This is a genomic window from Candidatus Binatia bacterium, from assembly GCA_036563615.1.
Classification (GTDB): domain Bacteria; phylum Desulfobacterota; class Binatia; order UBA12015; family UBA12015; genus DATCMB01.
This window is the reverse complement of the sequence record DATCMB010000016.1, coordinates 55,661-113,331: the sequence shown is the minus strand read 5'-3', so window position 1 is coordinate 113,331 and position 57,671 is coordinate 55,661. Positions and strand designations below refer to the sequence as shown.

Here is a 57,671-nt window from a genome sequence, read left to right as displayed (position 1 = left end):
GGCTTGCGGTAGTACTGCTTGCGCAGCGCCGACACGTAGCGGTCGAACGGGTCGAAGCGCTCGGCGGTCGCCCCCGGCTGCGGCGTCGGCCCGACCGCGTCGCCGACCCACAGGCTGCCGCGCGTCGCGACGAGCCAGCGCACGAGCAGGTAGAACTCCGAGACGTTGGCCAGCGAGAAGCGCCGCACGCGCTGCGTCTGGTCGAGGGTCAGGATGCCGAGCGGCCCCATCACCGGCCCGAAGTCGTAGTCGTTCAGGTTGAAGAGCAGGACGACGACGTCGGGCCGCAGCGCGTCGATGCGCTTGCGCAGCCAGGCGAGCTGGTTCTGCGTGTTGTAGCCCTCGACGCCGCCGTTCAGCACCTCGTACGGCGCGCCGGAGCGCGCCTCGAGCTCGTGCTCGAGGCGCGCGCCGAAGGTGTCGTCCCACTCGAGGCGGAAGCCGAACGCCACCGAGTCGCCGAGGACGAGCACGCGCCGCGTCCCGGGCGCGCGCTCGCCGGACACCGACGGGCCGCGCATGCCGAGCTCGTTGACCGTGACGCGCACGCCGCGCGCGATCGTGTCGACGCCGGGGCGCAGCTCGTAGCCGAGGTCGGGCTCGTCCGTGGCGACGTAGAGCCTGCGCGGAAAGCCGTTCAGGCGGTCGACCAGGTTCAGCGACCGCGCGACCACCTCACCGGTGATCCAGATCACCGCGACCACGAGCGCGCCGCGGACCAGGCCACGCACGAGGCGGCGGGAGCGGCTCACGCGGCGACGCTAGCCAAGGGGTCTCGGGCGATCAACGCGCGGAAGCGTCGTCTTCGTCGTCGCGCTCGCCGTCGTGGTCGGCGTGGCGCGCCTTCGCGGGCTGCGGCACGGGCCGGACGCGCACCGGCAAGCGCAAGATCCCGCTGCCGCCCTCGTCCGCGAACCAGCCCCGCCCGCGCTGCACGAGCCCGAGCTCGAGCACGTACTCGCCCGGAACCGGCGCGAGGGCGTCGACCTGCGCGCGCATCGTCTCGCCGGGTGAGAGGTCGCGCGCGAGCGGCACCGGCTCCTCGACCCGCAAGAGCCGTCCGCTCGACGCTTCGCGCCAGCGCGCCTGCAACGCGACCGTGTCGTTCTCCGCCGGGGAGAGCCCGGGCCACGTCGCGGTGCCCTCGTTGGTCACGTCGAGCCAGAACCAGTGGTGGCTGTTCGCCAAGAGCTCTTCCGGCGCGTCGTCGAGGATGAGCGTGCCGCGCCGGTCGCGGGGATCGAGCGGCGCGAGCGGCACGCCGCCGAAGGTCTCGGTCGGTGCGCCGCGCGCCGGGTGCGCGAGCCTCGGGTCGACGCCGCACTCGCGGTCGACGCGGAAGATCGCGTCGTTCGCAACGCGAGCGACGAACGTCAGGCCGAGGTCCGGCGCGCGCTCCTGCCAGACTTCTTCTTCCTGCTCCGGAAGCTGGGGCAGGTGCAGCACGATCCAGCGCACGTCGACCAGACGGCAGAGCTCGTCGAGCGCGCGCGGGTCGGGGAGGCGCTGCGCGAGCGTCATGAGCAGGCGCGCGCCGGGCGGCGGATACCCCGAGTAGCCGTTGAGCAGCGGGTACCAGTGCAGCGTCGAGCCGATCATGTCGAGGCCCGTGCGGCGAAGCTCCCGGATGTCGAGCAGCGCGTTGTAGACCGGCAGCCGCAGGACGGGGCCCGGCGTGCCCTCGTCGCGCAGCCAGCGGTGCGCGCGCATCTGCGGGCCCTCGAGCTCGATGCGCGCGAACGGCAGCGGCTCCTCCGGCATGCGGACGGCGACGAGCGCGACGCCGCCCGCGAGGAAGAGCGCGTGCAGCGCGCGACGCCCCCAGACCTGCGCGCCCGCGAGCGCGACGATCCTCGCCAGGCCGAGCGCGGCGAGGACCGACACCGCGAGCAACGGCAGCACGAGGAAGCGCGACGGCGCCCGCAAGCTCGCGAAGCCCGGCACGACGCGCATCAGGATCTCGTACGGGCTCGGCAGCGACGTGCCGGGCACGAGCGGGACGGCGAGCCCGGCGCTCAGCACGACGCCGACGAGCGCGACGAGAAGCAGCCCGAGCCGCTCGACGAGCTGCGTCCGCGACGGCCACACGAGCCCGACGAGCGCGAGCGCGACCACCGGCCAGGTCAGGTCCTCGCCGACGAACTGCAGCGCGTAGCGCAGCCCGATCGAGTTCTGCGCCACGAGCCCGAGCGCCTCCTCGAACGGCGGCAAGGTCCCGACCGCGCGCAAGCGCAGGTACGGGATGCCGACCGGCACGATCGCCAGGAACGCGAGGCCGAGCGTCGCGAGGACGGGAAGCGGGCTGCGTCCCGAGCGGCGCGCTTCGACGACGAGCGCCGGAGCGAACGCGGCGACGAGCGCCAGAAGCTCGTACGCGACGTACATCCCGGCGAGGACCTGCAGCAGCGTGACGACGAAGAGCGCCGCGAGCGTCGCGCGGCGCGGCGCGCGCGCCGCGCGCCACGCGAGCAGCATCACGAGCGGAAACAGCGCGACGGCGCTCTCGTGGAGCCGCAGCCACGCGCCGACCACGTGCGGCGCGAACGCGAACGCCGCGCCGGCGACGAACGCGGCCGCGGCGCTGCCGCTCCAGGCGCGCGCGAGCGCGAAGGTGCACGTCGCCGCCAGCCAGATCACGACCAGCAGGGTGACGTTGTAGGTCAGCACCGCGTTGTCGGTGAGCAGGAAGAGCGGCGTCGCGATCGGCGTGAGACCGATCAGGTGCTCCGAGGCCGCGAGCGTGTCGGGCGCGGGGTAGAAGATGTTCGCCTGAAAGAGCGAGAGCGGCCGCGTGACGATCGCGTGCGACGTCCAGGCGAGGATCCAGATCAGCAGGTCGAGGTCGGCGCGCACCCACGGCGCGCCGCGCTGGCCGAGCCGCACGGGGTCGACCACCGAGGTGGACGCGGTGGTGACGAGCGGCCAGGAGAGAAGCGTGACGGCGACCGCGTACGCGGCGGAGGCGAGGAGAAGCGTCCGGTCTACGCGGCGCATCGCGGTGCGGCGGAGCCTTCCATTGCGTCGCGTCTAGCGATTTTGGTCGCTGCGCTCCAACGGTCGACCGCACGGGGGCGCGTTGCTACTGATTGTCGCACGCTCGGCGCGCGGCGTGCACGAGGCGCGCGCCGACGCCCGACCCGATGGACGAGCCGATCCGAACCGAGCCCGGGGCTTGCGCGCTGTGTGGCGCAGCCAGCGGAACGCCGCTCGCGCGCGGCTGGGACTTCGAGTACGCGACGACGCGCGACGAGTTCACGTTCCGGCGCTGCGGCTGCGGCGGCGTGTTCCTCGATCCGCGGCCCGCACCCGAGTCGCTCGGGATCGTCTACCCGTCGAACTACTACGCCTACGACTTCGAGCGGAAGCTCGGGCCGATCACGCTGCGCTTCAAGGCGTTCGCCGACCGCGCCAAGGTGAAGGCGTACACGCCGTACCTGAAGCCCGGCGCGCGCGTGCTCGACGTCGGCTGCGGCGACGGTCACGTCCTGCGCCAGATCCGCGGCGCGGCCGGCATCCCGCTCGAGCTCGAGGGCGTCGAGTTCTCCGAGCGCGCAGTCGAAGCCGCGCGCCGCGACGGCTTCCGCGTCTACCAGGGGTCGATCGAGGACGTCGAGCTGCCGGCGGACGCGTTCGATCTGGTGATCATGAACCAGCTCATCGAGCACGTGCGCGAGCCGCGCGTCGTGCTCGAGCGCATCGGTCGCGCGCTCAAGCCGGGCGGCCATCTGTTCATCGAGACGCCGAACATCGACTCGCTCGACGCGCGCCTGTTCCGCCGCCGCTACTGGGGCGGCTACCACCTGCCGCGCCACTTCCACCTGTTCGACACGCGCGCGCTCGTGCGTCTGGTCGAGCTCGCGGGGCTCGAGCGGGTCGCGCACCAGCCGCTCGTCTGCCCGCAGTTCTGGATCATCTCGGTGCAGAACTGGCTCAAGGACCGCGGCCACGTGCGCTTCGCCGAGCGCGCGCTGAGCCCCTTCAACCCGCTGCTGCTCGCGCCGGTGACGGTCTTCGAGATCCTGCACCAGCGGGTTTGGTGGACGTCGAACCAGCAGCTCGTCGCGCGCCGCGCGCGCTGACGGCGAGAGCGCTCGCTCGCCGCGGCGTCGCGGCGGACGCGCTTCAGCCGCGGGCGAGCTGGCGCCAGACCGCGAGGTAGCTCGCGCGCGCCTCGTCGACGCGCGGCGCGAGCTCGGTGCGCATCAGGAAGCGCTCGAAGTCCGCGAAGCGCGTGTACGACACCGTCGGATCCCAGTGGTGCAGCAGGTGCGAGACGAACCCGGCTGCGCCGAAGGCGCGCGCGAACAGCGTGCGCTCGAACATGCGGTTCACCGGGCCGTGCGGCACGACGCTGTAGTCGATGCTCGACGAGGCATCGAGCGCGCGGTGCTCGAGCTGCTGGCGCAGCGCCGACAGGAACGGGAAGACCACGGCGACCGCGAGCACCCACGCAACCGCGGCGCTCCACCAGCCGGCGAGCAGCGTCGCGCCGACGATCACCGCGTGCAGCGCGAAACCGCGCGCGAGCGCGATCAGGTTGCGCTTGCGGCCCTTCGCGGCGTCGCGCTCGTCGTTCGGGCGGGCGCGCCGGTGCGCCTTGAACACGCGCCAGGCGTGCACGCCGAGCAGCGTTTCGAGGAAGTACCGCGGCGTCGGCGCCCAGTGGTACGAGATCTCGGTGTCCTGCAGATCGCCGAGGTGCAGGTGGTGCTCCCAGTGGTGCGCCCGGTAGTGCTTGACGTCGTTGCCGATCAGGATGCAGACGAGCGCGTTCGCGAGCCGGTCGTTGGTCGCCTTGTCGGGGTGCAGGTTGAAGTGCGCGGCCTCGTGCATGAACAGCACGAGCGACGCGAACCAGAAGCCCATCCAGGCGCCGGTGAGCGGCGCGAGCGCGAGCCCGACGCCGTTGCCGAACGACGCGGCGATCGCGCACGCGACGACGTAGCCGAGGGCGAGCAGCAGGTAGCGGCCGGTGATGTCGAGCCAGACGACGGCCCAGCGCGGCGCCAGCGTGCGGCGGAAGTCGCGCCACTCGATCCCGTCGGACGAGCGCACACCGCGCAGCGACGGGCTGCCGGGCAAGCTCGGTCCGTGCGTGCTTGCCGGTCCGGCCACGGCTGCCGTGCTCGAGGCATCCATCGAGGTCGATTCCCGGGGAGAACAGGCGAAGCGATGCGCGCCTGCCACGAGCGAGGCTACCACCGCGCGCTTTCGCCCGGCAAGGAGGGAGGTCGCGCGCGCGGGAAGGTCGCGAAGGCGAGCGCCGCGCGACGCGCGCGCACCGCGCGACGCGTCCGCCGCGAGCGCGTCGTCGCCTACGACGACGCGGCGGGCTCCGGTGGCGCGGCGACGAAGCGCGGCGCGCGCCAGCCGGCGAAATCGCTGCGCTCCGCGTCCGCCACACCCGCGCCCTCGACCGACAGCACGAGCGTCACCTCGCGGCCGCGATACGGCGCGAGGTCGACGCGCACCGGCTCCCAGCGCCGGTCGGCGACCACGGCGCGCGGGTCGAGCGTGCGCTCGGCGAGCACGTCTTCCCGCCCGTCGGGACGCAGCAGCGCGACGCGGAAGACGATCGGCCCGCTCGGCGCACCGAGCCAGCGATCGGGATTGACGCCGACCGCGGTCTCGAGCACCGGGCGATCCGTCGGCACGACGCCGGTCACGCGCGCCGTCGACGGATGCTGCGCCGTGCCGACCGGCTGGGTCAGCACCTCGTCGAACGGCCAGCGCGTCCAGGCGCCGCCCGCGACCTGCATCGCGTCGCGTAGCGGCGTCACGTCGGGCTCGGGCGTGCGCCGACGCAGCGCGACCATGATCGGCCCGTTCGGCACGCGCGAGAACACCTCGGCGATCTCCCAGCCCTCGACCAGCGCCGCGAACAGCTCGGGCGCGTTCTCCTGGAACGGGCGCAGGTGGGCCCACTGCGAGACGCTGAACAGCACGTGCTGCACGCCGTGGCGCTCGATCTCCTCGAGGATGCGCCGGTCACGCTGGCCCGCCTGCATCGGCCAGATGACGTAGTAGCCGGCGACCGTCTCGCGATTCGAGAGGAAGTTGAACGCCGGCTGGATCGGGTAGACCGGCAGGCGCGCGCCCGCGGGAACGTTGGCCTCGATCCACGCGAGCACGTCCTCGATCAGCGGTCCGTTCAGGCGGTCGGCGTAGACGCGCGCGCGCGGGTGCTCGAGCCAATGGTCGAGGCGCCGGCGCAGATCGTCCATCAGCGCGAGCGTCACGAGCAGCAGCGCCGCCGTCGCGCCGACCAGCACGACGCGCAGCGCGCCCGCGACGACGCGCGGCAGCGCGCACGCGAGCTGGTAGGCGAGCACGACGCCGACGAGGAGCGCCGGCGGGTACACCATCATCAGGTGCACCCAGTCGCGCGGCGGGTTGAAGGCGAGCAGGAAGCCGACGGCCAGCGCGAGCACCAGGATGCGTCCGCGGCTCGCGGCGGACACCGCGCCGTCGCGACGCAGCTCGTGCGCCGCCAGGCCGAGCCAGGCGACGGCCGCGATCGCGCAGAACGCGATCGGCGCCCAGAACACGAGCTTCAGCGTGACGTCCCAGAACGCGGTGCGCTGGTACAGGCTGCCGCCGGCGCCGAGCCGCTCCATCCAGCAGCCGGGACAGTCGTTCCACCACAGCGTCGCGAGGATCGACGGGAAGTAGTTGCCGATGCCGGCGCGCAGCTCGGGGTCGCGCCCGAAGAGCGGCCACGGGTCGGGCAGGCGCGGGTACTCGAACGAGCTCATCACGGAGAACGGGAAGACGATCGTCTGCTGGATCATCTCGTCGAGCGCGCCGTGCGCGGCGAACCAGCCGAGGTAGGGCAGCACGACGAGCGCGCCGCCGAGCATGAAGAGAAACGGCGGCGTGAGCGCGGACGCGACCGTCGTCGGACGCTCGCGATCGAGCCACGGCAGCACGGCGAGCGCCACCGTGAGCAGCAGCGACGTCGCGCCGCCGTAGTCCTGCTTGCTCATGATCGCCGCGCCCGCGGCGATTCCCGCGACCAGCAGCCGCGCGTTCGAGCGCGCGCGCACCGCGCCGCACACCAGCGCCGCGGCGATCACCGCGAGCGTCGCCGCGACCATCGAGTAGCTGTAGATCTGCCAGTGCGGGAAGGCCCACACGCGGTAGCAGAGCAGCAGCACGACGAAGCCGAACGCCCAGGCGCGCGGCAGCGCTTCGCGGCTCACGCGGAACAGCGTCGCCGCGTAGACCGCGAACAGCAGCGTCGCGAGCCAGCGCGAGCCCGCGATCGACGGCTCGGTCAGACGCTGCCAGAGCGCGAGCAGGTGGAACGCGAGCGGGAAGGGCGCGTCGATCGTGACGTCGCCGTAGAGCATGCGCCCGCGGTTCACGTCGTCCGCGATCGAGAGGATGTAGCCCTCGTCGAGCAGCGCGAGGTAGCGCTCGCGGATCGGGAGCTGGAACAGCACCGCGACCACGAACACGCCGAGCGCGAGCCAGAGGTCGACGCCGGTGGCGGGGCGCGCGGCACCGCCCGATGCCGGCTCGCTCCTGCGCTCGTCGGCCGGCGTGGCACCGGCCGAGGCCAACGACGAGCCCTCGGGCATCGCGCGATTCTCGAATCCGTGGTTGCGCCGCGCAAGCCTGCGCCGCGTGGTGGTGCGATACGCGCGGGCCGCGGCGACGTCGCGACGCGCGGGCGACGCGGCGAGCACCGCGCCGCGCGCGCCGCCCCGTGGACGGCCGCCGCGGCGCGGTGCTATCGCTGCGCTTCCGTGTGCGCCTTTCCGCAGCGCGCGCCGCAAGGCGGCCGCGTGACGCTCGCGCCCGGCCCACGCGTCCTCGCGGCCGGCAGGGGCCGCGCGCCGGCATGACGGACCGTCGCGGCGCGCTCGCCGCGTGGGAGCTGCTGCTTCTCGCCGTCCTCGTGTGCGCGGCCGCGCTGGCGCACCTGCCGACGCTCACGCTCACCGCCGGCGGCTGCGACGAGTGGCACGTCCTGCAGATCGCGGCGCTGCTGCACGACGGCCAGCTCCTCTACCGCGACACCAACCACATCGCCGGTCCGGGATCGTTCTACGGGCTCGCCGGGCTGTTCGCGCTGTTCGGCGAGCGCTTCGAGGTCGGCCGGGTCGCGATGCTGGTGCTGTTCGCGATCCTGGTGGGCGCGACCTATTGCTTGACGCGGCGCCTGACGGGCCCGCTCGCCGCCACCTGCGCCGCGCTGTGGCTGATCTGCTTTCGCCTGTGGACGCTGCCGCACTTCCACATGATCCACTACGCGACGCCGGCGCTCGTCGTGGTGACGCTCGCGTTCGTGGTGCTGCACGCCGAGCGTCCGGCGAGCGTGTCGCGCGCGGCGCTCGCGGGGCTGCTCGGCGGTCTCGCGTTCGTCACCAAGCAGGACTCGGGCGCGCTCGGCACGGCGGCGTGCTTCGTCGCGTTGCTCGCGGGTGCCGCGATCCGCCACCGCACCGTCGGCGGGCGCGAGCCGATCGTGCGCGCGGCGGTCGCCTTCGTCGTCGCGGCGGCGACGCCGTTCCTGCTCGCGTGCGCGTACTTCGCGGCGCACGGCGCGCTCGGTCTGTTCCTCCTGCAGACGATCTGGGATCCGGTCTTCCTCACGCCGCTCTACACCGCCGGCGCGGGGATCGAGCAGGGCGACTACATCGACATGCCGCCGCTGCTGCCGCTGACCGGACAGGACGAGCGGCTGCGCGCCGACCTGTTCTCCTGGATGCCCGGCCTGCCGTGGGACCTGCACTGGCGCGAGATCCTCGGGAGCTGGGTCTACCGCGAGACGAACCTCATCGACCTCGCGCTGAAGCTCGGCTACCGCCTGCCGTACGTCGCGCTCGCCGCGGAGGCGGTGGCCCTCGTCTGGAGCTGGCGACGGCGCGCGCGCACGCCGGAGTCCGCGCGCGCGCTCGCGGCGCGCACCGCGCAGCTCCTGTTCACGGCAGGACTGTGGGCCGCGTTCTCGAAGCCGCGCGACTGGATCCACTTCTCGATCCTGCTCGTGCCCTTCGTGCCGCTGGTCGCGCGCCTGCTCGCGGCGCTCGGCGCCGTGCTCCCCGCCTGGCCGCGGCTCGCGTACCGCGTGACGCTCGCCGCCGCGGGGCTCGCGTTCGCGCTGACCTCGCTGCACCTCGCGCGCGGCGCGGTCGCGACCTACACCGCGCCGGTGAGCGGCGTGCGCGGGACCGTGTGGGTGCGTCCCGAGGACGCGCGCGCCTTCAACGACGCGATCCGCGTGGTCTCGGAGACGCCTCCCGAGCGGCGGGTGTTCATCGTGCCGTGCCTGCCGATCGTGACCTTCCTCGGCGATCGCGAGCCGCTGTCGCGCTTCATCTTCATCGCGGCGCGCGACGCGTTCCCCGACCGCGACCAGCAGATCATCGCGAAGTTCGAGGAGCACCCCGACACGACGCTGCTCTACGTCCTCATGCACACGCCGTTCTACCTGCGGCCGCAAGCGGTGATTCCCGGCGTCTACGACTACCTCGCCGACCGCTACGAGATGGTCGAGGTGTTCGGCCGCTCGCCGGAGCGGATGATGTGCGCGCTCGCCGGGCGGCGTCCGCCGTCGAACGCGGCGCAAATCATTCGATTGACGGAGCGGCTCGAGCAGGCGCGCGCCGTGCGCACGCGCGACGGCGTGCGCGAGGACGTGCCGGTCGAGCGCGTCGCCGGCGTGGCCACCTGGCCGCTCACGCCGCGCGTCCTGCACGTGACGCCGGGCAGCGGCGGCGAGAGCGTCGTGCGCATCCCGGTCGACGTGCCGCCGGGCGCTCGGCTGCTGCTGCGCGCCGGCGTCAATCCGGACATGTGGCAGAGCCTCGGGCCGTTCCCGGTGCGCCTGCGCGTGGCGATCGTCGCCGACGGCGCGCGTCACGAGGTGCTGTCGGTCGAGAAGGACGTCTACCGCGACGTCGACAGCCGGCTGTGGACGCCGCTCGATCTCGACCTCTCGCGCTGGGCGGGCCGTCGGGTCGAGGTCGAGCTGTCGGCCGAGGCGCTCGGCTGGCGTCCGGGCGGCCCCGAGATCGCGGGCTTCGAGGATCCGCGCATCGAGGTCGAGCAGGCGTCGCCGGTCGCCTCGCAGTGACCACGTTCGGCAACGTCCACGAGTCTCGGTTGCGTCGCGCGGCGCGTGACTCCTAGAACAGCGCGACCCATGAGCTCGCTGCGAGCGGCCACGCCGCGCTACCTCTGCGCCTTCGCGGCCATCCTCGTCGTCGCGGCGGCGCTGCGCTTCTGGGCGCTCGACTTCGGCCTGCCGCACCTGATGACCCGCCCGGACGAGGAGGTCATCCTGGTCGAGACCCGCTCGCCCGCGGTCGGCAAGTTCGACCTCGAGTACGGCATCTACCCGAGCGCGTACATCTTCCTCTCCTGGGGCTGGGGCGAGCTCACGCACGGCCTGATGAAGGCGCTCGGCTGGCACCGGGACATCGGCTACGCGCAGGCGATCGACCAGACGCCGTGGCGCATCCTGCTCTTGCTGAGGGCGCTGTCGGCGCTCGCCGGCGTCGCGACCGTCGCGCTGCTGATGGAGGTCGTGCGCCGCCAGATCGGTGCCGCGGCGGCGCTGTGCGCCGGCGCGATCGTCGCCGTGAGCCTGCTGCACGTGCGCGACAGCCACGCGGCGAAGCCCGACGTGCTGATGAGCCTCGGCGTGGTCGCGTCGCTCGCGACGATGGCGTCGCTCGCGGAGCGGGCGAGCACGGCGCGCGCGGCCGCGGCGGGCGTGCTGATCGGGCTCAGCATGGGCATGAAGTACCCCGCCGTCCTGCTGCTCGTGCCGCTCTACGTGCTGTGCGTGATGTCCTCCGAGCGTCGCGGCTGGCGGCGCCTCGTTCCGGGGACCGCGGTGGCGGGGGTCGTCGCCGCGGCGCTGACCTTCGTCGTCACCTCGCCCGACCTGCTGCTCAACCCGCACACGCGCAACAAGGTGCTGTCGATCGTCGTCGTGGTCTTCCCCGACCTCTTCCCGGGGTTCGTCGCCGAGTCGCCGGAGGTCGCGCCGGCGGCGGCCGTGCCCACGAACCCCGAGGACGCGTGGAACGGCTGGTGGTTCTACTACGCCTTCGCGCTGCGCTACGGCGTCGGGCTCGCGTTCGTCGCGCTGCTGCCGCTCGCGGTCGTATGGGGCCTGCTGTCGCGCAACGGTCTCGCGCTCGCGGCGGCCGTGTTCGGCGCGATCGCGTTCGTCGTCTTCGGCGGCTCGCCAGCGCTGCTGTCGCGCTACATGACGGGCGTGCTGCCGGCGTTCGCGATCGTGGTCGGCGGCGCTCTGGCGGCGTTCGCGCGGCGCTTCGCGCCGCGGCGCGCGGGGCTCGTCGTCGCGGCGGCGACCGCGCTGCTCGTCGCAGAGCCGCTCTGGCGGTCGGTGCAGCACGACCGCATCGCGGATCGGACCGATACGCGCGTGCTGGCCTCCGAGTGGCTGCGTGCGAACGCGCCGCGCGGCGACAAGGTGGCGATCGCGGGGACCGTGTTCTGGAGCTGGGGCGAGCCGTGGGTGCCCGCGTCGCTGAAGCTCGTGCGCACCGAGCCGACGCTCGAGGCGCTGCGCGAAGCGGGCGTGCGCTGGCTGGTGACGCACGACCACGTGCTGTTCGCCTCGCACCTCGACCCCGAGGTGATCGCGCGCCTCGCGCCCAACTTGACGCTGCGGGCCGAGTTCGAGCCCTTCCGCGGCCCGCGCGAGTCCGCGCGCTACGACGTGCAGGACGCCTACTACATCCCGATGGCGGGCTTCGAGGTCGTCGAGCGCCCGGGTCCGAGCGTCAAGATCTACGAGCTGCGCTGAGCGTCACTCCGCGGCGAGCTCGGCGAGGCGCTGGCGCATCTCGACGAGCTTGTCCGCGTACGCGGGATCGAGCGCGAGGTTCACGAGCTCGTGGGGATCCTGCTCGAGGTCGTAGAGCTCCTCGTCGATGCCCGACGCCGCGAGCTTGACGTACTTCCAGCGCTCGCTGCGCACGCCCAGCCATTCGGGGACGATGTACGCGCCGCCCGATTGCATCAGGAAGTCGGCGCGTCCTCCCGACCCGCCGGCGAGAAGCGGCACGAGGCTCTGGCCGTCGACGTCGTCCGGGACGGCGACCCCCGCGAGCTCGGCGACCGTCGGCGCGAGGTCGATGTTGAGCGCGAGCTCGGTGACCTCGCCGGGCTCGGGTCGCAGCAGCGGGTAGCGGACGAGCAGCGGCACGCGAATCGACTCCTCGTACGGGCTGAACTTCGACGACCACCAGTGCTCGCCCCAGTGGAAGCCGTTGTCCGAGGCGAAGACCAGGACGGTGTTGTCGGCGAGGCCGAGGCGCTCGAGCGTGTCGTCGAGCTTCGCGACCGCTTCGTCGACCGCCAGCAGCGTGCGCAGCTGATGGACGCGCAGGGCGTCGATCGCCGCGACGGGACCCGCGTGCGCCTTCATGAACCGGACCCAGCCGGGCTTCGACGACACGTCGCTGGGGCGAAAGTTCGGCGGACGCCAGGGATCCATGAACAGGAAGGTGAACTCGTGTCGCGGCGCCGGGGTCGCCGGCTCGTGCGGCGCGAACGGCGAGAAGATCAGGAAGAACGGCCGGCGCGCGCTCTTGCGGACGAAGCGGACGGCGCGCGCGGCGAGCACGTCGGTCGAGTAGTCCTGCGGGCGCGATCCGAACGGGATGCGGCGTCCGTTCTCGTTGAGCGAGTACTCGAAGTAGCCGCGTCCGGTGCCGGTCTCTCCTTCCTCGATGTGCGCCACCCAGTGGTCCCAGTGCGGTGGCACCGCCGCGCCCATGGCGCCGGTCATGTTCATGTACTTGCCGATCAGCGCCGTGCGGTAGCCGGCGTCGCGGAACCACCGGCCGACGTGGTCGGTCGAGCCGAACGCGCGCGCGGCATCGAAGTTGTGCGTGATGCCGTGATGGTGCGGGTAGCGGCCGGTGAGCAGGCTCGCCCGGCTCGGCGAGCACACCGGCGTGGTCGCGAACGCGTTCACGAAGCGCACGCCGCGCGCGGCGACGCGCTCGAGCACCTCGGGCATGTGCGCGAGCGAGGCGACGTTCTGGTCGTCGGTGAGGACGAGGACGACGTTCGGCGGCTGCTGCGCCGGCGCGACGTTCTGCGCGATCGCCTCGAGCGAGGCGCCCAGGCAGCGTCCGGCGCGCGCGCCGTCGACCGTGCTCCCCACCGGCCCGATCGCGCTCGCGCACCGCCCGCCGAGCCGCGGCAAGGCGGAAGCGCCGTCGGCCGCGACCGTCACCCCGCGGCAGGCGGCGTCGATGCGCGCCGCGAGCCGGCTCGACTTGCTGCGCCGCAGCCCGCGCGCGATCTCGGCCGGCCGCGGCGCGAGGAAGGCGGCCGCCGAGCGCAGGATCGTCTGCTGGCAGCGCATCTGCGCGGCGAGCGCGCCGCGGTCCTCGACCGGGCTCGGCGGTCCGTCGAGCGTGAGCTCGAGGAGCTCGCTCGGCGCGTCGCCGGCGCAGGCCGGCGCCGGCAACGCGGCGCACCCCGTCGTGCCCTGCAGCGCGGCGGACGCGCACGCGAGCTCGCGCTTGACGCTCTGGCGGAACTCCTCGAGCTCCGCGGGCGCCGAGCACCGGGCCTCGGCGTGGACGGGGGAGAGGGCCGCAAGCTGCGCTGCGATCAGCAGCGCGATGTACCGGTTCATGGGGGCCTCGAGCTCCGGTGGCAAATTTTGCTGGTGCGAACGCGAAATCCCGCTTGTCGCGCTCGCTGTCAAGAGCGGATCTTCCGCAATCGCTCGAATTGACAACGGCTGACGGCGGCCCGCGGGGCGCGCGCTCGAGACCGGGGCCGCACACTTTTGGAAGCGACCCTCGGAAGAGTTGCGAGGGGAGGGCGGATGACGGCGTGGTCGAGCGGCGTCGTGCTCGGTTTCGACGACGCTCCTTGGAAAGGAAGGCGTGCGCTCGCGAGGCAAAAGGCGCGCGCGACGCGCGGCCCGTCCGGTCGGCTAGCCTTCGCGCTCGGCCGGCGCGGACGGAGCGGATGGGGCGACGTCCCCCGGGGACGCGTCGCCCAGCGGTCGCCACGGCGGCGGCGCCGCCGGGCACACGCGGCAGCGCCCCTCGTCGAACGCGGCGCCGAGCGGCGCGGGCGGCGGCACCGGCAGCGCGGCGACGGCGGCCTCGAGCTTCTCCTTCGCCTCGAGCGCGCGCTTGCGCTGCCCCTCGACGTTCATGTGCAGGTCGTCGAACGAGTCCTCGGGCGTGAGCCGCGCCTCGAAGTCGAGGATCATCTCGGGCGGCAGCGCGCGCCGCAGCCGCTGGTTGAGCTCCGCGACGACCTCGACCGGACGGCTGTAGACGTTGCGGTTCGGCACCGGCAGCGGCGTCGGCGCGGTCGCGACGAACGGCAGAATTCCCGCCTCCAGCGCGCGGCGCACGAGGTGGAGGTGGGCGGCGACGATCTGCTCGGGCGAGTAGCCGTAGCGCGGCAGGACGTCGTTGGTGCCGAAGGCCATCAGCACGACGTCCGGGCAATGCGTCGCGATCGCGTGCTCGAGCTGCGTCTCGCCGGTGAAGTAGTAGCCCTTCTCCGCGGCCTGGGCGAGCTCCGTCCACGCCGCCGTCGACCCCGGCATGCCGAGGTTGACCATCGTCGCGCGACCGTCGAGCAGGCTGCCGAGCTGCTCGCACCAGCCGCCGCCCGGCGGGAAGCCTTGCGGGCGGACGTACTGCCAGTTCGAGTCGGTGTTGGAGTCGCCGAGGCAGGCGATCACGACGCGACCGTCGCCGTTGCGGTCGAGGGCGCGCAGGTCGCCCGCCGCGCGCGCGTCGCTCGTGGGCGCGCCGAGCGAGGCGACGAGCGTCGCGGCCGCGGTCAGGAAGCGCGCGACTTGTCCGCTACGGGGACGCCGGGTAGAGCTGGCCACCGATGCTCGGCCGGCTCGTGCGCGTCCCCCGTACCTTTGCGAAGAGTCGCCGGGGACGCGGGCGCGCACCGGGTGACCGGCCTGGTCTGGACGTCGCGGCTTCAGGGCGGGCCACTCTTACGATCGCGACGCCGCCTTCGCCAGATCGATTCGCCGCAAGCACGCACACGGCACCTTGAACCACCAGCTCAGCAGCGCGACCTCCGTCCAGCCGTCGCGGTCGGAGGCCGAGGCCCGCGTGCCGCAACGCGGCGCGCTCGCCTGGGCGCTCGCCGCGACGGCGGTCGTCATGGCGCTGCTGCTCTGGCACGGCGGCGTCTGGCGGCTGGTCGGCGGCCAGGACCTGCACGGCGGCTTCCTGCCGAAGTTCCACGAGGCGGCGCGCGCGCTGCTCCGTGAAGGTCGGCTGCCGCTGTGGAACCCGTGGGAGATGTGCGGCGCGCCGCTCTTCGCCGGGATCCAGGCGATGGTGCTGTACCTGCCGGTGCCGGTGCTGTTCGCGGCGCTGCCGTCGTACTGGGCGCTGCAGGCGCTCTACGCCGTCAACGTCCTGATCCTCGCGTGGGGCACCGTCGTGTACCTGCGGCGCTGCGGCATCGCGGCGCCGTGCGCGCTGGTCGCCGTGCCGGTGACGGTCGCCGGCGTGTTCATGAGCTACGCGATGGTCGGCTACGACCATCCGAACTTCCTCGCCAGCGTCGCCTGGATCCCGTGGCTGCTGCTGTGCTGGCGCAACGCGGTCGATCGCGACTGGCGGATCTGGGTGCCGGTGCTCGGACTCGCGTACGCCGCGCAGTGGCTCGCCGGCTACCCGGACTTCCCGATGGACACCTCGGTGCTGCTGCTCGCGGTCGCGCTGGTCGACGGCGGCGCGACCGCGCTGCGCCGGGTGAGCGTGCTGGTCGCCGGGCTCGCGCTCGGGACGGCGCTCGTCGCGGTGCAGCTCGTGCCGCTCGCGGAGGCGGTGCGCGAGAGCTTTCGCGCCGAGGCGATGGCGAATTACGGCCAGGTGCGCCAGCTCTTCGGGCTGGTCTCCACGGGGCTCTTCCGCCTGCTGGTGATCGACCGCTTCGGCATCCCGGCGCTCGTGCTCGCGGCGGCGGCGCTCTGGCGTCCGCGTCGCAGCCGACTCGCCTGGCTCGCGGCGCTGCTGGTCGCGACCTTCGCCGGCGACCCGCCGCTCAACCTCATCTATTCCTTCCCGCCGTTCTCGACCGTGCGGCTCGCGCTCGGCTGGAGCCACGTCATGCCGCTGCTGCTCGGCTTCCTGATCGCGTCGACGGTGCAGGACGCGGTGACGACGTGGGACGCGAGGCTGCGCGTCGTCGCGCTCGCGCTCGCCGCGGTCGTCGTCGCGACGGCGTGCTGGAGCATCCTGCGCGCGCCGACGCTGCTGCGTCCGGTGTCGCCGGAGTACGACCTGCTCGCGCAGCGCGTGCCGGTGCTCGCCGAGGTGCAAGACGCGCTGCCGGGGAAGCCGCGCTTCGTCTCCGCGCGCGAGACCGACGGCGGCATGACGGTGCACCACCGTCTGCCGTCGGCGACGGGCTACGATCCGTCGATGCCGCCGCGCCGGATCACGAAGCTCATCAACCACGTGAGCGGCGTGAACGACTCGATCGTGCGCGGGATGGTCGTCGAGCGGAACCCGCAGCTCGCCGCGCTGATGGGCGTCGGGATCGTCTCGGTGCCGAAGAGCTGGGCGCCGGTGATGGCGCAGCACGGCTTCGCGCCGGTGCGCGAGCTGCCGCCGAACGACGTGCTCGTCTACCGCGCGCCGGTGCCGCGGGCGCGCATCGTGCATCGCGCGCTCGCCGCGCCCGACGAGACGTCGAGCTTCGCGCTGACCGTCGATCCGGCGCGCGACGTCGCGGCCACGACCGTGATCGAGGGCGGCGAGCCGCTGCCCGCGCTCGCCGAGCCGCCGCAGACGGCGCGCGAGGAGGCGCGCATCGTCGTCGACCTGCCCGAGCGCGTCGAGATCGAGGCGACGCTCGCCGCGCCCGGCCTGCTCGTGCTGACCGACACCTGGTACCCCGGCTGGGTCGCCGAGGTCGACGGCGAGGAGCGTCCGATCCTGCGCGCGGACTACGCGTTCCGCGCGGTCGCGCTGCCGACCGGCACGCACCGCGTGGTGTTCCGCTACGAGCCGGCGTCGCTGCGCATCGGCGCGGCGATCAGCGCGCTCGCTCTGATCGCGATGGCGGCGCTGGTCGTGACGGGGCGCCGGCGCGCGAAGGATGCTTGACGGAGCCTCGATGTCGTCCGCGCTCGCGTCCATCGCCCGCAGCCGTCTGCTCGCGTACGCGATCATCGCGCTCGCGTCGCTGCGGCTCTATGCCGTGACCGACGGCTACGCGCTGCTCGGCATGGACACCTATCCCGTGATCGCGTCGGGCCTGCTGCGTGGTCCGGAGGATCTGGTCACGATCTTCACCTCGCCCGCCGTGCCGGGGCGCGTGCCGTACGCGTTCCGCGGCTTCTACCGGCCGTTCGTCACGCTGTCGCTCGGCATCGACTACGCGCTCTTCGGGCTCGAGCCGCGCGGCTACTTCGCGACCCAGGCGGTGCTGTTCGGCGCATCCGCGCTGGCGCTCTACGAGCTCGCGCGTCGCCTGCTCGGTGCCGCGACCTTCGCGCCGCTGCTCGCGCTCGCGACCTTCCTGCTCGCGCCGAGCCACGTCGAGACGCTCGCCGTGGTCGCGCGCCGCTCGGAGCCGCTGTGCGCGATCTTCGGCGCGCTCGCGCTGTGGGTCGAGACGCGGCGGATTGTGCGCGGGAAGCGCCTGTCGTGGCTCGCCGGCGCGTGGACGCTGCTCGCCGTCATCGCGAAGACGACCGGCATCGCGTTGCTGCCGGCGGTGTTCGTGCTGACGCTGGTCTCGCTGTCGCGCGCGACGCTGCTCGCGCGGCTGCGCGCCGCGATCGTCGCGACCGTGCCGCACGTGGTCGCCGTGGCGGTCGCGTTCGCGGTGCAGATCGCGATCCTCGGCGAGGTCGGCGGGCACATCACGTCGCGCGCGAGCGGTGGGATCGACCGCCTGCCGTGGGCGCTCGAGCGGCTCGCGCACTTCCTGATCCTGCCGCAGCCGGCGCTGCGCGCCTCGGCGATCACCTGGCTGCTGCTCTTCGCGATCGCGCTCGGCGTCGTCGCGACGGCCGTGCTGATCTTGCGGCGCGGGCGCGACGAGGTCGCGCGCGTCGCCGGGCCGTCGTTCCCGACGCTCGCGATGGCGGCCGTGTGGCTGCTCGGGCTCGCGTCGCTCTACGGCGCGGTCGGGCTGCTGCAGGGCTGGTACGTCTTCGTGCCCGCGATGGCGTACGCGCTGCTCGTCGGCGCGGTCGCGGCGGCGCTCGTTCGGGCGATGCGGAGCGCGACGCCGACGCTGCGCACGGCCGGCGCGGCGACGCTGGTCGCGCTCTGCGCCTGGACGCTATGGCAAGGGCGCTACTCGATGCTCGTCAGCCGCTACACCGCGGTCGAGCGGGCGAGCGCGCTCACCGCGCAGTACGTCGCCGACCTCGCGCAGCGCGTCGCCGCCGCACCCGACGGCGCCGTCGTCGTCGTGCCGCCGCCGCTGCAGAAGCTGCCGCCGCGGGAGGGCGAGCTGGTGCTCGACGGGCCGCTGCTGCTCGCCGAGTACGCCTTCTCGTCGTGGGCCGAGTGCGCGTTCCCGGAGCGCCGCGTCGTCGTGCACGACCGGCGCAAGGGCGAGCCCGTCGCCACGCCGGACGCGGTGACGATCGTCTTTCGCCCGTGAGCGCGGAGCGCGCGGTGTCGCGGATGCGCCGTTGCGGGCGGCGTGCCACCGTGCGATGTCGTTGCGGAAGCTTCACGCATGCGGTGGATCGGGAGATCGACGAAGGCCGAGCCGGAGAGCGCGGCCACGACGCGTGTCGCACGGCCGAGCGCTGACGGCGCGGCACCGCTCGACGCGGCGAAGATCCGCGACGAGCTGCGCGCCTGCATCCTCGAGATCTCGGACGGCAAGCTGCGCGAGGACGAGATCGACCCGCAGGCGCCGCTCTTCGACTTCGGCTACGTCGACTCGCTGAGCTCGGTGCGTCTGCTCGAGACGATCCGCGCGACGTGGGGCGTCGAGGTCGCGGAGGTCGACCTGGTCGGGCGGCTCGGCACGATCGAAGCGCTCGCGCGCCACATCGCAGCGACGGCTGCGTCCGGGCCGCGATGAGCGCCTGGCACGACTACCGCTCGCTGGTGACCATGCCGCTCATGGCTCCCGGCGAGAAGCTGTCGGAGGTCGAGTTCCTCAAGTTCCTCGGCGCCTGCCAGTGGGAGTCGATCTCGCGGCTGCTCGGCGTGCCGCTGCAGAACATCGTCAGCGAGCACAACGAGCGCCTCTACGCCTCGGTGATCAACATCGACCTCGACTTCGGCGAGGCGCACAGCCAGGAGCGCTTCGGCGAGGGCGCGCCGCTGTTCGTGCGCAACCGCATCCGCGCCTACGCGCACCGCTTCGTCGAGGGGCTGTTCGTGTTCGACGACCGCGAGGTCGACGAGGCGTCGCTCGCACCGCTCGACACGCTCGCGGATCTGCGCGCTCTCGACCGGCCGTACGCCTACTTCACCAACGCGTTCATCGTGCGCAGCGGCGGCAACGCGGGCCTCAAGGTGTTCAAGCCGCGCGGCATCGACGGCGTCGAGGACGTCCTGCGCGAGGAGCCGGCCGGCATCCGCGAGCACGCGCGCGTGCAGGCGACCGGCGACATCCCGCGCTTCGCGCGCGAGCTCGACGCGGTTCCGCTCGCGCCGCGCAGCGAGGAGCCGATCACGTACCGCATCGTCCCGGAGAGCGATCTGAACGGTGCAGGGCTGCTCTACTTCGCGCGCTACGTCGCGATGATGAACTACGCGGAGCGCGTCTTCGCCGAGGAGCGGCTGCCGGTGCCGCTGTCGAACGCGCTGGTCGAGGCGCTCTCGACCGACCGGCGCCGCGTCTACTACTTCGCCAACGCATCGGGCAAGGACGCGGTCGAGGTGCACCTGCATGCGTCGCTGGTGCCGCCGAGCGCGTTTCCGGCGCGCAGCGGCGCGACGCCGTACCGCACGCCGCTCAAGCTCGTCTTCCGCCACGACCTCTACCGCGCGTCCGACAAGACGCTGATGGCGAGCTGCCTCGTGCAGAAGTCGCTCAACGTCCCGGCGAGCGCGAAGGCGGTGCTGAACGAGGCGGAGCGCTTCCTGCGCCGCGTCGGTCAGAACTGAGCGTAGATGAAGCGGTGCTCGGTTCCCCAGAACCGGGCGAAGACCGCGACCAGCAGCGCCGCCGCGAGCAGCGAGAACGGCACGAAGCCGATGCGGGCCGGCGCGAGCAGGTCGCGGCGCCGGCTCTGCCAGGCTTCGATCGCGAAGATCGGGATGCTGGTCGCGAGCGCGGCGAGCCAGGCCGCGGTGTCGAACGGCCGCCAGTGCCAGCGGTCGCAGGACGCGAGCAGCTCGGCCGCGACCTCGAGCGACGGCGCGCGGAAGACGAAGAAGGTCGGCGCGACGAAGAGCATCGTCAAGAGCCACCCCATCGCGGCCGAGATCCGCACGCGCGGAAAGTGGATGTGGAAGCTCCGATGCACGGCGAGCGCGACGCCGTGCGCGGCTCCCCAGACGAGGTACGTCCAGCCGACGCCGTGCCACACGCCGGCGATCGCCATCGTCAAGATCAAGGAAAACGCGGCACGGAGCTCGCCGTGGCTGCCGCCGCCGAGCGGCAGGTAGAGGTAGTCGCGCAGCCAGTTGCCGAGCGTGATGTGCCAGCGCCGCCAGAACTCCTGGATCGAGGTCGACCAGTACGGGCGGTCGAAGTTCCACGCGAGCTCGACGCCGAACAGACGCGCGGTACCCTTGGCGATCAGGCTGTAGCCGTTGAAGTCGAAGTAGACCTGCAGCACGAAGCCGACGGCCGCGAACAGCACGACCCAGCCGGTGGTGTGCGCCGACGGCTGGAAGGCGATGTCGACGTAGCCCGCGAGCGTGTCGGCGGCGACGGCCTTCGAGAAGTAGCCGAAGAGCAAGAGCCAGATCGCCTCGCCGACCTTGTCGCGCGTCAGCGTCCGCGGACGCTGGAACTGGCGCAGCACGAGCGGCGCGCGCGCGATCGGTCCCGCGACGAGCTGCGGGAAGAAGAACATGAAGGCCGCGAAGGTCACCGGATCGCGCTCGGGCTCGATCACGCGCCGGTGGACGTCGACGACGTAGGCGATGCTCTGGAAGCAGTAGAACGAGAGCCCGAGCGGCAGCAGCACCTCGACGACGGGCCAGCCCGGCGCGAGCCCGAGCGCGGAGAGCGTCGCGCGCGCAGCGCTCTGGAAGAAGTCGAAGTACTTGAAGACCGCGAGCCCGAGCGCGAGCACGGAGACGACGAGCGCGAGCGCGCGCCGGCGCGCGGGCGACTCCTCGGGCAGCGCGCCGACCCAGCGTCCCCCGACGTACGCGACCACGGCGTAGGCGACGAGCAGCAGGCAGAGCGCCGGCGAGAACCAGCCGTAGAAGACGAGCCCGCTCAGCGCGACGATCGCGTTCTGCACGCGGAACGACGCGGCCGCGAGGTGGTAGGCGACGAGCGCGATCGGAAAGAAGAGGAGAAACGTCGGGTGCTGGAACGTCATCGGCCCGCGGGATCGTGCCGGACGCGGTGCGGGCGCACAAACGCGCGCTCGCGCCGCCGTGCGGGGGAGTGCGCTGAGGAGCCCGGCCGCCGGTGCGCGCGGCGCACGGCCGGCGCGTCGACGACTGCCGCACGTGCTCTCGCGCACGTCGCCGCACGCCGACATCTGCGCGTTGCCGGCCCACGGCGTGGACGCCATAGTGCGCGCGTGGACCTCGCTGCGGGAGCCGTCGCGCTGGCGAACCTGGTGCGCTGGACGCTCGCGCGCACCTGGCTCGCGCTGCTGCTCGCCGGCGGCGTGATCGCCGCGTTCGCGGCGTACGAGCGCGCGCATCCGCTGCCCGAGCACGGCTCCGGGCTCGCGATCATCGACGAGCAGATGCGACGCAGTCGCGCGCTGCCCGACGCCGACGTCCTGGTGATCGGCGACTCGTCGAGCCTCTACGGCGTCGATCCGGTCGCGATCGCGGACGCGCTGCCCGGCGTCCGGGTCGAGAGCCTCGCCGCGATCGGTCCGGTGCGGCCGCCGGGCTACGTCAAGCTGCTCGCGAACGCGGTCGAGCGCGGCGCGTCCCCGCGTCTCGTGCTCCTTCTGCTGAACCCGTTCGGGCTCGCCGACAGGGTCGACGAGCACGAGCGCCGCGAGATGTACGCCGTGCTCGCCGAGCGCTGGCCGCAGCCGTCGCTGCGCGAGGGCGCGGTGCGGGCGCTCAACTTCCACCTGTTGGGCGGCGTGCTCGACGAGCCGCTCGAGGGCGAGCACGGACGCTTTTACGGCAATGCGCGCGAGCTGCGCCGCGCGCTGCGTGCGGGGCACGGGTCGCTGGTCAACCCGGCGTCGCGCGAGCACGCTCCGGCCTCCACCTCCGCGCCGCCGCAGCAGGCTCGGAACGCACAGCCCGTGCAGAAGGCGTCGCAAGCGCAGCCCGGCGTCCGCTTCGAGATGCACGAGCACGGCGTGCGCGACCTCGAGCAGGTCGCCGCTCAGCTCGACGCGCTCGACCGCGACCGCATCCTGGTCGGTCTCATGCCGGCGCCCGCCGCGGCCGTCGGACCGGCGACCGAGGAGAGCCGCGTGCGCATGCTGCGCCAGGTGCTCGAGCTGCTGCGTCTTTCTCCGGAGCAGGCGATCGAGCTGCCGGCCGCGCTGCCGACCGAGGAGTTCGTCGACCCGACGCACACCAGCGCCGCGGGACGCGCGCGGCTGAGCGCGATCCTCGCGGACATCCTGCGGAGCAGGCTCGCTCGCGAAAGCTGAGGGACGCCTCGCAAGCGGAGCGCGTCAACCAGCAGATGACCTCGGCGCAGGCGCGACCTCGACCAGGAGCCGCGCGGGCTGGTTCGCGGGGCTCGTGAAGCGCGCTCCGTCGACCTGCGCGAGGCCGATCTCGAGCTCGTACGCGCCGGGCGTCTCCGGTATCGGGACGGTGAGCGTTTGCTCGATCGCGTCGCCCGGCGGGACGTCGCGCCGCAGCGCGACCGACGTTTGCTTGACGTCGTCCGCGCTCCCGTCGGTCTTCGACCACGTCGCGACGAGCAGGACGCGGTACTTCTCCGGCAACGGTCCGGGCGGCACGTGGCCGATCGCGGGGTGCTCCGGCCGAACCGCGGCCGGCCACGCCGCTTTCCCATCGTTCCATGCCGTCACCCGGACGCGAAAGTGCTTTCGTGCAGCGGCGCCGTCCGAGAGCGGTTGCGCGACGACGCTCCCCACGGCGGCGTTCTCTGCGATCGGCGCGAGCTTCGTGCCGAGCAGCGTCTCGTCCGGCGCCGTGCCGTTTTGGACGTGCTCCAGCCACTCGGGATGCGTCGGCGCGGCGTCGAGGCGGAAGATGCGCCACTCGTTCAAGGCGTAGTCCGCGCCCACGGACGGCGAGCCGAGCAAGCCCTCCACCAGCCGGTCGTACCGCCCCTTCTTGATCCATTCGCTCCGCGGTCGGAGGGCGATCCAGCGAAGGTGGGTCAGGTCGATGAGGTCCCGCAGCGCGGCTTCGTCCGGAAGCTGGTGGATCAGGTTCAGGAGCAAGTGCCGATGGTCGGGCTGGTAGCCGGTGTAGCCGGTGACCAGCGGTAGCCAGTGCCGCGTGCTGCCGATCATGGCGTCGGGCTCGAGCCGCATGCCCTTCTGGAGCTCGGGATGAAAGCCCTCCAGGGGCAGCTCGAGCACGGGGCCTGGGCCATGGCGCCGCGCGAGCTCCGCGAGCTCGTCGTACGGCCGATCCGGACGCGCGAGCGCCGCGACGGGATGGAGCCGGACGGCCGGTAGGCTCGTTGCGGCCGTGGCGACGACGAAGCATCCCGCGATCGCGGCGACGAGAACGCCGAGGCTCGGCCTCGTCCGTCGCAGCGCGCAGTCGAGGGCGGCCGCGAGCAGGAGCGCGACGCAGAAGCCGGTGACGATCGTGAAGCGCACCGGGTTGCGAAAGAGGACGAACGGGGTGCCGGCCAGCAGCTCCGCGATCGGCTGCGGAAGTCCCATCGCGAGAAGCACGGAAAGGCCGGCAAGCGGCAGCGCGATCGGGACGATGCGTCGGGCGAACGGGCTTCCCGCCCACCACGCCACGAGCGCGGCCAGCACGATCGTGACGGTCGGAAGCACGCCGAAGGTCTGCGTCACCATCATGGCGGCGATGGTGAGGCGTCCGCGCACCTCCGCTCGCGTCAGGGAATAGGTCGGCAGGTGGAACTGGCTTGCCGCCCTCGCGAGGTAGGGCTGCATCACGAGGAGCAGCGCCGCGATGGCGATTCCGGCCGCAGCCGCGCCCAGCACGAGGTACCGCAGCCGGTGTGGCGCGGGGCGAAGCAGCTCGTAGAGCGCCCACAGAGCCGCAAACACGCCGAGGATGGCCGCCATGTACGCCGAGGTGAAGATGCCGCCGGCGAACGCGAGGCAGAGCCACGCCGCTCGGCCCACGGTCGGCTGGTCACGCAGGCGACGGAGCAGGAGCGCGACCAGCGGGATCCAGAAGACGGAAAACTGCAGGACGTGCACGTTGAAGGGGACCGCGAGCGGTCCGAGCGCCGCGGCCAATCCCGCGAGCCAGGCGGCGACGGGATGCGCCCCCAGGGCGCGCACGAGGCGCTCCGTGCACAGGGCGGCGAGCACGTACGTCAGGAATGCGGCGAGATTCGTCGCCGCGACGGGATTCTCGGTGACGGCGCGCAAGGGCGCGAACGCGAGCTGCACTGCGAGCAGATGCTCGGTGCTCGCGAGCTGCTGCCGCGCGGGATGGCCGATGTTGGCCTCGAAGAGGCTCGCGGGATCCGTCGTCAGGGCGTGCTCGACCCAGCTCAGGATCCAGACGATGAGCTGCACGTCGTCCCGGTTCGCGCCGATCGGCAGCGCGTGCGCGACCGATCCCCAGAAGCCCCAGAGCACGAGCGCGAGGAAGGCGACGTAGCTCGCGCCGACCAGGACGGACGATGCCAGCTCGCTCGATCCTGCGAGGCGACGGCTCACGACGCGGTGAGGGCTGCCGCGATGCACTCGGCCCACATGGAGTGGAGTCGAGCATTGGCGTGCCCGTCGCCGGGAACCTGAAGATCCGGCGTCAGCCGACGCGCACAGTCGATGGTCTCGATCTCGTGCTGCGCGAGAAAGTTTTCGTAGTGCGCGACCTGCTCCGGCGATCCGCTGAGCAGGACGACGCCGAACGAGCTCCCGTGACGCTGCACCAGGCTCATCATTTCGAGAAGTATTCTGTGCATGACGTCCCGCGCCTGCGCGAGCCGTCCACCGCGCGACCAGTACATCCACCACTCGCGCAGCAAGCTGACGATGGCGAGATGCTCCTTCAGCGGCCAGTCCGGCCAGGCTTCGGGGGGATGCTCGATCAGGCGACCCTCTTCGTCGACGGTCGCGAAAGGCATCGCGACGAGCCCGTGCCGCGAGTGCTGCTCGAGCGCCGACGTGAACACCGGGTGCGCGACGTTCCGGATTTCGTGCGACGGAAAGTAGCCATAGAGGATGCGCGCCGGCGGCGGATGCGAGGCGAGGTACCGCCTCATGCGGAGCAAGGATTGGTACGTCCCGTACCCTTGGACGCCCCAGTTCTGGATCGTCCACGACGGCAGGCGCTCTTGCAGCCGCGCGGCGTAGGTCTCCTCGTCGGAAACCGCCCAGCCGAAGGTGAACGAGTCGCCGAACAGCGCGAGGGTGGGAAGCTCGTCGCGCGGCGCTCGGCCTACGGAGCGCGTGCGCTCGGGCCCGATCGTGATCGTGGTCGGCGCGCCGCGCGGCGAGAACGGCGGGATCTCGTAGCGTCCGGGCTTTGGATGCCAGCCGAGGACGGGATCCGCCGCATGCGTCGGCGGGATGCCGGTTGCGAGCCCGACGTACTTCCAGGGCTTGCCGCCGTAGGCGCGGACCGCGACCTCTGCGGCGGCCAGCGCGAGAATGCCGGCAAGGAGGACGCGCACGACGAGGGAAAGCCAGCGGCCTCCCGCTCTGGCTGCGCCGATGCTCGTCGGCGGAACGGATGCCGTTCGTTCCCTCACGCACCCCTCCGCGCCCGGGGGCTCGCGGCGTGGGCCGAGCCCGCGGTCGCACCCGCGTGCTCCGTGCACGCGTTCTTCGCTCCACCGGCGTTACCGATGCGCCGCGGAAGCGGTGCGTCCGAGCCGCACCGATGCGGCCGACGGACGCGACGAGAGAAAGCTCTTCTTCGCTACCGCCGTCGCGCGAACATCGCGAACTCGCCGATCGGCATGAAAAACGGCCGCCTCGCACCCGGGAGCCGTCCGAGCGTCGCGAGCGCGACGCGCGCGCCGAGCGGGCTGTAGGTGCGCAGCCGCTGGCAGAGGTAGCGCAGCGTCACGATCTTGCCCGACAGCTCCGTCGAGAGAACGGTGAAGCCGGTGTCCTCGAGCAGACGCGCGAGGTTGCGGCGGTCGAAGTAGAACAGGTGCTCGAGCGGCTTGTAGTGGAACCAGTGCCGCCCCATCACGCGGCGGAGCAGGCCGCCCTCGTCGCAGGTGTTGATCGTCAGGAGCCCGCCCGGCGCGATCACGCGGTGCAGCTCGAGCAGCGTGCGCCGCGGGTCGGGCAGGTGCTCGATCGTGTCGTCCATCACCACGACGTCGAAGTGCTCGGCCGGAAGCCGGACGTTCTCGAGCAGACCGTGGTGAACGGTCAGGCCGCGCTCGCGGCAGTGTGCGACGGCGAACTCCGAGACGTCGACGCCCTCGACCTGCCAGCCGCGCGCGCGCGCGACGTCGAGCAGCACGCCGGTCGCGCAGCCGACGTCGAGCAGGCGGCCGCGCTTCGGGTGGAGCCGCTCGATGCCCGCGACCCGCTGCTCGAAGAGCGGCAGCAAGAGCTCTCGCTGCTCGCCGAGGTAGTCGCCGTAGCCGAAGTCGCACTCGTTGTCGTTCCGGTAGTAGGTGACGTCGCGGTAGATGCGCGCGACCTCGCTCCACGACGGTCGCGGATCGACGTAGGCCAGGCCGCAGGGCCGGCAGCGGACGATCGTGAGGCCGTGCTTCTCGAACAGCCGGACCGGCTGATCCGCCCCGCAGACCGCGCAGACGACGTGCTCGGAGGAGTCCTCCGGAGCGGATTCCACCGCGGGGATCGGAAGCGCAGCCATTGCGTGGTTGTAGAGCAGCGGTTCGAAGCGACGCAAGCCGTGTCGTACGCGAACATGCCACCTGGACTTCCGCTGGACGCGCGCGCTATGCCTCCCATTTCGAGGTTCTCGAGGAGCGCATGGGCCGCCGGAACGACACGAGTCGGTCGATCCACCGATTCCTGACCGGCGACGAGCTGCGGGTCTTGCAGCAGGCGCCGCGTCGGCTGTTCCTCCACGTGGCGCCGATCTACCTGGCGATCGTCGTGGTGTTCGCCGGGCTGTACGCGCTCGAGAGGAGCGACGCCGCGTGGCTGCGCTGGATCGCGTACGCCGTCGCCTTCCTGGTCGTCGGCTGGTGCCAGTTCGCGATCGTCCAGGCGCTGCACGAGGCGTCGCACCAGGTGCTCGGACGCCGCACCTGGGCGAGCACCCTCACCGCGTGGCTGATGACCTATCCGCTCGCGCTCACCATCCAGTTCCGCGGTCAGCACCTCGAGCACCACCGCCACTTCGGCGACCCGGAGAAGGATCCCGACTTCTATGGCTACGGCTACTTCCCGGACTCGAAGCTGGCGCTGCTCGGCCACCTCGTGCGCAACGCGAGCGGGATCCCGGCGATCGTGAGCTTTCTCCGCAAGTCTAGCGACGAGTCGGCGCTGCGCGCGGAAGGGACGAGCGCGCTCGCCGAGCTCGCGAAGCTCGTCGTCGCGCAGGCGCTGATGTTCGCGCTCTTCACGCTCACGCTCGGGCCCTGGCACTACGTCTTCCTGTGGGCGCTGCCGCTGCTCACGGTGGTGAAGCTGTGCACGGCGATCCGTCTGCTGTGCGAGCACGGCTCACCCGACAAGCCGTACGTCTGGCGCTCGTTCAGCGGCACGTTCGTGCAGCGCAACCTGCTCGGCGCCTTCGGCCTCAACTACCACGCCGAGCACCACCTCTACCCGACCATCCCGTACGAGAACCTCGCGGAGGCCTTCGCGCTCCGCATCGACCGGCAGGGCGCGCCCGGTGCGCCGCCCGACGACGGCTTCCTCGAGGTCTACCACGGCGGGCACCTCGGCCTCTTGCGCGACTGGTTCCGCGAGCTGCCGACGTTCTCGCTCGCCGCTTCCGCGACCCGCGCTTCCTCGTGACCACGACCACCGAATACCGCTGTCGGCTGTGCGGCGGCGCCGAGCCGTCCGTCGAGACCAGGGGCATCCGCGACTGGGAGTACGGCGCCCCGGGCGAATATTCCTACCTGCGCTGCGTGCGCTGCGGGCAGGTGCAGCTCGACCCGTTCCCGACGCTCGACCAGCTCCGCGAGGCGTACCCCAGCACCTACATCGGCCACGTCGAGTCCGCGGGCTCGCGCGGCTTGCTCTACAAGCTGCTCTACGAGGTCAAGGAATATTTTCACGGCCGACAGCTGAAGCCGCTGATCACGCCGGGCGGACGCGCGCTCGACATCGGCTGCGGCAACGGCGAGTTCCTGCTGCGCCTGCGCCGGCTCGGCGCGGGCGAGCTCGACGGCATCGACTTCAGCCCGCGCGCCGTCGAGCTCGCGTCGTCGCGCGGCGTGAACGCGTTCCTCGGCGTGTTCGGCGACTTCGAGGCGCCGCCCGCGAGCTACGACGTCATCGTGATGTACAACTACCTCGAGCACACGCTGCGCCCGGACGAGGAGGCGGCGAAGGCGCGGCGTCTGCTCAAGCCCGGCGGCCACCTGATCGGCGAGCTGCCGAACTTCGGCTCGCTCGACCGGCGTCTGTTCGGCCGCTTCTGGGGCGGCAACCACGTGCCGCGCCACACCTTCCAGTTCGACGAGCGCACGCTCACGCGGACGCTGCGCGACGCGGGCTTCAGCGACGTCAAGATCCGCCACGAGCTCAACCCGACGCTGCTCGCGCTGTCGATCCAGAACTGGCTGCAGCGCAACGCGCCCGACCTCGCGAACAACCCGAAGGTGCCGAACGGACGCGCGCCCTACATCTCGCCGCTGATGCTGCTCCTGCTGCCGGTGAACGCGCTGTTCGTGCTCGCGCGGCGCGCCGGCGTGCTGCGCTTCGCGGCGCGCGCGTGAGCGAGGTTCCGTCATCGAGCCGCGACGCTCGTCGGAGCACGTGAGCGCGGCCGCGCCGCACGGTCGCCGCGTGGCGCACGCGGCAGCAGAGGCGTCGCCCCATCCGACGTCGTGGCGCGGACGCCTGCTCGAGGGCGTGGTCGTGGTCGCGGCCTACGCCGTCCTCGCCGTCGTGCTGACCTACCCGCTGTTCGCGGACCTCGGCGGCAGCGTGCTCGATCCGGTGCGTCCCTGGCACAGCGGCTGGCTGCAGGGAATCGACCAGGAGCCGCTCACGCGCGCCATGCTGCGCGACATCCACCTCTTCGTCTGGGTGTACGCCTGGAACTGGCACGCGCTCATCACCGACCCGACGTCGTGGTTCGACGCCAACGCCTTTCACCCGGCGCGCGACGCGCTCGCGTTCTCCGAGCACGCGCTCGGCAAGCTGCCCATCACCGGACCGCTGCAGGCGCTCACCGACAACGCGGTGCTCGCGTACCAGGCGGATCTGCTCGCGAGCTTCGCGCTCTCGGGCGCGGCGCTCTACGCGCTCGTGCGCGCGCTCGGCGCGGCGCGCGGCGCCGCGTTCCTCGCCGGTCTCGTGTACGCGTTCGCGCCGGCGCGGATCGACTCGCTCTACCACACCTACCTTCTCGCCGGGCAGTACTTCCCGCTCGCGCTGCTGTTCCTCGACCGCGGGCTGTTCTCCGGACGCGCGCGCGACGCGGCGGCGTTCGCCGTCTTCCTGCTGCTGCAGATGCTGTCGTCGTACTACGTCGCCTACCAGGCGGTGTTCGCGCTCCTCGCCTACGGCGTCGCGATCGTGTGGACGACGCGCGCCCGCCTGCCGTGGCGCGGCGTGACGAGGGTGGGCATCGCCGCAGGGGCGGTCGCGGTCGTGTTCGGGCTCGTCAGCCTGCCGTACCTGCGCGTGCGCTCGGGCGGCGCGATCCTGTCGTACGGCCCGCTCGTCGACGCGCTGGTGCCGATGTCGAACCTGCCGTGGCGGAGCTACCTCGTCTCGCCCTACCTCGTGCACGCGGGCGTCGGACCGGTGCCGACGCGCGGCGGCTTCGCCTACCTCGGCGTCTTCGCGCTCGCGCTCGCGGTGATCGGCGCGCTGCCCGCGTCCGGCGAGAGCGCGCCGCGGCGGCGGCTGCGCGTCGCGGCGCTGCTGATCGCGCTGGTGTCGTGGGTGATGGCGCTCGGACCGTACATGCCGATGAGCTTCGGCCGCGTGCCGCTGCCGTATCTCCTCGCGATGAAGGTCGTGCCGGGCTTCGACTCGATGCGGGTGCCGAGCCGCTTCGCGCTCATGATGATGCTCGGCTTCGCGGTGCTGGTCGGGCTCGGCGCCGACCGTGCGCTGCGCGCGCTCGCGCGCCGCGGCGTGCGACCGGTCGGGGTGGCGCTCGCGACCGCCGCCGTCGCCGCGGCGATCGTGCTCGACTACGGCTACGGCGTCGTCGAGCGATTCTCCACGCGGAAGCTGCTCGCGGGTCCGAACGCGCCGCCGGTCTACGCCGAGCTCGCGCGCCTGCCGCGCGGACCGCTCCTCGAGCTGCCGCTCTCGCGCCTCGATGGGCTGCGCGCGAGCTACTACATGGTGCAGAGCACCAAGCACTGGATGCCGCTCCTCGAGGGCAGCAGCGGCTACATCCCGCCGAGCCAGCAGCTCATCGTCGACGTCGCGCGCCGGCTGCCCGACCCCGAGGCGCTGCGTCTCCTCGGGCGGATGACCGGTCTGCGCTACGTCGTCGTCCACCTCGCGGAGCTGCCGCCCGCGCAGCAGGCGGCGTGGCGCGCGCCGCACGGGCTCCGGCTCCTCGGACGCTACGGTGACGATCTGCTGTTCGAGGTCGAGGATCCGCCGGACGCGGACCTCGAGCCGCAGCTCGTCCGCTGCGCGCACGAGCGCGCGGCGTGCGCGCCGCTGCGCGAGCTCGTGACCTCGTGATGAACGCCTCGACCGCGCGACGGCCGTCGGCGCGACGGGGCGCCTCGCGCGCCGCGAAGCTCGCGGCGCTCGGCGTCTCGCTCCTGATCTCGCTCTACCTCGTCGAGCTCGCGCTGCGCGTGTTCTTCGTCGTGCCGTGGCAGGTCACCTCGCGCCAACCGCTCGGGCTCGGCGTCGCGGAGTCCGAGCTGCGCCTCGCGCAGGCCGAGTACGACGTGCGCCTGCGCTACAACAGCTCGGGCTTCCGGGACGAGGAGTTTCCCGAGACGAAGGAGCCCGGCGAGCTGCGCGTGCTGGTCCTCGGCGACAGCTTCGCGGAAGGGGTCGGCGTCGAGCAGGACGATCGCTTCGCCGACCTGCTCGAGCGCGACCTCGCGCGCGATCGCGAAACACCGGTCACGGTGATCGCCGCCGGACAGATGGCGACCGGCCCCGCGTCCTACCTACGCAACCTCTACGAGTTCGGCGTCGCGCTGCGCCCGGACGTCGTCGTGATCACGATCTACGTCGGTAACGACTTCGGCGCCGGCGGGACGTCGCCCGCGCGCGACGCGAAGGTCGTCGAGACGCTCCCGCCCGATTCGCTCGCGGCGCGCGGCTCGTGGCGCAGCGTCGTGCAGCTCGAGTACGTGCGGGCGTTGCTCAGGCAGCTCGTCTCGGGCGAGACGCTGCTGCACCGGCGACCGACGCGCAGCTCGCCGTGGGAGATCGGGCACGGCCACCCGCTGAGCCGCGAGTTCTTCGTCGAGCTCGCGAAGCGGAGCGGCATCGGCGAGGCGGAGCTCGAGCGCGCCGTCGCGCAGATGGATCCCGAGCTGGTCGCCGACTTCTACGCCGGGCGGCTGAACCCGTCGTTCCTCCTCTCCGCGGTCGTGCAGAAGCTCGCGGCGAAGTCGGGAGCCGCGCGCGGCGGCAAGTCGAAGTCGGCGATTGCGCAGCTCGTCCGCCAGGTCGTCGATCAGATGGTACAGGCGCAGGAGCTGCTCGCTCGGCGCGGGATCGAGCTCCTCGTCGTCGTCGTGCCCGACGTGCGCGAGGTGCAGCGACGCGACCATGACCGCTTCCTCGCGCGTCTCGCGATGCGGCCCTCACCGGAGATGCGGCGCTCGGCGGCCGTCCGTCAGCGCTTCGTGCGTGCGTTGCGGGAAAAGGGCATCGCCTTCGTCGACCTGACGCGAGCGCTGCGCGCGGCGGGCGCGCCGACGTTCCACGTCATGGACGGACACTTCAACGAGCTCGGCCATCGCATCGCCGCGGACGAGATCGGCCGCCGGCTTGCAGCGGCCGGCGCGAATTGATTCGAGCAGCACGCACGGAGCGTCCCCATGGCGAACTTCGCTCCCATGCGCGACCGCCTGCTGTACGTGCTGCGGGCGAACCTCGAGCTGTTCGGCATCGGCGGCCGCTTCCTCGACTACGGCTCGGGGCCGGGCGACGTCGCGCGCTTCCTGCTGACCGACTGCGGCCTCACCTCGGGCTGGGCGTACGATCCGGCGCTCGAGGACGCGGAGCTCGGCACGCACGCGGTCGGCGGCGGCGTGCTGGTCGGCACGCGGAGCCTCGCCGACGTCGACGACGAGGTCGACCTCGGCATCCTGTTCGACGTCGTCGAGCACGTCCCGGACGCCGCCGCGACGCTGCGCGAGCTGCGCAGCAAGGTCCGCGACGGCGGCTGGCTCGCGATGACGGTGCCCTACAACGCGCACGAGTGGGGCGCGGACGACGACTTCTACGGCCACCTGCGCCGGCTCAGCCGGCGCGGCGCGATCACGCTGCTCGAGCAGAACGGCTGGAACGTGATCCGCGTGCTCGACCCGACGTTCCCGACGATGTGGCTGATCCGCCGCGCATACTTGACGATGCGCCGCTTCGGCGGCGGCGCGTTCGGCCTCAAGCCCGAGCACGAGGCCGGCGCGACCGACCTCGAGCGCTCGTTCCGCTCGCCGCGCCACAAGCCGTGGAACCCGACGGCCGAGCTGCCGGTGCAGCTCGTGACCAACCTCGTGCCGTGGAACGTCGTGCGCGGGCTCGACCTCTACTTCGAGTCGCTGTTCTGGGGCTTCGAGCTCTTCATCCTCGCGCAGAAGCGCAGCGACGAGGCGCTCTGCGAGGTCTGCCGGCACGGGCGCTACTCGTTCCACCGCTTCTTCGACCACTACTCGCTGCAGAAGTGCGCGTACTGCGGCTCGGAGAAGATCCTGCCGGAGATCGCGACCTACGTTCCGCGCAGCGAGCAGAAGCGCCTCGGTCCGACGCTGCGCGGGATCCTCGCGCGCGTGCGCGAGCGTCGCGCGCGGCGCATCGCGAAGCTCGACGTGCCCGAGCGCAGCCTGCTCGACGTCGGCGCGGGCGGCGCGGAGCTCGCGGCGGCGCTCGCCGGGCTCGGCTGGAGCGTGCGCGGCAGCTCGGCGAGCGAGCAGGACGCGAACGTCGCGCGCGCGGCGGGCATCGAGGTCGTGGTCGCGGAGGCCTCGAGCCTGCCGGAGGATCGGTCGTACGGCGTCGTGTCGCTCTTCCACGTCGTCGAGCACACGGCGGATCTCAGCCGCACGCTCGAGAAGCTCGACCGCCTGGTGAAGCCCGGCGGCTACCTCGTCCTCGAGTACCCGAACGGACGCTCGCTGCTGAAGGCGCTGCTCGGCTGGCGCTGGTTCGGCTACGACCCGCCGTTCCACCGCCTGCAGGTCAATCCCACCGTGCTCGCCGACCGGCTCGGCCTCGAGAACTACCGGCTGATCGACGAGCAGCACTTCTCGCTCGAGTACTCGTTCTTCGTCTTCGCGCAGTCGATCGTGAACGCGCTGATGCCGTTCCAGCGCGACGCGCTCTACCGCTGGCTGTGCGGGCGCAGCTCCGGCGCGTTCGAGCGCGTGTGCGCGGCGGTGAGCGTGCCGCTGTTCGTGCTGCTGCTGCCGCTGTTTTTGCTTTACCAGCCGATCGCCGCGCTGCTGCACCGCGGCTGCGTCGTGCGTCAAGTCTTCAAGAAGACCGACATTGCGGCGGACGAGGCGCGGCGCGCCGCGGAGGCCGCGCGCAGCGCCGCCGACGACGCGCGCGGCGCCGAGCCGCTCACCGCCGAGGCACGTACACGGTGAAGCCGATCTCGCCCTGCGTGAGGTCGGCCGCGAACAGCGGATCGAGCGCGGTGTAGAAGCCGTCCTGCAGGTAGCCCGAGCGCCAGCTCGCCGCCGGGACCCAGCCGCCGCGCCCCGACTCGAGCTCGTCGAGCGCGCGCATCGCGTCGGGCTTGTCGGCGTCGCGACGGATGCGGATCGCGAGCCACTCGGGCATGACGAACGCGTCGAGGCGCTCGTCGAACCACTCCTCGGGCTCCATCGGCCACGGCTGCAATCCGGCCCAGATCAGCGGCTGGCGGAGGTTGAAGTACGGGTACATGCCCTTCGGGAAGCCGACGCGTACGGGCTTGCTCGGATCGCGCCCGAGCTCGCTGCGGATCCAGCGCGCGACCGCGTGCTGCTGGTCGTACGAGAAGCGCGACACCTGCGAGAAGGTCAGCGCCGTCGAGTACGCGACGATCAGGACCGCGAGCGCGACGCGCGGCACCCGCCACGGCAGCGCGGTGAGCGCGCGCGCGGCGAGCACGGTGAAGATCGGGAACAGCGGCAGGTAGTAGCGCCACGCCTCGAGCACGAACGACGTGCCGATCGAGAAGAAGTACGCGGCGGCGGTGACGAGCAGGATGCGATCGACCACCGTCCAGCGGCGCAGCGCGTACGCGAGCCCGCCGAGCGTCGCGAGGTAGAGCGGCCAGCCGAGGCTGAACGTGAACCCGGCGACGAGCTGGTAGACGTACGGCCGTCCCCACCAGCCGAGGCTCGGCAGCAGGTGGACGTTCCAGAAGAAGAGGTGCTCCGGCCGGCTCGTGCCGCGCAGGAACGCCATCGCGCGCAGCATCAGGTCGGTCTGCAGGACGCACGGCGGGCAGGCGATCGCGACCGCGACGACGAAGCCGCCGAGCGCCGCGGGCACCGTCGCGAGCAGCGGCCTCACCGAGCGCTCGCGCCAGGCGATCTCGAGCAGCGCCCAGAAGCACGAGCCGAGCACGACGAGACCCGTGTACTTGGCGGAGAACGCGAGCCCGGATGCCGCGCCTGCGGCGAGCGCGAGCGCGATCCGGACGCGACCCTGCGCGCGCGCGAGCTCGCACACCGCGATCAGCGCGAGCGTGACGCACAGCTCGAGCAGCGGATCCGGCGACGCGTAGTGCGTCTGCATCGCCTCCATCGGCACGACCGCCATGAACGCCGCGGCGAGGAGTCCGACCTGCGGCGAGAACGCGCGCCAGCCGAGCACGAAGACCGCGAGCACGTTCAGCGTCGACGCGGTCGCCGCGACGAGGCGCGCCATGTAGAGCGCCGAGAACACGTCCGCCTGCGGCGCCGCCATCAAGCCGAGCCCGTGCGCGACCGCGACCGCGAGGCCGGAGAGGAAGCCGTAGAACGCCGGGTAGATCATCGCGCCCGGCTGGTCGGCGCGCAGGAACGACTCCGGACGCAGCGGCACGAACGCGTTCAGGTACGACGGCCACATCTGCAGCTCGTCGGTGAACGCCATGCCGAGCGTGAGCCCCCAGCGCAGACGCCAGTAGCGCGCCGCGATCGCGAGGACGGCGATCGCGAGACCGACGAGCACGAGCCCGACGCGACGTCGCCCGCTGCTCATCGTCCCTCCGCGTCGGTCGCCGACGTGCGCACGTCTCGCTCCGCCGAGGTCGGCGTCGACGTGCGCGGCTTGCGCGCGACGACGTTCACCGTCGCCCCACGCCGCGTCGCGATCGCGACCGCGGTCGCGACCAGCGCAAGCGGCGTGAACAGCACCGCCAGCAGCACGGCGAGCGCGATCTCCCACGACGGCGCCCGGTGCGGCTTGCCGGTGAGCCAGGAGAAGAACTGGTTCTGCGTCGGCAGCAGGACGTTGAGCAGGCTCTGCAGCCAGCCGAAGAGGTCGTACTCGATCTCGTGGCTGTCGATGCGCTCGACGACGAGCCCGCGGCTCTCGAAGAGGTGCACGAGCGCGCGCCGCGTGAAGTGGAAGAGGTGGCGCGGCACGTCGAGGTGAAACCACGCGCGCCCGAAGACCTTCGCCTGCAGCCCGCCGAAGTCCGGCGTGATGATCGCGAGCGTGCCGCCGTCGGCGAGCGCGGCGATCAGGCGGTCGAACTCCGCGACCGGATCGACGAAGTGCTCGAAGCTGTGCCACGAGGTGATCGCGTCGAACGGACCGAGCTCGCGCGCTTCCGCGATCGAGCGCCGCACGGCGAGCCCGTGCGCCTCGGCGTCGGGCACGTCGTCGCGCACCTCGGTGCCCGCCGCCTGCCAGCCGCGCTCTGCGGCGAACGCCATGAAGTCGCCCTCGCCGCAGCCGACGTCGAGCAGGCGTCCGGGGCGTGGCGTGTGCCGCGACAGCAGGCGGAAGCGTCGCCAGCAGCGGTAGCGCGCGGTCACGCCGTGGCGGCGTCCGTAGTACATCGGCCCGTAGTACCGGCCGAGGTCGGCGGGCACCGGACGCGTCACACCGAGCCCGCAGCCCGTGCAGCGCAGGATCGCGAAGGTCTCGCCGGTGACCGCGTCGGGCGCATGGCTCTCCCACGGCGCGAGCGCCGCCGCGCAGATCGGGCAGCGCTCACCCTGCACGGCCGGCTTCCGTGGTGGCCGAGCGGTGCGCCGTCGGACGCAGACGCTCGTCGATCAGCGGACGGATGGTGCGCGCCAGCGCCGCGGCGACGATCCGGTTCGCCTCGGGCCGCAGGTGGACCCAGTTGATCAGCAGGTCGCGCCGCCCGTCGAGCTCGACGATGACGTCGACCAGCGGGACGTCGCTCGCGCGCGCCCACGCGCGCATCGCGTCCATCAGGCGCGCGTGCACGAGCATCGCGCGCGGCGGGTGCAGCGTCGCGATCATCCGCATGCCGGTGTCGTCGACCGCCTGGGTGCGCAGCTCGAACGTCTTCTCGGTCACCGGCAGCGCGTCCGGCCCGATCTCGCCGCGGCGCAGCTTGTCGCGCACGACCTCGAGCTCCTGCTGGTAGGTCACGCCGCGCAGCTCCTCGAGTGGGATCAGCGTCGAGCGGAACTGCTGGGTCGCGACCACGAGGTCGATGCCGTGCTCGCGGCACAGCGCGCGCAGCCGCTCGAGGTTCGCGACGAACGCGCGGCTGCGTCGCTCGGCTTGCTCGTCGCTCCACCACCAGCGCGCGTCGGTCGCGTCGGTGGCCGGGAACAGGCGGTCGAGGAACGCGACCAGCAGCGACTCGTGGACGAGCGCCTCGCGCCAGCGGTCCGCGACGTGGCCCTCGCGCGGCTCGATGGTCGCCGCGTCGTTCGCGCCCTCGTAGAAGGTGACGACGTCGGGATCGAGCTGCAGCCCCTCGGCGCGGAACATCGCGAGCACGTTGTCGGTGGTCGCGTGCGGGATCGCGAAGTTGATCACCTCGATCGTCGCCGCGTCGCCGACGGCTGCCTGCAGGTCCTGCTCGAGGTAGTACGGGTACGTCTCGTCGTCGCGGTTGTGGTAGCCGAAGGTCGAGGACGCGCCGAGCGTCAAGATACGAATCGTCCCGGGCGGCTTCTCGATCGTGAAGTCCTCGCCGCGAAAGCCGTGGTTGTTGATGCGCACCGGCACGGCGCCGGTGCCGTCCGGACGCTGCGTCCACTTGCGCTCGTGCGGGAAGTACTTGCTGTAGCCGGTCACGCCCTTGGTGTAGGGGCGGTCGTCGCCGACCACGTTGGCGTGGCGCTGCACGGAGCGCGCGAGTGGGTCGCCCGAGGGCGTGGGCTCGGGCGGCGTCTCGACCCAGTTGCGGTGCCAGCGGGTGCCGTAGAACAGCAGGCTCGGTCCGATCTCGGTCGCGAACCAGACGCGCACCGCGACCTCGGCCGCGACGACGCTCAGCGCGAGGACGGCGAGCAGCTTGACGGCCGTCTTGACGGCGCGCGTCTTGGGGGAGTTCACCGGCACGTGCGCGAGCAGGATGGGCGGGGCCAGGAGGTCTTCACCGCGGCGTCGGCTTCCGGCGTGCGCCGAGCTCGCCGCACCAAAGCGGGGGGCGCCCGGACGTGAAGCGGCGCTCGCCCGGCTCGGACGCGGCCGCGCGTCCGCCGCGCGGCTTCCGACCCGACGACGCCTCGTCCGACGACGCCCGCATGCTCACGGGCGGAGACAATACGCAGCGCCCACCGTCCGGGGCAACCGGACCGGCGCCGAGAGCGAGAGGCCGGAGCGCTGCGCACGTGCGGCGCCCGCAGGCTGCATCGACGCCACGCGAGCGAGCCGCGGAGCTCAGTCGAGGTAGCCGAGCGCGCGCAGCGAGCGCTCGACCTCGTCCGAGATCGCCGGGCGACGCTCGTCGCCCGCGGTCGCCGCGAGGCGGGCGCGCAGCTGCTCGCTCTCCGCGGCGTGCGCGGCGAGCAGATCGAGCTCCTCCTTGCGCGCCGGCTCGCGCCGCAGCAGCGGCCTGGTCTCGAGCGGGTCGGCCTCGAGGTCGAACAGCTCGTGGCCGTGGTCGGCGTGGAGGAACTTCCAGCGCCCGTGGCGCACGCCGCGGGCGCCCGCGGTGTGCCAGGAGAAGAACAGCGGGCGCTCGCCGGGCAGCTTCCCGCCGGCGAACGCCGGCGCGAGGCTCAGGCCCTGCGCGTCGGGCAGCGGCTCGGCGCCGACCAGCTCGAGGATCGTCGGCGCGACGTCGACCAGGCTCACCGGCGCCTCGACCTCGACGCCGCGCGGGATCTCCGGTCCGCGGAAGACGAGCGGGATCGCCATCTGCTCCTGGTGTCCCGCGAAGCCGTGCTCGAGGGCGCCGTGCTCGCCGAACGCCTCGCCGTGGTCGGAGAGCAGGACGACGATCGTGCGCTCGGCGAGGCCGAGCGCGTCGAGCTCGCGCAGCAGCGTGCCGACCAGATCGTCCGCCTCGCGCACCGTGCGGTCGTAGGCGTCGGCGGCCGCGCGCTGCGCCGCCGGCACGCGCGCGTCGAGCTTCTCCCAGTCCGCGGGATCGGTGAACAGCTCCGCGTACGCCGCGCTCGCGACGTACGGCACGTGCGTCTTGTAGGTGTGCAGGAAGAGGAAGAAGCGCTGCTCGCGGTTGTCGCGCAGGAACGCGACGCCGTCGGCGAAGGTCCGCGCGCCGCGCTCGTGCTCGCTGTAGGTGCGCTCGAAGAACAGGTCGAAGCCGAACCAGAAGCCGAACGCGCCCGCGACCAGCGCGTCCTCGGTGAAGGCGGCGGTGAGGAAGCCCGCGTCGGCGAGACGCTCGGTGAGGAGCGGCAGCGGCGAGCTCGCCGGCAAGCGCCCGCGCTCGGGCTGCGCGTCGGGATAGAGGCTCGTGAACAGGCTCAGGTGCGAGATGTCGGTCTGCGGGAAGGTCGACATCGCGTTGCGGAACGACGTGCCCCGCGCGATCAGCTCGGCGTCGATGATCGGCGTCGTCTCGCGCGGGTAGCCGTGTCCCGAGAGCCGGTCGGCGCGCAGCGTGTCGAGCGAGATCAGGACGACGTTGTAGGCGTCGCGTGCCGCCTTCGGCGCGAGCGCTGCGGTGATCCGCGGCTGCGCCCAGACCGCGCGGCGGACGTCGCGCGCGTCGCTCGCTTCCGTCCGTAGCTCGAGGCGGCACGGCGTCGGCGTGGCGAGCGGGAAGGCGGCGTCGCGCCAGCGTCCGGCGGCGTCGGGCGCGACGGTGTCGTCGAGCAGCGGCTTCGGCTCGGCGTTCTCGCAGAGGAGCGTCGCGACGAAGCGCAGCGGCGCGGTGGCGGCGCCGGGCGTTCCGACTTCCGCCACGCCGTAGCCGAGCTCGAGCGTGGCGCCGGATGGCGCCTGGAACGCGCCGCTCGTGATCGCGTCGGGCTGCGCCTCGAGCATCAGCAGGTCGACGTTCAGGCGGACGTCCTTCGTCTCCTGCGGCGTGAACTCGAGCCGCGCCGTGGCGGCCGCGGCCTCGTCGCGCACCAGGCGCCAGCTGCCGGCGAGGCGCTTCTTGAACGGCTCGCGGCCGAACGCCGCGAAGATCTCCTGCGGCACCTCGTCGCGCAGCGGCAGCTCCTGCACCTCGAGCGCGAACGCGTCGTCGGGAGCGGCGGCCGCGGCGTCCGGCAGCGTGAGCGGCCGCTCGAGCCGACCGCCCTCGAGCAGCACGCCGTACAGCGACGCGACGCTCGCGTAGCGCGGGCCGAGCACGACCGGCCGCGCCTCGTCGCCGAGCTTCACGACCTCCGCGTGCGCCGCGGACGGCTGGCCGAAGTCGCGCGCGGTGAGCCGTCGCGCGACGACGTCGACGGTGGCCGGCGGCGTCGGCGGCGCGGCGCGCTCGCAGGCGAGCAAGATCGAGGGGACGAGAGCGAGTGCGACGCGGGCCGCCCGCAGCTTTGTTCCGGCAGCCATCGAAGTGGGCAGCTTCGCGCGCGGCAGGGCGCGGCTGCGCGGCTCGCCGTAGCCGAGCGGCGCGAGCGCTTCAAGCAGCGTCGGCGCGTGGGCATGGCGCCTGCGCGGTCGGCGCGGGCCGCGCAGAGGCATCGCGACGGTCGAAAGCGGTGCGCGCTCGCGCGCGCGACCGAATCCGGCTCGCCTTCCGCTTCGTCGCGTTGCTAGAGTCGTTCGGATGTCGCTCCGGGCGCTCGTCCTCCTGCTCGGCTGCGTCGCGGCCGCGGTGCTCGCCTGGCGCGCCTGGTCGCCGCGCGAGCCCGACGGACCGCCGCCGAACGTGCTGCTGGTCTCGATCGACTCGCTGCGCGCCGACCACCTGCACGCCTACGGCTACCCGCGCGAGACCAGCCCGACGATCGACGCGCTCGCGAAGGAAGGCGCGCTGTTCCGCTGGGCGGTCACGCCGACGACCTGGACGCTGCCGTCGCACATGACGCTGCTCACCGCGATGCCACCCGAGCAGCACGGCGTCTCGCGCAACGACCGCCAGCTCGACCCGTCCGCGATCACGCTCGCCGAGGTGCTGCGCGACGCGGGCTACGCGACCGCCGGCTTCGTGGCCGGACCGTACGTCCGCGCGATGTACGGCTTCGATCAGGGCTTCGACGTCTACGACGAGTCGATCGTCAAGGACGGGCTCTTCGAGCCGCTGCGCGGCGCGACCTCGCCGGAATCGACGCGTCTGGTGACGGAGTATCTCGAGGGCTGGGATCGCGACGGGCGTCGGAAGCCGTTCTTCGTCTTCCTCCACCTCTGGGACCCGCACTACGACTACGACCCGCCGCCGCCCTACGACACGATGTTCGACCCGGACTACACGGGCACGATCAGCGGCGTCGACTTCCTGCTCAACACGCGCGTGCGTCCGGACATGGACCGGCGCGACCTCGAGCACATCGTCGCGCTCTACGACGGCGAGATCCGCTACACCGACGAGCACCTCGGCCGCATCGTGGATCTGCTGCGCCGCCTCGGCGTGCTCGACGACACGATCGTCGTCGTCACCGCCGACCACGGCGAGGAGTTCTTCGAGCACGGCCGCAAGGGCCACGGCGAGGTGCTCTACGACGAGACCATGCTCGTGCCGCTCGTGATCCGCTACCCGCGGCGTGTCGAGCCCGGGCGCGTGATCGAAGAGCAGGTGCGCCTGATGGACGTCGCGCCGACGATCCTCGAGCTCGCGGGCGTCGAAGCGCCGGCGGACTTCGGCACGCCCGCCGGAACGCCGCACGGCGCGACCAGCTTCGCGTCCGCGCTCGCTCCCGACGGCGACGAGCCGCCCTCGCTGCTCGCCTTCGGCACGACGAAGATGGGCAAGTTCACGCGGCGCGCGGTGCGCCGCCTCGACGGCAAGCTCATCGTGCAGTCGCCCGGTCCGCCGCACCCCGAGGCGTACGATCTCGCCACCGATCCGGGCGAGCGCGTCAACCTGCTACGGCAAGACGACAAGCACAAGCTTGCCGAGGATCTCGAGGGCGAGCTCGCGTCGTGGGCGTCGCTGTGGGCAGAGGGGCCGCGCTACGCGAAGTCCCTGGAGGTGCCGTCGAGCCAGGAGGAGCGGCTGCGGGCGCTGGGCTACATCCGCTGACGGCGATCCGCTGGGGCGCGTGCGCTCGACCGCGTGCCCGCGAGCGAGAAAAACGACGGGCGCGCCCCGTCACGGGTGCCACGGGCTGCGCAGGAACCAGCGCGCCTTCAGCACCAGGGTCTCCTTGCCGCGCACCCACGCGTCCTCGCGCGCGCGCCAGCGCCGCAGCGCGCCGCCCGGCGCCGCCGCGTGCCACGCGCGCTGGTAGCGGGCGAAGTCTTCCGGCTCGCGGAACGCGAGGAGGACGATCGCCTCGTGGTCGTACGTGCAGACGCGGTAGGCGCCGACGAGCTGCGCGCCCGCGCCTTCCGCAGCCGGGACGCCCTCGTCGCCGAAGGCGTCGAGGTACTCGCCGACGCGTCCCGGCGCGACGCGCACGATCTGGTGCAGGAAGAGCTTGCCCGTCGTGCCCTTCGCGCGGTGTCCGGCGACGTCGAGCGAGTAGGGCGTCGAGTCGACGATGCGGTCGAAGCCGCCGGTGCGCAGGTCGAGGTTCTTCAGCCACCACTTCTTGAGCTCGGGATTCTGCGCGCGCGGCTCGAACTGGCTCTGCAGCATCTGTGCTTGACGCTGCCAGCTCACGTTCTGCCAGAGGTTGACCGCGAGCGGCCACGTGCCGGTCGCCTCGAGCACCGTCCACAGGCCGAGCATCGAGTCGGTCGGCTCGCCACGCGCCATGCGCTGCGAGCCGTGGTGCTCGGCCATGCTGTCGAGGTAATCCTCGGCGCGCCCGGGGACGACGTTCACCAGCTCGTGCAGGTAGATCGCCACGGTCGCGCTACCAGATCCGCGCTTCGGTGCGGTAGCCCGCGGGCCACAGCGGACACCACGGGGTCGCGAAGCCCCAGACCTCGGTGGTGCCGCGCGCGAGCAGCGGCTCGACCGAGCGCTGCCAGTCGCGCATGCGCTCGTCGCGCGCGACCGCTTCCTGATACGCGCCCGCCTCGACGAGACCGGGGAACGCCCAGATCGCGTACGCGGCGTCGTTGGTGAACGCGACCTCGTACGCGCCGACGAGCCGGCGTCCGAGCTCCGCGTCGAGCGGCACGCGGCGCTCGAGCGCGGCGAGGAGATCGTCGACCTTGCCCGGCACGACCGAGAAGCGCGTGAAGGCGAACGTCGTGCCCGAGACGCCGCGCGCGCGCAGCTCGTCGAGGGTCGGCGAGTACGCGGCGCCGATCAGCACCCGGCTCGTCGCGCGTCTGCGGAAGCGGAACGAGCCGCGCCACCACTCCGCGAGCCGCGCGTCGTCCGTGTGCTCGGTGTACATGCGGTCGCACACCGCCGCGAAGTGGTCCCAGTCGCGCAGCTCCCAGAGCGCCATCGTCTCCGGCCAGCTCGCGGTGCTGCCGATCGTGCTGCCCGCCCAGACGAGGCGCATGCCGCGGCTCTCCTCGGCGTAGGGCACCCAGCCCGTGCGCAGCGCCTCGAGGTATCCCTCCTTGCCGCCGCCCTCGATGGTCGAGGTCTCGTGCAGGTAGAGCGCCATCGCGAAGCGACTACCGCGGGCCGCTTTCCGCTTGCAACCGCGACGAGCGCGCGCGCGTCACGGCGCGGGCTCGAGCTCCGGGTCCGGCGTCGGCTGCGGCAGCGGCTCGGTCGCGAGCTTCGCCTCCTGCTTGCGGACGTGGTCGAGCACCGCCTTGAACGCCGTCGGCTCGAGTCCGGCGTCGCCGCGGAACGGATAATCGAACGCCACGATCAGGAAGATCACGAGCGCGATCGACGCCGCGACCAGCGCGGTCATCACCGCGTGCAGGCGCAGATCGGGGACGCCGAACAGGTAGCAGAAGAGGATCGTCAGCGCGGCGCCCGCGAGCAGCACGAACCACGCGACCGGCTGCAGCCCGGAGTTCGCGTTGATCAGCCGGTCGCGCCGCGCGTCGGCGAGCGCGTTGACGCGCGACAGCACGTCGCTGAACAGCGGGCCGCGGAAGTCGTAGCCGAGCAGCGTCGACTGCATGCTGTCGAGCGTCGACTGCGCGTGGTTGGCGGTGCGGCCCTCGCGCATCGCCGGCCACTCGTCGTGGATCACGATCTCGAGGTAGCGCTGCACGAGGCGGCGCAGCTCGTCGGCGGCGGGGCCGCGCATGTCGACCGCGTCCTGGTGGATGTCGCCGGCGAAGCTCGCCTCGCGGTGCACGATCGCGTCGGCGTCGTTGTACTCCTGCCACACCGCGACCGCGATGAACGCGAGCAGCACCGCGTACACCACGCCGACCAGCGAGATCAGCACCCCGGCGACGTCGTTGTGCGAGCGGCGCAGCGCGTGCGGCACCAGTCGGTGCGCGAGCAGCAGACCGCCGACGCTGAGCGCGACCATGCCGGCGACGATGAGCAGCGCTGCGACCGGCGCGCTGAGCGCATAGAGGAAGTCGAGCAGCATGGCCGGCGACGTCTACCGCAGATCCCCGGGCGTGCTCCAGAAGCGCCACCGGCTTGACGCCGCGACGCGGGCCCGCGAAGGTCGCGAACCTTCGCGGACCTTCGAGGACGAGATGCGGCGAGCGGACGAGCAGCGCGGAGCGCGCAGCGCGACCACCGCGGCGACGGCGCCGAGCGGCGAGGTCGCCGGCGTCGACCTCGGCTCGAACAGCTTCCACATGGTGGTCGCGCGCGTCGTCGAGGGGCAGATCCACGTCATCGACCGCATCCGCGAGGGCGTGCGCCTCGCGGCGGGCCTGAACGCGAAGCGCGAGCTCGATGCCGCGGCGAAGAAGCGCGCCCTCCAGTGCCTGCGTCGCTTCGGGCAGCGGGTGCGCGGCCTGCCGCCCGAGCGCGTGCGCGCGGTCGGCACCAACACCTTCCGTCAAGCACGCAATGCGCGGAGCTTCGTCGCGCAGGCGGCGCGCGCGCTCGGCCATCCGATCGACGTCATCACCGGCGCCGAGGAGGCGCGTCTCATCTACTCCGGCGTCGCGCACGGCCTGCCGAGCGTCGCCGGACGACGCCTCGTGATCGACGTCGGCGGCGGCAGCACGGAGTGCATCGTCGGCGAGTATCTCGAGCCGATCGAGGCCAACAGCCTCTACATGGGCTGCGTCAGCCATTCGCGGCAGCACTTCCCCGGCGGCCGCATCCGCGCCAGCGACTTCGCGCGCGCGACGATCGCCGCCCGCCTCGAGCTGCAGACGATCGAGCGTCGCTTCCGCACGCTCGGCTGGGACGAGTGCTGGGGCTCGTCGGGCACGGTGCTGCAGGTCGCGACGCTGCTGCGCGAGAACGGCTGGTCGCGCGAGGGCATCACCGCCAAGGGGCTGCGCAAGCTCATCAAGGCGCTGCTCGCCGCGGGCGACGTGAAGCGGCTCGCGCTGCGCGGGCTCGATCCCGACCGCGCTCCGGTACTGCCGGGCGGCGTCGCGATCCTGCAGGCGCTGTTCGACGGCCTGCGCATCGACGTCATGAAGCCCGCGAGCGGCGCGCTGCGCGAGGGCCTGCTCTACGACCTGCTCGGCCGCATCCGCCACGAGGACGTCCGCGACCAGTCGATCCGACGCTGGAGCGAGCGCTACCAGGTCGACCGCGAGCAGGCGGCGCGCGTCGAGCGTACGGCGCTCGCGTGCCTGCAGCAGGTCGCGGACGACTGGCGGCTCGGTGACGAGTCCGCACAGCAGCTACTTTCGTGGGCCGCGCGCCTGCACGAGATCGGGCTGTCGCTCGCCTTCACCGGCTACCACAAGCACAGCGCCTACCTCGTCACGCACGGCGACATGCCGGGCTTCTCGGTCGAGGAGCAGCGCATGCTCGCGACGCTGCTGCTCGGGCAGCGGCGCAAGTTCCCCGCCGACGCGCTCCGGGCGCTTCCTCCCGGACGCCGACGGGTCGCGGAGCGGCTCTGCATCCTGCTGCGTCTCGCGGTGCTGCTGAACCGCAGCCGCAGCCCGGCTGCTCCGCCGCGGCTGCGGCTGCGTGCGCGCGGCGACCGGCTCGAGGTCGCGTTCCCTGCCGGCTGGCTGCGTCAGCATCCGCTCACGCAGGCCGATCTGCGCGAGGAGGCGGGGCGCCTCGAGCAGCACGGCTTCGAGCTGCGCGCGCGGTGAGCGCCGCGGCGTCTCGCCGTCGCGCGTCGCGCCCGGTGAGCCCTTCGTCGGTTGCGCCGTCGAGCGCGCTGCCCTCGCACCACGTTCGCTGCCAGTCTAGGAGAAGAGCATGAGCATGGAGCAGCAGGGCACCTTCGTCAGAGACGTCACCGACCGCGACTTCCAGCGCGAGGTCCTCGAGAGGTCGCGGACCGTGCCGGTCGTCCTCGACCTGTGGGCGCCGTGGTGCGGTCCGTGCCGGACGCTCGGTCCGCTGCTCGAGCGTCTCGCCGCCGAGTACGGCGGCAGGTTCGTTCTCGCGAAGCTGAACGTCGACGAGAACCCGCTCGTGGCGCGCGCGCTCGGCGTGCAGAGCATCCCACTCGTCATCGCGTTCAAGGACGGCGAGGTGGTGAGCGAGTTCGTCGGCGCGCAGCCCGAGAGCGTCGTCCGGCAGTTTCTCGAGCGCCTGCTGCCGGACGAGACCAGGGCCCTCGTCGCCGAGGCCGCGGAGCTCGCGGCGCGCGGCGACGTCCTCGACGCGGAGAAGCTCTACCGCGAGATCCTGCAGCGCTACCCCGACAACGCGCCCGCGGCGATCCAGCTCGCGCGCCTGCTCGCGAAGCTCGGACGCAACGACGACGCGCTCGCGGTGCTCGACGCGTCGACCGCGGCCGGACCGGGCGCGCAGCAGATCGAGGCGGTGCGCGCCGAGCTGCGCATGACGGCTGGCGTCTCGGGCGACGAGGCGAGCCTGCGCGCGCGCATCGAGGCCGACCCGTCGGACCTGCAGGCGCGCATCGACCTCGGCCGTCTGCTCGCCGCGAGCGGACGCTACGAGGAGGCGCTCGCGACCCTGCTCGAGGCGGTGCGCCGCGATCGCAACTTCGCCGACGGCGCGGCGCGCAAGGCGATGCTCGACATCTTCGCGCTGCGCGGCCGCGAGGACCCGCTGATCGACCGCTACCAGCGCGAGCTGTCGAGCTTGCTGTTCAGCTAGCGCGCGCGACGCGAGGCGCGCGCGGCGCTGGCACGGTCGCGCGCGTCAAGCACCGATGCGGCGCAGCGCCGCGAGCGCCGCGTCGTGCAGCAGGCCGTTCGACGCGACGATGCCGCGGTTCGCGGCGAGCGTCCGGCCGCGCGTGAAGTCGAGCGGCTTGCCGTCGAGGTCGGTGACGCGGCCACCCGCCTCCTCGACGACGATCGAGCCCGCGGCCTGGTCCCAGATCCGCTCGCGGTAGTCGCGCTTGGTCGGCGACAGCAGGCGGAACAGCAGCTCGCCCGCGCCGGCGGCGAGCACCGCGTACTTCGCCTGGCTGTCCATCAGCACCGGCTCGGCGGTCGCGCCGAGCGCGCCGACGAGCTCCGCCATCTCGTCGACGTTGGTGTGGCCGGACTCGACCGAGCGCAGAAGGCGCGCGCTCTTCGGGTCGCTGCGGTCCGAGACCTTCAGACGACGCCAGCTCTCGCGGCCGAGCGGCGTCGCGAATGCGCCGCTGCCGCGCTCGGCCGCGAACAGCGCGCCGATGCCGCCGATGTCGCTGCGGCCGTCCTCGGCGAGGTTCGGACAGCCGAGCACGCCGACGGTTACGCGCCCGTCCTCGATCAGCGCGAGCGCGATCGCGTACTGCTCGCCGCGCAGGAAGCCCTTGGTGCCGTCGACCGGGTCGAGCGTCCAGAAGCGCTGCCCCGGCTCGGCGCGCCCGCGGTCGATCCAGCGACAGACGTCGTCGCTGCTCGCGCCCGCCACCCGGGATGCGACGAAGCGCGTCACCTGCTCGAGCGTCGCACGCTGCTCCGGCGCGCGCAGGTCGCTCGCCTCCTCCTCGCCGACCAGGACGTCGTCCGGACGCTCGCGCTCGAGGCGCTGCGCGACGATCGCCTGCGCGGCGAAGTCCGCGACCGTGACCGGCGAGCGGTCGCTCTTGGTCAGCGCCGGCGTGACGAGGTCGCGCTGCACGGCGCGAGCGAGCTCGCAGGCTTCGCGCACGGCGGCGACGGCGAACAGGGTCTCGGGGCGTTGCAGCATGGGCGTGATCCTTCGTCGCGTGGGAAAGGGACGAGCATACGCGATCGACCCGCGGCGCGCGACGGCCTACGTGCGGGCTCCTTCAGATGCGCAGCACCATCCCGAGCAGCGTCTCCGAACGCGCGACGAGCCAGTAGGCGCCGAGCGTGCCGACCGCGTAGGCGGGGATGCGCAGCGCCGTCGACGGCAGGCGCACGAGCCACGGACGCAGCGTCGCGGCGACGACGAGCAGCGCCGCGACGAAGGCGAGCTGGCCGAGCTCGATGCCGAGGTTGAACGAGAGCAGCGCGAGCGGCACGTCGGCGTCGGGCAGGCCGGTCTCGCTCAGCGCGCCCGCGAAGCCGAGCCCGTGCAGCAGGCCGAAGGCGAACGCCACGCTCCACGGCCGACGCCGGATCCACGAAGTCCTTGCGGAAGACGTTGCTTCGCGCGCGGCCGCGTCGTCGCGCAGGATCTCCGCGGCGAGCAGCACGATGCTGAGCGCGATCGCCGCTTCCGCAACCGCCTGCGGGAAGCGCACGAAGCCGAGCGTCGCGAGCGTCAGCGTGACGCTGTGCCCGACGGTGAACGCGGTGATCGTCCACAGCAGCGTGCGCCCGCGCACGAGCAGGCAGAGGCAGAGGACGAACAGCAGGTGGTCGAGCCCGGTGAGCAGGTGCTCGACGCCGAGCACGAGGTAGCCGCGCGCGATCGCGAGCCGGCTCTCGCGCTCGGGGACGACGAGCGCGGGCCGCGCGCCGTCGAGCAGCGCGCGCACCACGCGTCCGTCGGCGAGCTCGATGCGCAGCACCGCGACCGTCCCGCTCTCTGCGAGATCGCTCACCGAGACCTCGCCGCCGACGAGCCCGCGCGCGCCGCAGTCGATCGTGAAGCGACGCTCGCGCCAGGTCGGGCCGTCGTGCGCGCGCTCGTCGCCGGTGCGCGCGCACCACGCGGGAAGATGCGGCTCGATGCGCGTGCCGGTCGGGCGCAGCGCCGAGGTCTTCCAGCGCACGGCGAACGTGCCCGCCTGGGTCTCGCGCAGCCCGAGCAGCGACGGCGCGAGCGGGTGCGCTGCTGCCTCGCGTGCAAGCAGCGTCGCGGCGGTGGCCAGCAGCGCGACGAGCGTGGCCAACGCCGCGAGCGTGACGCGCGCGCGGGAGGCGAGGGATGCGCGCCTCATCCTGCGCGCTCCGTGTCCGCGCCCTCGACCACGACGTCCCAGCGCGCGCGCAGCTCGGCGAGCGCACGCTCGAGCGCGGCCTGCGCACGGCGGCTGCGCACGAGCTCGGTGAGCTCGCCGCGGACGGCGTCGAGCGGCAGCGGCTCGGTGGGCGCGCGCTCGTGCACCCAGACGAGGTGCTCGCCGTAGGGCGAGGAGATCGGGCCGCTCCAGCGTCCGACCGGCAGCGCGAGCACGTCGCGCGCGAACGACGCGCCGAACAGGCGCGCGAGGTCGTGCTCGCCCTGCAGCGGCAGGTGCGCCGGCAGCGGTGAAGCGTCGCCGACCCGCGCCAGCGCGTCGGGCTCGCGGCTCGGATCGGGCAGGCCCGCGGCGAGGAGCCGCTGCGCGACGGCACGCGCGTCGGGCGCGCCGTGAACGTCGCGGTCGGCGCGTTGCTGCGCGTGAGCCGCGTCCCGTGCGAGGTCGGACGGGTCGCGTGCGTCGCGGCGCACCATCACCTGGCTGATGCGTACCCGCTCGGGGCGCAGGAAGCGCTCGGGCTCGGCGGCGAGTGTCGCCGCGAGCTCGTCGTCGGTCGGCGCGTCCGCGAACGCCGGCTCTTCGAGCAGCGCGCGCATCCGGTCGATCAAGCGGCGGCGCACGACGACGTCGCTCGTCGCCATGCCGAGCGCGAGCGCGTCGCGGTGCCGCCTTGCCGTGTCCGCAGCGACCTCGCCCTCCGCGTCGACGAACGCCATGTTGCTCACCAGCCGCTGCTGCACGACGGGATCGTGCTCCGCGAGGCCGCGCGCGAGCGCCTCGCGGTAGAGGATCTCCTCGTCGACCGCGGCGGCGATCAGCGCCGCGCGCTCGCGCTCGTCGGGAGCGCGCCCGGTCGCGGCGACGAAGGCGCGCACGGCGGCGTCGACCTGCGACGCCGGGACGCGCACCGTGGGACGGCTCGGCGCTGCGCCCGAGCCGTGCAGCGCGAGCACGCGCTCGGCCGCGAGCAGCAGCGTGCCCAGGACCAGCAGGCGGACGAGCGGCGAGCGCACGGCGCGCTCCTCAGCTCCCGGAGCCCCCGCCCGGCGTCCCGTGCGGCCGCGGCGCGTACCAGATCGGCGACGTCCACGCGCGCTCCTGGATGGTCTTCGGGTAGCGCTCGTCGCAGCAGCCCTCGAAGCCCTCGCGGATCGTCTTCTCGTCGTCGCAGCGCACGCCGGCAGCGTTGCACGCGTAGGTGCTCCAGCGGCAAGTCGGATTCTCGAGCACGCGCGCGTACCAGAAAGCGCGCTGCGCGGGGTCGAACTCGGGATCGGTCCACACGGCGCAGAGCTCGTCGGCACCGTCGCCCTTCGGGGTGCACGTGGCGAGGTCGACGCTCGCGTCGTTGGGGCCGCCGGCGACGTCGTACACGCGCTCGCGCACCTGGTCGCCCTCGATCCAGCCCTTGACGATCTGGATCCGCTGCAGCGGCGTGCCCGGGCGTCGCTCGGTGCCGGGGTCGCGCAGCGCGCGCACCGCGAAGCGTGGCGCAACACCGCTGCGTGGCGGCTGGGGGAGGTCGCCGCCCATCGGCACGCCGTCCGCGTAGCCGCGCTCGACGAAGTCGGGGCGTGCGCACAGCGTCTCCGGCAGCTCGAAGCCGCCGAAGAAGCGTACCGTCAAGCGCGTGCCGCTCGTGCCGTACGCTTCGCGGCGGCGCATCGCCGCGAACAGCGCGTCGCGCGAGTTCTCCTCGGCCCACAGCACGGCGAGGCCGCCGGGGTTGAACTCGATGTCGTCGACGAGCCCAGGCGGCACCTCGTCCTTCGCCGGCGTGCCGGCGCCGCCGTGCCCGGGGTAGCCTTGCTCGTCGACCGCGCCCGGCGCGCCGAGGTGGGTGTCGGTGCTCGCGACGAAGCCGAGCTTGAACGGGTTCGTGCCGATCTTCTCCTCGAAGAGCAGCCCCTGGCCGAGCGCGTGGCGCAGGTAGTTCCCCGGCTCGGGCGCGCGACGGAGAAAGCGCGAGTACTTGCCGCCGAAGTTGTCGTACGGGAGCTTCTCGAAGCCGCACAGCTCGTCGCGTGTCGCGCCGGCGACGGCGCACTCCGAGTCGCCCTTGTGTTGCATGATCTCGGCGAGCGGCTCCGCGGCGGCGCGCGCCGCGGCGTACTCGGCGTCGATCGGCGAGCCGTCCTCCTGCACGGTCTGGAACATGAGCCCGCCGCTCAGGTTCGAGTTGTGCGGGATGACGACCGCCTCGCAGCCCTCGACGCCGCGCGCGCACTCCTCCTCGAGGCGTCGCCAGAGACCGGTGACGGTCGGCTCGTCGAGGTAGCTGATCGGCAGCTTCGGAACGTTGTGGTTCCGGAACAGCACGTTGCGGTGCAGGTTGTTGCTGTCCGGCGCGGCGGTCCACTCGTAGCCGATGAAGGTCGTGAAGCGGCAGGCGCTGGTGCGGTCGTACGCGCCCTCGGCGGCTTCCTGGATCTCCTTCCACGGCGTGCGCGCGGCCGCGAGACAATCTTGTGCTTGCTCGCCGCAGAAGCGAAAGCGCTCGACGTTGCTGCCGCCGCCCGCCGCGCGTCCGTTGATCAGGAAGTAGGCGAGGCGCGGCCAGCGGCGGTAGATCATGCACGTCGGGCCGTCGTGGCCGGGCAGCCCCGGCGTCTCGCAGATGTTGAGCTCGCCGAAGAACTCGGCGTGGTCGGTGACCGCCGCGAAGTCGAGCGGGCGCGCGAGGCGGATCTTGCGCAGCGGACGTCCTCGCGCGTCGTAGGGCGAAAGATCGATCTCCTCGCCGCGCGCGAGCCGGTAGGCGTCGCGCGGGCGGTTGCGGATGCCCTGCGTGCTCGCGTCGAGCGAGAAGGCGGTGTGCACGTGCAGGTCGCCGAAGAACGGACGGCGCAGCGGGTCGTAGTGGTCGCACGGCGCGCGCTGCTCGGTGCGGGTGAAAGCCGGCGTCGGCGTCGCGGTGGCGGTGGGCTGCGGCGTCGCGCTCGCGTCCGGTCGTGACGTCGCAGCAGGCGTGAGTTCCGGCGTCGGGCTCGCGTCCTGCGCCGTGGCGAACGCGAAGGACGCGAGCAGCGGCACGAGCGCGACGACGAAGGCGGAGCGTCGCGCCGGGCGACGAAGAAGGCGAGGGATCGACACGCTACTGGAAGAGCCCAACCAGGTTGACGGGCTCGCCGCCCGCGACGAGCGGCGAGCGGTAGATCGGAAGGAGCGCGGTGCCGAGCACGAGCGCGACGGCGGCGAGCGCCACCGCGGTGCGACCCGAGGCCGAGGCGACGCGCGCGAGCGCCGCGCTCGCGTAGCGCGCGACGACGTACGTGATCCCGGTGAAGGCGAGCACCTGCACCACGAACAGCGTCGCGACCAGACGCGTCACCATGCCGCCCTCGGCGAGCAGCATCGCGAGCACGTAGGCCGTCAGCTCCGCGAGCCACAGCGTCGACGCGCGGCCAGGCTCGAACACCCAGTACGGGACGGGCAGCGCAACCAGCAACGCGAGCCACAGCAGGAGGCGGATCGCGGTGGTCGACATTCGGAGCGTAACCTCTATCTTCGTGCCGCGTTCGCGCATGGCGCGGACGCGGAAGGGCGCCACGACACCACGGCGGGCCGCCGGCGGTCAAGGCGCCCGTCATCACGAGGCGTGCTGCTGCGATGACCGGCGATCCGAGACCGACGACCTATCGCGGCCGCTTTGCACCTTCACCAACAGGTGAGCTGCACCTGGGCTCGGCGGCGAGCGCGCTCGTCGCCTGGCTCGCGGCGCGCGCGGCCGGCGGCACGTTCGTGCTGCGCGTCGAGGACATCGACCGTCCGCGCGTCGTCCCCGGCATGGCGGAGCGTCAGCTCGACGACCTGCGCTGGCTCGGCCTCGACTGGGACGAGGGTCCGGACGTCGGCGGGCCGTACGGTCCGTACGTGCAGTCGCAGCGCCACGAGCGCTACGAGGCGGCGCTCGCGGACCTCGCGCGTCGCGACCTCGTCTATCTGTGCGACTGCTCGCGCGCCGAGGTGGCGCGCATCGCGAGCGCGCCGCACGCGGGCGAGGAGGGACCGCGCTACCCCGGGCTCTGTCGCGCGCACGGCCTGCGCGAGCGGGCGTGGAAGCGTCCGCCTGCGGTGCGTCTGCGCGTGCCGGAGGGCGAGGTCGTCGCGCTGCACGACCGCTTTCAGGGCGAGGTCGTGCAGGACGTCGCGGCCGCGGTCGGGGATTTCGTCCTGAAGCGCGGCGACGGCGTGTACGCGTACCAGCTCGCGGTCGTGGTCGACGATCTCGCGATGGGCATCACGGAGGTCGTGCGCGGGGCCGATCTGCTGTCGTCGGCGCCGCGTCAAGCACTGCTCGCGCGCTTGCTCGGCGGCGAGCCGCCGGGCTTCGCGCACGCGCCGCTCGTCGTCGACGCGTCCGGCGCGCGGCTCGCGAAGCGCGCGCGCGGCGTGCCGCTGCGCGAGCACCGCGAGGCCGGCCGCGACCCGCGCGAGCTGGTCGCGTTCCTCGCGCGCACGCTGGGACTGGTGTCGGACGACGTCCGCGCCGTGACGCCGCGCGAGCTGCTCGCCACGGTCGATCTGTCGGCACTCCGCGGCCGCACCGAGGCGCGGCTGCCGGCGACGCTCGTCTGACGACGAGCGACCGCCGACGTCCGCCCGACGCGCGGCTCAGCGCACCGTCCAGTTCGGCTTGCGCTTCTCGGCGAACGCGCGCGGACCCTCGAGGTAGTCGGGGTGCGACCAGTGCTGGTAGATCTCGCGCCAGCCGCGCTCGAGCGCGTCGGTGAGGCCGTGCTCGAGCGCCTGCCACATCGCGCGCTTGCTCGCGGCGATCGTCGCCGGCGAGAACTCCGCGATCGTCGCCGCGTGCGCCTTCGCGCGCGCGAGCAGCTCGGTGCGCGGCACCACCTCGCTGACCAGCCCGAGCCGGTGTGCGTCGGCGGCGCTCAGACGCTCGGTGCCCGAGAGCAGCATCATGCGCATCACCTCGCCGAACGGCATGCGGCGCAGGAGCCCGATCGCCTCGAGCGCGAACACTTGTCCGACGCGCACGTGGGTGTCGAAGAAGGTCGCGTGGTCGGCGGCGAGGATCAGGTCGCCGTCGGCGACGAAGTGCAGACCGGCGCCGAGGCACATGCCGTTCACCGCGACGATCACCGGCTTGTCGAAGCCGACGTGCAGGAAGTCGGTCGGCGTGCCGCGGTAGTACGGTCCCTGCGAGGGACCCGAGGTGCCGCCGATCGAGCCGGTCTCCGCGGCGTCCTTGAGATCCGCGCCCGAGCAGAAGGCCTTCTCGCCGGCGCCGGTGATGATCACCACGCGCACGTCGGTATCCTCGCGCGCGCGTCGGATCGCCTCGGGCAGCTCGACCTTGAGCAGGTTGTGGTTGAGCGCGTTCATGCGCTCGGGGCGGTTGAGGGTCAGGGTCAGGACGTGGCCGTCCTTCTCGTACAGCAGGTCTTTGAAATCCACCGGTGCTCTCTCTCAGACGAGGTGGTAGAGGCGCGCGCAGTTCTCGGCCGTCGCTTTGCGGCGCAGCGCCGGGTCGAGCCCTGCGAACGCTTCGTCGATCGCTTTGCGTGAGTGCGGGAACGGGCTGTCGGGGTGCGGGTAGTCCGACGCCCACATGACGTTGTCGGCGCCGATCAGCGGCAGGAGCTGCGGTCCGAGCGGCTCCTCCTCGAAGGTCACCAGCACCTGCTGGCGGAAGATCTCGCTGGGTTTTTGCTTGATGCGGTAGTCCTTCGCCGCGTGCAGGTGCTTGTCGGCGACCGCGTCCATGCGCTCGACGAGGTACGGGATCCAGCCGATGCCCGCCTCGGCGAGGACGAGCTTCATCTTCGGATTGCGCTCGAGCGCGCCCGAGAAGACCATCGCCGCAAGCGGCTCGTCCATCTGCATCGGCGTCACCGCCGACCACGCGGCGAGCTTCCAGCTCTGCGCGTCGAGCTCGATCAGCGAGCCGCCGCCGCCGATGTGGAAGCTGATCGGCAGCTCGAGGCTCGCGGCCGCTTGCCAGAGCCGCTCCCACGCCGGGTCGGTGACGCGCGTCTCGAAGCAGTAGAGGATCGCGCCGCGGTGGCCGAGCTTCGCGACGCGCTCGAGCTCCGCGACCGCGGCCGCGGGATCGTGCGCCGGCAGCACCGGCAGCACGCACAGGCGCTGCGGAGCGACCGCGTTGAACTCGGCCGCCCAGTCGTTGTACGCGCGCAGGCACTCCGCCTTGAGCTCGAGGTCGTCGATCTGCAGACCGAGCAGCGACGGTCCGTAGATGACCGACGACCAGATGCCGTCGAGGTCCATGTCCTGGAGCCGCAGCTCGGGCGTGCTCGCGCGCAGGCCGTCGTCCTCGATGCCGGCGCGCGCGATCGCGCTGTACTGCGCGATCGTGAGGCCGCTCGGGCCGAGCACCTTGTCGCCCGCGACCCAGAGCTTGTGCTTGCTGCGCTCGACGACCCGCGGCGCGAGGGGTCTGAGCTTCTCCGGCATGCGCGCCTGCCAGAGGTCCGGCGGCAGCGCCCACAGGTCGATGTGGTCGTCGCAGGAAAAGATGCGCTCGCTCGCTTCCATGTCCTTCTCCCGACGCCGGACGCCCTGCCGCGCGCGTATCAGGACTGGCGTCTCAGGTCGACAGGTCGGGCAGCGGCACGCCGTTGGTGCGCAGCGACTCCGCGAGCCGCAGCGCCGCGTGGCCGAGGGCGAGGAAGAAGAGCGATCCCGCGGCGAGGATCCCCGTGTAGACCCACAGGTCGAAGCGCTCGAAGACGCCGCCCTGGCAGCCGAAGATCGTGCACTCGCCGCCGAACGCGAATAGGAAGCCGTTGTGGGTCAGGAGCTGGCCCAGGTAGAGCCCGAACGAGTGCTGGCCGAGCCACGAGAGGCTCGTGCGCAGCACGTCGACGGACGCGAGGCGCGCCATCGCCGCGAGCAGCAGGACGGTGAGCGGCAGCTCGAGCAGGCGGTTCGCGAACCGCCACCACGCCGCGAGCAGCACCTTCTCCTGCACGAGCGCGAGGACGACGTAGGCGACGAGCGCGGCGATCACCGCGCGCCGACCGAGGCGTCCGGCGTAGGGCGCGAGCAGCATGCCGAACGCGACGTGCGCGAAGAAGCGCGGCGACAGCACCATCCAGCCGCTCAGCCCGAGCGAGCCGCGGATCGTCTGCACGTAGAAGAGCGTCACCAGCGTCGCCGCGAGCCCGAGCGCGAGCACGACCGCGATCCCCGCCCGGCGTGCGAGCCAGTGGAAGAGCGGGAAGAGCAGGACGAGCTGCAGGACGACGGTCACGAACCAGCCCATCCCGACTTGCTTCATGTAGCCGATCAGGTGGTAGAGCGGCAGGCTCGGCGTGACGCGCACGATCGCCGGCTTCAGGACCAGCACCATCACCCACCACACCGCGAGCGTCGCCCAGGCCGGAATGAGGATGCGCTTGACGCCGCGCTCCCACCACTCGAGGGTGCGCCGCTCACCCGTGTGGCGCCGGAACCACGACTCGGAGTTCATCCCGAAGAGCACGAGAAACACCGGCACCGAGTGCACGACGAGCAGCGTCATCCACAGCGAGTCCTGGCCGAGGACCGTCGAGTGGATGAAGGTCACGCCGATGATCGCCAGGCCCTTCACCATGTCGATCGAGGCGAGGCGCTGCGTGGCGGGCGACGCGGTCACGCAGCAGAGCTAGCGGAACGGTCTCGCGACGGACAAGCCCGCGCGACCCGCTTGGAGCGCGCATGCGATCCTGCTAGCCGTGGGCGCGGATAGCGGGCGCTACATTTCCGGACGATCGTCCGGCGCTCGCGCCGCAGCCGCAGACGGAGGAGCACGCCATGACGACGCAGCTCGCAGCCTCGGACGGGTCCGACGTCCGCCGGTACGACCTGTTCATCGACGGCAAGTTCGTTCCCGCCGCCTCGGGACGGACCTTCACCTCGACCAACCCCGCGAACGGCGAGGTGGTGTGCGAGGTCGCCGAGGGCGACGCGGCCGACATCGACCGCGCCGTCGTCGCGGCGCGCGCCTGCTACGAAAACGTCTGGTCGCAGATGCCGGTCGCCGAGCGCGGCAAGCTCTTGCTGCGCGTCGCGGCGCGCCTGCAGGAGCGTCTCACGGAGATCGCCCAGCTCGAGACGCTCGACATGGGCGGTCCGACGCTCTGGACCATGGGCACCGCGATGCAGGCCGTCGAGGTGTTCGAGTACTGGGCGGGGATGGCGACCAAGATCCAGGGCGAGGTCGTCCCGTCGATGATGCCCGGCGAGTCGCTGAACTACGTGCTGCGCGAGCCGCTCGGCGTGGTGGGCGGCATCACGCCGTGGAACGGCCCGCTGATCATGGCGGCGTGGAAGACCGCGCCCGCGATCGCCTGCGGCAACACGGTGGTGCTGAAGCCCGCGGAGCTGACGCCGAT

43 protein-coding genes (2 of these 43 running past the window's edge) are annotated in these 57,671 nt (G+C 72.6%); 18 read left to right on the top strand and 25 right to left on the bottom strand.

Features of this window, described 5'->3' with window-relative positions:
- Together VIS07_13265 and VIS07_13260 are read right to left on the bottom strand one after the other, a co-directional pair.
- Window positions 1-752, bottom strand: partial view of an SGNH/GDSL hydrolase family protein gene (locus VIS07_13265; GenBank protein HEY8516474.1) — the 5' portion only. The gene continues 367 nt to the left of window position 1, outside the view; only the first 752 of its 1,119 coding nucleotides appear in the window; its start codon is at window positions 750-752; its stop codon lies off the left edge, out of view.
- Between the two features lie 31 nt (window positions 753-783).
- Entirely contained in the window at window positions 784-2,994 is a 2,211-nt protein-coding gene (locus VIS07_13260; GenBank protein HEY8516473.1) for a hypothetical protein, read from the bottom strand.
- A gap of 146 nt (window positions 2,995-3,140) precedes the next feature.
- Between VIS07_13260 and VIS07_13255 the strand changes: the two genes are divergently transcribed.
- Window positions 3,141-4,079, top strand: coding sequence for a class I SAM-dependent methyltransferase (locus VIS07_13255; GenBank protein ID HEY8516472.1), 939 nt, complete (start codon window positions 3,141-3,143; stop codon window positions 4,077-4,079).
- 43 nt (window positions 4,080-4,122) lie between these two features.
- Here VIS07_13255 and VIS07_13250 read toward each other — a convergent pair whose 3' ends face one another.
- Both VIS07_13250 and VIS07_13245 read right to left on the bottom strand, forming a co-directional pair.
- Complete coding sequence (locus VIS07_13250) at window positions 4,123-5,115, bottom strand: fatty acid desaturase (protein ID HEY8516471.1); 993 nt, start codon at window positions 5,113-5,115, stop codon at window positions 4,123-4,125.
- A 200-nt stretch (window positions 5,116-5,315) separates the two neighbouring features.
- Window positions 5,316-7,583 carry a hypothetical protein gene (locus VIS07_13245; GenBank protein ID HEY8516470.1) on the bottom strand — a complete coding sequence of 756 codons (2,268 nt, stop codon included), beginning with the start codon at window positions 7,581-7,583 and terminating at the stop codon, window positions 5,316-5,318.
- A gap of 263 nt (window positions 7,584-7,846) precedes the next feature.
- On the opposite strand from VIS07_13245, the gene VIS07_13240 reads away from it, so the two are divergent.
- Both VIS07_13240 and VIS07_13235 read left to right on the top strand, forming a co-directional pair.
- Window positions 7,847-10,084, top strand: coding sequence for a glycosyltransferase family 39 protein (locus VIS07_13240; GenBank protein HEY8516469.1), 2,238 nt, complete (start codon window positions 7,847-7,849; stop codon window positions 10,082-10,084).
- A 69-nt stretch (window positions 10,085-10,153) separates the two neighbouring features.
- On the top strand, window positions 10,154-11,791 hold the full coding sequence (locus VIS07_13235; protein ID HEY8516468.1) for a glycosyltransferase family 39 protein: 1,638 nt from the start codon (window positions 10,154-10,156) through the stop codon (window positions 11,789-11,791).
- A gap of 3 nt (window positions 11,792-11,794) precedes the next feature.
- Here the strand turns inward: VIS07_13235 and VIS07_13230 are convergent, their stop codons facing one another.
- A complete protein-coding gene (locus VIS07_13230; GenBank protein HEY8516467.1) occupies window positions 11,795-13,639 on the bottom strand; it encodes a sulfatase in 1,845 nt (614 codons plus the stop codon).
- Between the two features lie 306 nt (window positions 13,640-13,945).
- Entirely contained in the window at window positions 13,946-14,866 is a 921-nt protein-coding gene (locus VIS07_13225) for an SGNH/GDSL hydrolase family protein (GenBank protein HEY8516466.1), read from the bottom strand.
- 238 nt (window positions 14,867-15,104) lie between these two features.
- Here VIS07_13225 and VIS07_13220 point away from each other — a divergent pair, with 238 nt between their 5' ends.
- The 4 genes from VIS07_13220 to VIS07_13205 all read left to right on the top strand — a co-directional run bounded on the left by VIS07_13220 (window position 15,105) and on the right by VIS07_13205 (window position 20,093).
- Window positions 15,105-17,114 carry a YfhO family protein gene (locus VIS07_13220; GenBank protein HEY8516465.1) on the top strand — a complete coding sequence of 670 codons (2,010 nt, stop codon included), beginning with the start codon at window positions 15,105-15,107 and terminating at the stop codon, window positions 17,112-17,114.
- 10 nt (window positions 17,115-17,124) lie between these two features.
- The gene (locus VIS07_13215; protein ID HEY8516464.1) at window positions 17,125-18,627 is read left to right on the top strand and encodes a hypothetical protein; all 1,503 of its coding nucleotides are present in this window, start codon (window positions 17,125-17,127) and stop codon (window positions 18,625-18,627) included.
- A 78-nt stretch (window positions 18,628-18,705) separates the two neighbouring features.
- Complete coding sequence (locus VIS07_13210; protein HEY8516463.1) at window positions 18,706-19,059, top strand: acyl carrier protein; 354 nt, start codon at window positions 18,706-18,708, stop codon at window positions 19,057-19,059.
- Window positions 19,056-20,093 carry a hypothetical protein gene (locus tag VIS07_13205; protein HEY8516462.1) on the top strand — a complete coding sequence of 346 codons (1,038 nt, stop codon included), beginning with the start codon at window positions 19,056-19,058 and terminating at the stop codon, window positions 20,091-20,093. The genes VIS07_13210 and VIS07_13205 overlap by 4 nt, the downstream gene beginning before the upstream one ends.
- On the opposite strand, the gene VIS07_13200 is transcribed toward VIS07_13205, so the two are convergent.
- Entirely contained in the window at window positions 20,084-21,487 is a 1,404-nt protein-coding gene (locus tag VIS07_13200) for an MBOAT family O-acyltransferase (protein HEY8516461.1), read from the bottom strand. The genes VIS07_13205 and VIS07_13200 overlap by 10 nt on opposite strands.
- Window positions 21,488-21,694: 207 nt before the next feature.
- Between VIS07_13200 and VIS07_13195 the strand changes: the two genes are divergently transcribed.
- Window positions 21,695-22,744, top strand: coding sequence for a hypothetical protein (locus VIS07_13195; protein ID HEY8516460.1), 1,050 nt, complete (start codon window positions 21,695-21,697; stop codon window positions 22,742-22,744).
- Between the two features lie 24 nt (window positions 22,745-22,768).
- Here the strand turns inward: VIS07_13195 and VIS07_13190 are convergent, their stop codons facing one another.
- The 3 genes from VIS07_13190 to VIS07_13180 form a co-directional block, all read right to left on the bottom strand.
- A complete protein-coding gene (locus VIS07_13190; protein HEY8516459.1) occupies window positions 22,769-24,946 on the bottom strand; it encodes a hypothetical protein in 2,178 nt (725 codons plus the stop codon).
- A complete protein-coding gene (locus VIS07_13185; protein ID HEY8516458.1) occupies window positions 24,943-25,905 on the bottom strand; it encodes a hypothetical protein in 963 nt (320 codons plus the stop codon). Before VIS07_13185 ends, VIS07_13190 begins: the two co-directional genes overlap by 4 nt.
- Window positions 25,906-26,153: 248 nt before the next feature.
- A complete protein-coding gene (locus VIS07_13180) occupies window positions 26,154-27,074 on the bottom strand; it encodes a class I SAM-dependent methyltransferase (protein ID HEY8516457.1) in 921 nt (306 codons plus the stop codon).
- 119 nt (window positions 27,075-27,193) lie between these two features.
- Here VIS07_13180 and VIS07_13175 point away from each other — a divergent pair, with 119 nt between their 5' ends.
- The 5 genes from VIS07_13175 (at window position 27,194) to VIS07_13155 (ending at window position 34,152) form a co-directional block, all read left to right on the top strand.
- Complete coding sequence (locus tag VIS07_13175) at window positions 27,194-28,189, top strand: fatty acid desaturase (GenBank protein ID HEY8516456.1); 996 nt, start codon at window positions 27,194-27,196, stop codon at window positions 28,187-28,189.
- Window positions 28,186-29,118 (top strand): class I SAM-dependent methyltransferase, encoded by a 933-nt coding sequence (locus tag VIS07_13170; GenBank protein ID HEY8516455.1) that lies wholly within the window; start codon window positions 28,186-28,188, stop codon window positions 29,116-29,118. The genes VIS07_13175 and VIS07_13170 overlap by 4 nt, the downstream gene beginning before the upstream one ends.
- Before the next feature lie 70 nt (window positions 29,119-29,188).
- Entirely contained in the window at window positions 29,189-31,057 is a 1,869-nt protein-coding gene (locus VIS07_13165) for a hypothetical protein (protein HEY8516454.1), read from the top strand.
- On the top strand, window positions 31,057-32,355 hold the full coding sequence (locus VIS07_13160) for an SGNH/GDSL hydrolase family protein (GenBank protein ID HEY8516453.1): 1,299 nt from the start codon (window positions 31,057-31,059) through the stop codon (window positions 32,353-32,355). The genes VIS07_13165 and VIS07_13160 overlap by 1 nt, the downstream gene beginning before the upstream one ends.
- Before the next feature lie 27 nt (window positions 32,356-32,382).
- Window positions 32,383-34,152 carry a methyltransferase domain-containing protein gene (locus VIS07_13155; GenBank protein ID HEY8516452.1) on the top strand — a complete coding sequence of 590 codons (1,770 nt, stop codon included), beginning with the start codon at window positions 32,383-32,385 and terminating at the stop codon, window positions 34,150-34,152.
- Here VIS07_13155 and VIS07_13150 read toward each other — a convergent pair.
- The 4 genes from VIS07_13150 to VIS07_13135 form a co-directional block, all read right to left on the bottom strand.
- Window positions 34,127-35,740 (bottom strand): phospholipid carrier-dependent glycosyltransferase, encoded by a 1,614-nt coding sequence (locus VIS07_13150; protein ID HEY8516451.1) that lies wholly within the window; start codon window positions 35,738-35,740, stop codon window positions 34,127-34,129. The two genes, VIS07_13155 and VIS07_13150, sit on opposite strands and share 26 nt — an antisense overlap.
- Complete coding sequence (locus VIS07_13145; protein HEY8516450.1) at window positions 35,737-36,711, bottom strand: class I SAM-dependent methyltransferase; 975 nt, start codon at window positions 36,709-36,711, stop codon at window positions 35,737-35,739. The genes VIS07_13150 and VIS07_13145 overlap by 4 nt, the downstream gene beginning before the upstream one ends.
- On the bottom strand, window positions 36,701-38,029 hold the full coding sequence (locus VIS07_13140; protein ID HEY8516449.1) for a GDSL-type esterase/lipase family protein: 1,329 nt from the start codon (window positions 38,027-38,029) through the stop codon (window positions 36,701-36,703). The genes VIS07_13145 and VIS07_13140 overlap by 11 nt, the downstream gene beginning before the upstream one ends.
- A 327-nt stretch (window positions 38,030-38,356) precedes the next feature.
- Window positions 38,357-40,450, bottom strand: a complete 2,094-nt coding sequence (locus VIS07_13135) for a sulfatase (protein ID HEY8516448.1) — start codon at window positions 40,448-40,450, stop codon at window positions 38,357-38,359.
- A gap of 217 nt (window positions 40,451-40,667) precedes the next feature.
- Between VIS07_13135 and VIS07_13130 the strand changes: the two genes are divergently transcribed.
- A complete protein-coding gene (locus VIS07_13130; GenBank protein HEY8516447.1) occupies window positions 40,668-42,080 on the top strand; it encodes a sulfatase in 1,413 nt (470 codons plus the stop codon).
- Between the two features lie 69 nt (window positions 42,081-42,149).
- On the opposite strand, the gene VIS07_13125 is transcribed toward VIS07_13130, so the two are convergent.
- From VIS07_13125 to VIS07_13115, 3 genes are read right to left on the bottom strand one after another with little or no spacing between them, the layout of a single operon-like run.
- Window positions 42,150-42,851, bottom strand: coding sequence for a hypothetical protein (locus tag VIS07_13125; protein ID HEY8516446.1), 702 nt, complete (start codon window positions 42,849-42,851; stop codon window positions 42,150-42,152).
- A 7-nt stretch (window positions 42,852-42,858) separates the two neighbouring features.
- Complete coding sequence (locus VIS07_13120) at window positions 42,859-43,569, bottom strand: hypothetical protein (protein HEY8516445.1); 711 nt, start codon at window positions 43,567-43,569, stop codon at window positions 42,859-42,861.
- 57 nt (window positions 43,570-43,626) lie between these two features.
- Window positions 43,627-44,466 carry a DUF4239 domain-containing protein gene (locus VIS07_13115; GenBank protein HEY8516444.1) on the bottom strand — a complete coding sequence of 280 codons (840 nt, stop codon included), beginning with the start codon at window positions 44,464-44,466 and terminating at the stop codon, window positions 43,627-43,629.
- A 112-nt stretch (window positions 44,467-44,578) separates the two neighbouring features.
- Here VIS07_13115 and VIS07_13110 point away from each other — a divergent pair, with 112 nt between their 5' ends.
- Together VIS07_13110 and VIS07_13105 are read left to right on the top strand one after the other, a co-directional pair.
- Window positions 44,579-46,120, top strand: coding sequence for a Ppx/GppA phosphatase family protein (locus VIS07_13110; GenBank protein HEY8516443.1), 1,542 nt, complete (start codon window positions 44,579-44,581; stop codon window positions 46,118-46,120).
- Window positions 46,121-46,229: 109 nt separating this feature from the next.
- Window positions 46,230-47,099 carry a co-chaperone YbbN gene (locus tag VIS07_13105; protein ID HEY8516442.1) on the top strand — a complete coding sequence of 290 codons (870 nt, stop codon included), beginning with the start codon at window positions 46,230-46,232 and terminating at the stop codon, window positions 47,097-47,099.
- 45 nt (window positions 47,100-47,144) lie between these two features.
- On the opposite strand, the gene VIS07_13100 is transcribed toward VIS07_13105, so the two are convergent.
- The 5 genes from VIS07_13100 to VIS07_13080 form a co-directional block, all read right to left on the bottom strand.
- The gene (locus tag VIS07_13100) at window positions 47,145-48,128 is read right to left on the bottom strand and encodes a 3'(2'),5'-bisphosphate nucleotidase (protein ID HEY8516441.1); all 984 of its coding nucleotides are present in this window, start codon (window positions 48,126-48,128) and stop codon (window positions 47,145-47,147) included.
- 82 nt (window positions 48,129-48,210) lie between these two features.
- A complete protein-coding gene (locus VIS07_13095; GenBank protein ID HEY8516440.1) occupies window positions 48,211-49,290 on the bottom strand; it encodes a HupE/UreJ family protein in 1,080 nt (359 codons plus the stop codon).
- On the bottom strand, window positions 49,287-50,327 hold the full coding sequence (locus VIS07_13090; GenBank protein HEY8516439.1) for a peptidylprolyl isomerase: 1,041 nt from the start codon (window positions 50,325-50,327) through the stop codon (window positions 49,287-49,289). Before VIS07_13090 ends, VIS07_13095 begins: the two co-directional genes overlap by 4 nt.
- Window positions 50,328-50,337: 10 nt before the next feature.
- Window positions 50,338-52,407 carry a DUF3604 domain-containing protein gene (locus tag VIS07_13085; GenBank protein ID HEY8516438.1) on the bottom strand — a complete coding sequence of 690 codons (2,070 nt, stop codon included), beginning with the start codon at window positions 52,405-52,407 and terminating at the stop codon, window positions 50,338-50,340.
- 1 nt (window position 52,408) lies between these two features.
- Entirely contained in the window at window positions 52,409-52,801 is a 393-nt protein-coding gene (locus VIS07_13080) for a hypothetical protein (protein HEY8516437.1), read from the bottom strand.
- 122 nt (window positions 52,802-52,923) lie between these two features.
- Here VIS07_13080 and gluQRS point away from each other — a divergent pair, with 122 nt between their 5' ends.
- Window positions 52,924-53,892 (top strand): tRNA glutamyl-Q(34) synthetase GluQRS, encoded by a 969-nt coding sequence (gluQRS, locus tag VIS07_13075; protein HEY8516436.1) that lies wholly within the window; start codon window positions 52,924-52,926, stop codon window positions 53,890-53,892.
- A gap of 36 nt (window positions 53,893-53,928) precedes the next feature.
- On the opposite strand, the gene VIS07_13070 is transcribed toward gluQRS, so the two are convergent.
- From VIS07_13070 to VIS07_13060, 3 genes are read right to left on the bottom strand one after another with little or no spacing between them, the layout of a single operon-like run.
- On the bottom strand, window positions 53,929-54,732 hold the full coding sequence (locus tag VIS07_13070) for an enoyl-CoA hydratase-related protein (protein ID HEY8516435.1): 804 nt from the start codon (window positions 54,730-54,732) through the stop codon (window positions 53,929-53,931).
- 12 nt (window positions 54,733-54,744) lie between these two features.
- Window positions 54,745-55,830, bottom strand: coding sequence for an amidohydrolase family protein (locus VIS07_13065; protein HEY8516434.1), 1,086 nt, complete (start codon window positions 55,828-55,830; stop codon window positions 54,745-54,747).
- A gap of 52 nt (window positions 55,831-55,882) precedes the next feature.
- Window positions 55,883-56,932, bottom strand: a complete 1,050-nt coding sequence (locus VIS07_13060; GenBank protein HEY8516433.1) for an acyltransferase family protein — start codon at window positions 56,930-56,932, stop codon at window positions 55,883-55,885.
- A 158-nt stretch (window positions 56,933-57,090) separates the two neighbouring features.
- On the opposite strand from VIS07_13060, the gene VIS07_13055 reads away from it, so the two are divergent.
- Window positions 57,091-57,671, top strand: the 5' portion of a protein-coding gene (locus tag VIS07_13055) for an aldehyde dehydrogenase family protein (GenBank protein ID HEY8516432.1). 928 nt of this gene lie beyond the right edge of the window; 581 of the gene's 1,509 nt are visible here — the first part of the coding sequence; it begins with the start codon at window positions 57,091-57,093; the stop codon falls past the right edge of the window.

Excerpts from the sequence above, each read along its gene's own strand:
- VIS07_13120 (HEY8516445.1), bottom strand. The coding sequence starts at position 43,569 with ATGGCGCTCTACCTGCACGAGACCTCGACCATCGAGGGCGGCGGCAAG.
- VIS07_13095 (HEY8516440.1), bottom strand. The coding sequence starts at position 49,290 with ATGAGGCGCGCATCCCTCGCCTCCCGCGCGCGCGTCACGCTCGCGGCG.
- VIS07_13100 (HEY8516441.1), bottom strand. The coding sequence starts at position 48,128 with ATGCTGCAACGCCCCGAGACCCTGTTCGCCGTCGCCGCCGTGCGCGAA.
- VIS07_13080 (HEY8516437.1), bottom strand. The coding sequence starts at position 52,801 with ATGTCGACCACCGCGATCCGCCTCCTGCTGTGGCTCGCGTTGCTGGTT.
- VIS07_13245 (HEY8516470.1), bottom strand. The coding sequence starts at position 7,583 with ATGCCCGAGGGCTCGTCGTTGGCCTCGGCCGGTGCCACGCCGGCCGAC.
- VIS07_13130 (HEY8516447.1), top strand. The coding sequence starts at position 40,668 with ATGTCGCTCCGGGCGCTCGTCCTCCTGCTCGGCTGCGTCGCGGCCGCG.
- VIS07_13235 (HEY8516468.1), top strand. The coding sequence starts at position 10,154 with ATGAGCTCGCTGCGAGCGGCCACGCCGCGCTACCTCTGCGCCTTCGCG.
- gluQRS (HEY8516436.1), top strand. The coding sequence starts at position 52,924 with ATGACCGGCGATCCGAGACCGACGACCTATCGCGGCCGCTTTGCACCT.
- VIS07_13255 (HEY8516472.1), top strand. The coding sequence starts at position 3,141 with ATGGACGAGCCGATCCGAACCGAGCCCGGGGCTTGCGCGCTGTGTGGC.
- VIS07_13110 (HEY8516443.1), top strand. The coding sequence starts at position 44,579 with ATGCGGCGAGCGGACGAGCAGCGCGGAGCGCGCAGCGCGACCACCGCG.
- VIS07_13155 (HEY8516452.1), top strand. The coding sequence starts at position 32,383 with ATGGCGAACTTCGCTCCCATGCGCGACCGCCTGCTGTACGTGCTGCGG.
- VIS07_13180 (HEY8516457.1), bottom strand. The coding sequence starts at position 27,074 with ATGGCTGCGCTTCCGATCCCCGCGGTGGAATCCGCTCCGGAGGACTCC.
- VIS07_13240 (HEY8516469.1), top strand. The coding sequence starts at position 7,847 with ATGACGGACCGTCGCGGCGCGCTCGCCGCGTGGGAGCTGCTGCTTCTC.
- VIS07_13205 (HEY8516462.1), top strand. The coding sequence starts at position 19,056 with ATGAGCGCCTGGCACGACTACCGCTCGCTGGTGACCATGCCGCTCATG.
- VIS07_13215 (HEY8516464.1), top strand. The coding sequence starts at position 17,125 with ATGTCGTCCGCGCTCGCGTCCATCGCCCGCAGCCGTCTGCTCGCGTAC.
- VIS07_13115 (HEY8516444.1), bottom strand. The coding sequence starts at position 44,466 with ATGCTGCTCGACTTCCTCTATGCGCTCAGCGCGCCGGTCGCAGCGCTG.
- VIS07_13065 (HEY8516434.1), bottom strand. The coding sequence starts at position 55,830 with ATGGAAGCGAGCGAGCGCATCTTTTCCTGCGACGACCACATCGACCTG.
- VIS07_13160 (HEY8516453.1), top strand. The coding sequence starts at position 31,057 with ATGAACGCCTCGACCGCGCGACGGCCGTCGGCGCGACGGGGCGCCTCG.
- VIS07_13150 (HEY8516451.1), bottom strand. The coding sequence starts at position 35,740 with ATGAGCAGCGGGCGACGTCGCGTCGGGCTCGTGCTCGTCGGTCTCGCG.
- VIS07_13210 (HEY8516463.1), top strand. The coding sequence starts at position 18,706 with ATGCGGTGGATCGGGAGATCGACGAAGGCCGAGCCGGAGAGCGCGGCC.
- VIS07_13200 (HEY8516461.1), bottom strand. The coding sequence starts at position 21,487 with ATGACGTTCCAGCACCCGACGTTTCTCCTCTTCTTTCCGATCGCGCTC.
- VIS07_13260 (HEY8516473.1), bottom strand. The coding sequence starts at position 2,994 with ATGCGCCGCGTAGACCGGACGCTTCTCCTCGCCTCCGCCGCGTACGCG.
- VIS07_13105 (HEY8516442.1), top strand. The coding sequence starts at position 46,230 with ATGAGCATGGAGCAGCAGGGCACCTTCGTCAGAGACGTCACCGACCGC.
- VIS07_13175 (HEY8516456.1), top strand. The coding sequence starts at position 27,194 with ATGGGCCGCCGGAACGACACGAGTCGGTCGATCCACCGATTCCTGACC.
- VIS07_13135 (HEY8516448.1), bottom strand. The coding sequence starts at position 40,450 with ATGGCTGCCGGAACAAAGCTGCGGGCGGCCCGCGTCGCACTCGCTCTC.
- VIS07_13230 (HEY8516467.1), bottom strand. The coding sequence starts at position 13,639 with ATGAACCGGTACATCGCGCTGCTGATCGCAGCGCAGCTTGCGGCCCTC.